This is a genomic window from Streptomyces sp. NPDC002888 (assembly GCF_042888465.1).
Taxonomy (GTDB): domain Bacteria; phylum Actinomycetota; class Actinomycetes; order Streptomycetales; family Streptomycetaceae; genus Streptomyces.
Genome location: NZ_JBIAPU010000002.1, coordinates 501,061 through 549,073 on the forward strand (window position 1 = coordinate 501,061; position 48,013 = coordinate 549,073).

Annotated in this window: 52 protein-coding genes and 1 pseudogene (1 of these 53 cut by a window edge); 30 read left to right on the top strand and 23 right to left on the bottom strand. The window is 70.7% G+C overall.

Translation table 11 applies throughout. From position 1 onward, the window contains the following. Positions 1-75, bottom strand: the 5' portion of a protein-coding gene (locus ACFYWX_RS05230; RefSeq protein WP_389422582.1) for a hemolysin family protein. Its footprint begins 942 nt before the window's first position; 75 of the gene's 1,017 nt are visible here — the first part of the coding sequence; it begins with the start codon at positions 73-75; the stop codon falls past the left edge of the window. Next, the gene (locus ACFYWX_RS05235) at positions 72-1,415 is read right to left on the bottom strand and encodes a hemolysin family protein (RefSeq protein WP_389422583.1); all 1,344 of its coding nucleotides are present in this window, start codon (positions 1,413-1,415) and stop codon (positions 72-74) included. The genes ACFYWX_RS05230 and ACFYWX_RS05235 overlap by 4 nt, the downstream gene beginning before the upstream one ends. Positions 1,416-1,825: 410 nt before the next feature. Between ACFYWX_RS05235 and ACFYWX_RS05240 the strand changes: the two genes are divergently transcribed. Further along, complete coding sequence (locus tag ACFYWX_RS05240; RefSeq protein ID WP_389422584.1) at positions 1,826-2,215, top strand: BlaI/MecI/CopY family transcriptional regulator; 390 nt, start codon at positions 1,826-1,828, stop codon at positions 2,213-2,215. A 6-nt stretch (positions 2,216-2,221) separates the two neighbouring features. Then, positions 2,222-3,154 (top strand): M56 family metallopeptidase, encoded by a 933-nt coding sequence (locus ACFYWX_RS05245; RefSeq protein ID WP_389422585.1) that lies wholly within the window; start codon positions 2,222-2,224, stop codon positions 3,152-3,154. Between the two features lie 140 nt (positions 3,155-3,294). Here ACFYWX_RS05245 and ACFYWX_RS05250 read toward each other — a convergent pair whose 3' ends face one another. Then, complete coding sequence (locus ACFYWX_RS05250) at positions 3,295-3,750, bottom strand: tellurite resistance TerB family protein (protein WP_389422586.1); 456 nt, start codon at positions 3,748-3,750, stop codon at positions 3,295-3,297. 203 nt (positions 3,751-3,953) lie between these two features. Here ACFYWX_RS05250 and ACFYWX_RS05255 point away from each other — a divergent pair, with 203 nt between their 5' ends. Both ACFYWX_RS05255 and ACFYWX_RS05260 read left to right on the top strand, forming a co-directional pair. Beyond that, positions 3,954-4,280, top strand: a complete 327-nt coding sequence (locus ACFYWX_RS05255) for a hypothetical protein (protein WP_389422587.1) — start codon at positions 3,954-3,956, stop codon at positions 4,278-4,280. Between the two features lie 18 nt (positions 4,281-4,298). Further along, a complete protein-coding gene (locus ACFYWX_RS05260) occupies positions 4,299-4,502 on the top strand; it encodes a hypothetical protein (protein ID WP_389422588.1) in 204 nt (67 codons plus the stop codon). Positions 4,503-4,579: 77 nt separating this feature from the next. On the opposite strand, the gene ACFYWX_RS05265 is transcribed toward ACFYWX_RS05260, so the two are convergent. After that, positions 4,580-5,227 (bottom strand): TetR/AcrR family transcriptional regulator, encoded by a 648-nt coding sequence (locus ACFYWX_RS05265; protein WP_389422589.1) that lies wholly within the window; start codon positions 5,225-5,227, stop codon positions 4,580-4,582. A gap of 103 nt (positions 5,228-5,330) precedes the next feature. Between ACFYWX_RS05265 and ACFYWX_RS05270 the strand changes: the two genes are divergently transcribed. After that, entirely contained in the window at positions 5,331-5,720 is a 390-nt protein-coding gene (locus tag ACFYWX_RS05270) for a VOC family protein (protein WP_389422590.1), read from the top strand. A gap of 102 nt (positions 5,721-5,822) precedes the next feature. Here ACFYWX_RS05270 and ACFYWX_RS05275 read toward each other — a convergent pair whose 3' ends face one another. After that, positions 5,823-6,296: a hypothetical protein gene (locus ACFYWX_RS05275; RefSeq protein ID WP_389422591.1), complete on the bottom strand. Its 474-nt coding sequence runs from the start codon at positions 6,294-6,296 to the stop codon at positions 5,823-5,825. Between the two features lie 307 nt (positions 6,297-6,603). On the opposite strand from ACFYWX_RS05275, the gene ACFYWX_RS05280 reads away from it, so the two are divergent. The 5 genes from ACFYWX_RS05280 (at position 6,604) to ACFYWX_RS05300 (ending at position 13,680) form a co-directional block, all read left to right on the top strand. After that, on the top strand, positions 6,604-7,236 hold the full coding sequence (locus ACFYWX_RS05280; protein ID WP_389422592.1) for an RNA polymerase sigma factor: 633 nt from the start codon (positions 6,604-6,606) through the stop codon (positions 7,234-7,236). After that, a complete protein-coding gene (locus tag ACFYWX_RS05285) occupies positions 7,233-8,324 on the top strand; it encodes a CU044_5270 family protein (RefSeq protein ID WP_389422593.1) in 1,092 nt (363 codons plus the stop codon). The genes ACFYWX_RS05280 and ACFYWX_RS05285 overlap by 4 nt, the downstream gene beginning before the upstream one ends. 151 nt (positions 8,325-8,475) lie before the next feature. Continuing rightward, positions 8,476-8,910 carry a DUF3052 domain-containing protein gene (locus ACFYWX_RS05290; protein WP_389422594.1) on the top strand — a complete coding sequence of 145 codons (435 nt, stop codon included), beginning with the start codon at positions 8,476-8,478 and terminating at the stop codon, positions 8,908-8,910. Between the two features lie 107 nt (positions 8,911-9,017). After that, the gene (locus tag ACFYWX_RS05295) at positions 9,018-9,911 is read left to right on the top strand and encodes a glycosyltransferase family 2 protein (protein ID WP_389422595.1); all 894 of its coding nucleotides are present in this window, start codon (positions 9,018-9,020) and stop codon (positions 9,909-9,911) included. Positions 9,912-10,311: 400 nt separating this feature from the next. After that, positions 10,312-13,680 (top strand): BTAD domain-containing putative transcriptional regulator, encoded by a 3,369-nt coding sequence (locus ACFYWX_RS05300; protein ID WP_389422596.1) that lies wholly within the window; start codon positions 10,312-10,314, stop codon positions 13,678-13,680. 27 nt (positions 13,681-13,707) lie between these two features. On the opposite strand, the gene ACFYWX_RS05305 is transcribed toward ACFYWX_RS05300, so the two are convergent. From ACFYWX_RS05305 to ACFYWX_RS05315, 3 genes are all read right to left on the bottom strand, one after another. Further along, positions 13,708-15,405, bottom strand: coding sequence for a bifunctional 3'-5' exonuclease/DNA polymerase (locus tag ACFYWX_RS05305; RefSeq protein WP_389422597.1), 1,698 nt, complete (start codon positions 15,403-15,405; stop codon positions 13,708-13,710). Positions 15,406-15,500: 95 nt separating this feature from the next. Next, complete coding sequence (locus tag ACFYWX_RS05310; RefSeq protein WP_389422598.1) at positions 15,501-16,262, bottom strand: Clp protease N-terminal domain-containing protein; 762 nt, start codon at positions 16,260-16,262, stop codon at positions 15,501-15,503. 95 nt (positions 16,263-16,357) lie between these two features. After that, positions 16,358-16,987, bottom strand: coding sequence for a LysE family translocator (locus tag ACFYWX_RS05315; RefSeq protein ID WP_389422599.1), 630 nt, complete (start codon positions 16,985-16,987; stop codon positions 16,358-16,360). Positions 16,988-17,110: 123 nt separating this feature from the next. Between ACFYWX_RS05315 and ACFYWX_RS05320 the strand changes: the two genes are divergently transcribed. Then, positions 17,111-18,226: a DUF2786 domain-containing protein gene (locus tag ACFYWX_RS05320; protein ID WP_389422600.1), complete on the top strand. Its 1,116-nt coding sequence runs from the start codon at positions 17,111-17,113 to the stop codon at positions 18,224-18,226. A gap of 7 nt (positions 18,227-18,233) precedes the next feature. Here ACFYWX_RS05320 and ACFYWX_RS05325 read toward each other — a convergent pair whose 3' ends face one another. The 4 genes from ACFYWX_RS05325 to rpmB all read right to left on the bottom strand — a co-directional run bounded on the left by ACFYWX_RS05325 (position 18,234) and on the right by rpmB (position 20,205). Beyond that, entirely contained in the window at positions 18,234-18,782 is a 549-nt protein-coding gene (locus ACFYWX_RS05325) for a DUF4232 domain-containing protein (RefSeq protein WP_389422601.1), read from the bottom strand. 304 nt (positions 18,783-19,086) lie between these two features. Then, on the bottom strand, positions 19,087-19,608 hold the full coding sequence (locus tag ACFYWX_RS05330) for a hypothetical protein (RefSeq protein ID WP_389422602.1): 522 nt from the start codon (positions 19,606-19,608) through the stop codon (positions 19,087-19,089). A 55-nt stretch (positions 19,609-19,663) separates the two neighbouring features. After that, complete coding sequence (rpsN, locus tag ACFYWX_RS05335) at positions 19,664-19,969, bottom strand: 30S ribosomal protein S14 (protein WP_389422603.1); 306 nt, start codon at positions 19,967-19,969, stop codon at positions 19,664-19,666. Beyond that, positions 19,969-20,205, bottom strand: a complete 237-nt coding sequence (rpmB, locus tag ACFYWX_RS05340) for a 50S ribosomal protein L28 (RefSeq protein WP_389422604.1) — start codon at positions 20,203-20,205, stop codon at positions 19,969-19,971. Before rpmB ends, rpsN begins: the two co-directional genes overlap by 1 nt. A 62-nt stretch (positions 20,206-20,267) precedes the next feature. Here rpmB and rpmG point away from each other — a divergent pair, with 62 nt between their 5' ends. The 5 genes from rpmG to ACFYWX_RS05365 all read left to right on the top strand — a co-directional run bounded on the left by rpmG (position 20,268) and on the right by ACFYWX_RS05365 (position 22,685). Continuing rightward, complete coding sequence (gene rpmG / locus ACFYWX_RS05345; protein WP_053669727.1) at positions 20,268-20,432, top strand: 50S ribosomal protein L33; 165 nt, start codon at positions 20,268-20,270, stop codon at positions 20,430-20,432. 8 nt (positions 20,433-20,440) lie between these two features. Continuing rightward, positions 20,441-20,689: a type B 50S ribosomal protein L31 gene (locus tag ACFYWX_RS05350; RefSeq protein WP_389422605.1), complete on the top strand. Its 249-nt coding sequence runs from the start codon at positions 20,441-20,443 to the stop codon at positions 20,687-20,689. 4 nt (positions 20,690-20,693) lie between these two features. Then, complete coding sequence (locus ACFYWX_RS05355; RefSeq protein WP_389422606.1) at positions 20,694-21,875, top strand: CobW family GTP-binding protein; 1,182 nt, start codon at positions 20,694-20,696, stop codon at positions 21,873-21,875. Positions 21,876-21,882: 7 nt separating this feature from the next. Further along, positions 21,883-22,116: a 30S ribosomal protein S18 gene (rpsR, locus tag ACFYWX_RS05360; RefSeq protein WP_389422607.1), complete on the top strand. Its 234-nt coding sequence runs from the start codon at positions 21,883-21,885 to the stop codon at positions 22,114-22,116. A gap of 350 nt (positions 22,117-22,466) precedes the next feature. Next, positions 22,467-22,685 (top strand): DUF397 domain-containing protein, encoded by a 219-nt coding sequence (locus ACFYWX_RS05365; protein ID WP_051866585.1) that lies wholly within the window; start codon positions 22,467-22,469, stop codon positions 22,683-22,685. A gap of 90 nt (positions 22,686-22,775) precedes the next feature. On the opposite strand, the gene ACFYWX_RS05370 is transcribed toward ACFYWX_RS05365, so the two are convergent. Continuing rightward, positions 22,776-23,276 carry an ATP-binding protein gene (locus ACFYWX_RS05370; protein ID WP_389422608.1) on the bottom strand — a complete coding sequence of 167 codons (501 nt, stop codon included), beginning with the start codon at positions 23,274-23,276 and terminating at the stop codon, positions 22,776-22,778. Between the two features lie 409 nt (positions 23,277-23,685). On the opposite strand from ACFYWX_RS05370, the gene ACFYWX_RS05375 reads away from it, so the two are divergent. The 6 genes from ACFYWX_RS05375 to ACFYWX_RS05400 all read left to right on the top strand — a co-directional run bounded on the left by ACFYWX_RS05375 (position 23,686) and on the right by ACFYWX_RS05400 (position 29,286). Further along, positions 23,686-24,510 (top strand): helix-turn-helix domain-containing protein, encoded by an 825-nt coding sequence (locus tag ACFYWX_RS05375; protein WP_389422654.1) that lies wholly within the window; start codon positions 23,686-23,688, stop codon positions 24,508-24,510. 174 nt (positions 24,511-24,684) lie between these two features. Beyond that, positions 24,685-26,145, top strand: a complete 1,461-nt coding sequence (locus tag ACFYWX_RS05380; RefSeq protein ID WP_389422609.1) for an aldehyde dehydrogenase family protein — start codon at positions 24,685-24,687, stop codon at positions 26,143-26,145. A 113-nt stretch (positions 26,146-26,258) separates the two neighbouring features. After that, positions 26,259-26,804, top strand: coding sequence for a DinB family protein (locus tag ACFYWX_RS05385; RefSeq protein WP_389422610.1), 546 nt, complete (start codon positions 26,259-26,261; stop codon positions 26,802-26,804). Positions 26,805-26,842: 38 nt separating this feature from the next. Continuing rightward, a complete protein-coding gene (locus ACFYWX_RS05390) occupies positions 26,843-27,484 on the top strand; it encodes a PadR family transcriptional regulator (RefSeq protein ID WP_389422611.1) in 642 nt (213 codons plus the stop codon). Between the two features lie 87 nt (positions 27,485-27,571). Further along, entirely contained in the window at positions 27,572-28,528 is a 957-nt protein-coding gene (locus tag ACFYWX_RS05395; protein WP_389422612.1) for an ATP-binding cassette domain-containing protein, read from the top strand. Beyond that, positions 28,525-29,286 carry an ABC transporter permease gene (locus ACFYWX_RS05400; protein ID WP_389422613.1) on the top strand — a complete coding sequence of 254 codons (762 nt, stop codon included), beginning with the start codon at positions 28,525-28,527 and terminating at the stop codon, positions 29,284-29,286. The genes ACFYWX_RS05395 and ACFYWX_RS05400 overlap by 4 nt, the downstream gene beginning before the upstream one ends. A gap of 6 nt (positions 29,287-29,292) precedes the next feature. Here ACFYWX_RS05400 and ACFYWX_RS05405 read toward each other — a convergent pair. Beyond that, positions 29,293-30,761: pseudogene (locus ACFYWX_RS05405) on the bottom strand (glutamate decarboxylase). Positions 30,762-30,838: 77 nt separating this feature from the next. After that, complete coding sequence (locus ACFYWX_RS05410) at positions 30,839-32,122, bottom strand: ion channel protein (protein WP_389422614.1); 1,284 nt, start codon at positions 32,120-32,122, stop codon at positions 30,839-30,841. A gap of 131 nt (positions 32,123-32,253) precedes the next feature. Between ACFYWX_RS05410 and ACFYWX_RS05415 the strand changes: the two genes are divergently transcribed. Further along, positions 32,254-33,015, top strand: coding sequence for a MerR family transcriptional regulator (locus ACFYWX_RS05415; protein WP_389422615.1), 762 nt, complete (start codon positions 32,254-32,256; stop codon positions 33,013-33,015). 21 nt (positions 33,016-33,036) lie between these two features. Here ACFYWX_RS05415 and ACFYWX_RS05420 read toward each other — a convergent pair whose 3' ends face one another. After that, the gene (locus ACFYWX_RS05420) at positions 33,037-33,402 is read right to left on the bottom strand and encodes a YbjQ family protein (RefSeq protein WP_389422616.1); all 366 of its coding nucleotides are present in this window, start codon (positions 33,400-33,402) and stop codon (positions 33,037-33,039) included. Positions 33,403-33,535: 133 nt separating this feature from the next. Here ACFYWX_RS05420 and ACFYWX_RS05425 point away from each other — a divergent pair, with 133 nt between their 5' ends. Further along, positions 33,536-34,456: a DedA family protein gene (locus ACFYWX_RS05425; RefSeq protein ID WP_389422617.1), complete on the top strand. Its 921-nt coding sequence runs from the start codon at positions 33,536-33,538 to the stop codon at positions 34,454-34,456. A 37-nt stretch (positions 34,457-34,493) separates the two neighbouring features. Here ACFYWX_RS05425 and ACFYWX_RS05430 read toward each other — a convergent pair whose 3' ends face one another. Together ACFYWX_RS05430 and ACFYWX_RS05435 are read right to left on the bottom strand one after the other, a co-directional pair. Then, positions 34,494-36,158: a threonine/serine exporter ThrE family protein gene (locus ACFYWX_RS05430; RefSeq protein WP_389422618.1), complete on the bottom strand. Its 1,665-nt coding sequence runs from the start codon at positions 36,156-36,158 to the stop codon at positions 34,494-34,496. Positions 36,159-36,282: 124 nt separating this feature from the next. After that, the gene (locus ACFYWX_RS05435) at positions 36,283-36,774 is read right to left on the bottom strand and encodes an inorganic diphosphatase (protein WP_389422619.1); all 492 of its coding nucleotides are present in this window, start codon (positions 36,772-36,774) and stop codon (positions 36,283-36,285) included. Positions 36,775-36,853: 79 nt separating this feature from the next. Here ACFYWX_RS05435 and dacB point away from each other — a divergent pair, with 79 nt between their 5' ends. The 6 genes from dacB (at position 36,854) to folE (ending at position 44,494) form a co-directional block, all read left to right on the top strand. Then, complete coding sequence (gene dacB / locus ACFYWX_RS05440) at positions 36,854-38,458, top strand: D-alanyl-D-alanine carboxypeptidase/D-alanyl-D-alanine-endopeptidase (RefSeq protein WP_389422620.1); 1,605 nt, start codon at positions 36,854-36,856, stop codon at positions 38,456-38,458. 93 nt (positions 38,459-38,551) lie between these two features. Continuing rightward, entirely contained in the window at positions 38,552-39,685 is a 1,134-nt protein-coding gene (locus ACFYWX_RS05445; protein WP_389422621.1) for a zinc-dependent metalloprotease, read from the top strand. Between the two features lie 193 nt (positions 39,686-39,878). After that, positions 39,879-40,898 carry a tRNA lysidine(34) synthetase TilS gene (tilS, locus tag ACFYWX_RS05450; RefSeq protein ID WP_389422622.1) on the top strand — a complete coding sequence of 340 codons (1,020 nt, stop codon included), beginning with the start codon at positions 39,879-39,881 and terminating at the stop codon, positions 40,896-40,898. A gap of 72 nt (positions 40,899-40,970) precedes the next feature. Further along, complete coding sequence (hpt, locus tag ACFYWX_RS05455) at positions 40,971-41,531, top strand: hypoxanthine phosphoribosyltransferase (protein WP_389422655.1); 561 nt, start codon at positions 40,971-40,973, stop codon at positions 41,529-41,531. Positions 41,532-41,707: 176 nt separating this feature from the next. Continuing rightward, a complete protein-coding gene (gene ftsH / locus ACFYWX_RS05460; RefSeq protein ID WP_389422623.1) occupies positions 41,708-43,747 on the top strand; it encodes an ATP-dependent zinc metalloprotease FtsH in 2,040 nt (679 codons plus the stop codon). A 141-nt stretch (positions 43,748-43,888) separates the two neighbouring features. Next, complete coding sequence (folE, locus tag ACFYWX_RS05465; RefSeq protein WP_389422624.1) at positions 43,889-44,494, top strand: GTP cyclohydrolase I FolE; 606 nt, start codon at positions 43,889-43,891, stop codon at positions 44,492-44,494. Positions 44,495-44,513: 19 nt separating this feature from the next. On the opposite strand, the gene ACFYWX_RS05470 is transcribed toward folE, so the two are convergent. From ACFYWX_RS05470 to folP, 5 genes are all read right to left on the bottom strand, one after another. Then, positions 44,514-44,999 carry a DUF3180 domain-containing protein gene (locus tag ACFYWX_RS05470; RefSeq protein WP_389422625.1) on the bottom strand — a complete coding sequence of 162 codons (486 nt, stop codon included), beginning with the start codon at positions 44,997-44,999 and terminating at the stop codon, positions 44,514-44,516. Between the two features lie 222 nt (positions 45,000-45,221). Then, positions 45,222-45,833, bottom strand: coding sequence for a 2-amino-4-hydroxy-6-hydroxymethyldihydropteridine diphosphokinase (folK, locus tag ACFYWX_RS05475; protein ID WP_389422626.1), 612 nt, complete (start codon positions 45,831-45,833; stop codon positions 45,222-45,224). Continuing rightward, entirely contained in the window at positions 45,830-46,189 is a 360-nt protein-coding gene (gene folB / locus ACFYWX_RS05480) for a dihydroneopterin aldolase (protein ID WP_043502922.1), read from the bottom strand. Before folB ends, folK begins: the two co-directional genes overlap by 4 nt. 252 nt (positions 46,190-46,441) lie before the next feature. Continuing rightward, positions 46,442-46,945, bottom strand: a complete 504-nt coding sequence (locus tag ACFYWX_RS05485; RefSeq protein WP_389422627.1) for a nuclear transport factor 2 family protein — start codon at positions 46,943-46,945, stop codon at positions 46,442-46,444. Beyond that, on the bottom strand, positions 46,942-47,820 hold the full coding sequence (folP, locus tag ACFYWX_RS05490) for a dihydropteroate synthase (RefSeq protein ID WP_389422628.1): 879 nt from the start codon (positions 47,818-47,820) through the stop codon (positions 46,942-46,944). Before folP ends, ACFYWX_RS05485 begins: the two co-directional genes overlap by 4 nt. Between the last annotated feature and the right edge of the window lie 193 nt (positions 47,821-48,013).

Consider the following 48,013-nt stretch of genomic DNA (forward strand, 5'->3'; position numbering starts at 1 on the left):
GAACTCGGCCGCCACGAAGAACCCGCTGCCGATCAGCAGCAGCACGGTGACGAAGAGCGCCATCGGGAAACTCATGCCTGCTCCTCCTCACGGTCCACTGCGGGCAGCCGCTCCAGGCGGACCCGATCCGGCACGTGCCGGTCCAGTGTGCGTACGTCGATGACGGCGCCGCCTCCGCCCGGCAGCTCGACGGTGACGCGGTCACCGATCGTGGGGAAACGTCCGAGCCGGTCCACGATCAGACCGGAGACGGTGTCGAAGTCGTCCTCCTCGGGCAACGCGATGCCTGTGGCTTCGGCGACCTCGTCGAGGCGGCGGCCCGCGTCCACCAGCCAGCCCCCGCCGTCGGCGACCGCAAGTTCGGTGATGGTGTCGCTCTCGTCGGCGATGTCGCCGACCAGCTCCTCGGCGATGTCCTCGTAGGTGACGATGCCCGCGACGCCGCCGTGCTCGTCGAGGACGACGGCGAACTCGTCGTCGTGCTCACGCATCTGTGTGACGGCGTCGGGCAGCCCGAGCGTCTCGGGCAGCAGCAGCGGGCGCCTGGCCGACGCGCCGGCTGTGGTGTCCGCGAGCCGGTCGGCGGGCAGCGACATCAGCTCACGTACACCCAGCACGCCGGTGATGTCGTCCGGGTGGTCGCCCAGGACGGGGTAGTTGGAGTGCCCGTGCTTGCCGATCAGGTCGATCGCCTCGGCGGCGCTCGCGGCCTTGCGGACGAAGACGGCGTCCGCGCGCGGCACCATCACCTCGTGCAGCGTACGGTCCGAGAACTCCAGGGCGTGGTCGAGGAGTTCGGCGGTGTCCTTGGGCAGTTCACCCTGCTCGTGGGACTCGCCGATGAGGTGGCCGAGCTCCTCCAGGGTGGCGCCGTGGTGCAGTTCCTCGACGGGTTCGATGCCGACCTTGCGCAGCAGCCTGTTGGCCGTGCCGTCGAAGACGTGCACCACCGGGCCGACGATCCCCAGGTACGCCAGTGTGGAGGCGGCCAGCGCTTTGGCCAGCCGCTCGGGCACGGCGATCGCGAGGTTCTTCGGGGCCAGTTCGCCCAGCACCATCTGCACCACCGTGGCGCCGACGAAGGCCAGTACGACGGAGATGCCGGAGACGGCCGCGTCGGGCAGGCCGAGGCCGGACAGGGCGGGCTTGAGCAGCGCGGAGACGCTCGGTTCGGCGATGAAGCCGACGACCAGGCCGGTCACGGTGATGCCGAGCTGGGCGCCGGAGAGCATGAACGACAGCCGCTCCAGCACCTTCAGGGCGCGGGCGGCCTTCTTGTCCCCGGCCTCGGCCTCGCGGGTGAGGGCGAGGCGGTCGGCGGAGACGTAGGCGAATTCCTGGGCGACGAAATAGCCGGTGCCGGCGGTCAGTACGAACACGGCCAGCAGGCCCAGTACGGCGTTCGCGGCACTCATCGAACACCACCTCGCCGCGTGCCGCGTTCACACTTGCTGTGGCGGGGTGGTCGGGGACTGTGCCCCGGGGGGTCCGTCGATCTGGCGGACAAGGGATGACTCCTCATGCTCGGTGTGCGTTCAGGACAACGATCGTGGCCGAATCCATGTTCCCGATCACTGTCTGTCCTCTCCTCCCGTCGGTCTGTCCTCTCCTCCCGTTGGTCTCTCCGCTCCTCTCGTCGGTCTGTCCTCTCCTCTCGTCGGTCTCTCCGCGCGCCGCGGAAAGGGAACGCCTCGGCAGCGGGGCTTCTACGATTTTGTAGAGGTTGTGCGGGAGGGCTCACGCTGCTCGCCGGCAGCGAAGCCGTGTCGGGGGTCTTTACGATGGACCGCCCGTGAACTGCGGGGCAGCGGAAGGGAGAGAGGGTGTGACGAACCAGCGGCAGCGTCCCCGGCGCCGGGGGCAGGGCGAGCTGGAGGGGCTGGTCCTGTTGGCCTTGTGCGAGGCGGACGGTTCGGCGAGTGCGGGCTGGGTGCAGGACCGCGTCGGCGGGGACCTCGCCTACACGACGGTGATCACCATCCTCACGCGGCTGCTGGCCAAGGGGGCGGTGACCCGCGAACGTAGAGGCCGGTCCTTTGCATGGACGCCGGTCTCCGATCAGGCCGGGCTCGCCGCGCACAAGATGCGCAAGCTGCTGGACGGCGAGAGCGACCGGGAAGCGGTCCTGGCCAGCTTCGTCACCTCCCTGGAGCCGGGCGACGAACGGCTTCTGCGGGACCTGCTGACTCGAGCGAAGGACGAAGGGGAAGACTGAAGCCTCATGGGGGTGTTCGTCTTTCTTCCGCTGGTCCTGCCGCTCACGGCGTGGCCGATCGCCCGCCTCGCCGAGCAGCATCTGCATCCCCGCACCGCGACGCGGCTGCTGACCGGGCTGGCGGGGGCCATGGCGACGTGCAGTTCCGTGTGCCTGGGGCTGTTGATGGTGGTGGGAACCGCCCAGTTGCCCGGCAACCCGCTGCCCGACGGGTGGTCGGATCCGGAGGTGCGCCAGGCGGTGCCGTACGACGAGGTCGCCGGGCGGGCGGCCGTACCGGCCCTGCTCGCGGTGGTCGCCGCGTGTGGTGGAACCCTGTGGCGCCACTGGCGGGTGCGCCGCCGGGCCCATCGGGCGCTGGTCGGCCTGCCGGGGACCGAGGTGGCGGTGCTGCCCGACGAAGAACCTTATGCCTACGCGCTGCCCGGCGGGAGGCGCGACCGGGTCGTGGTGACTACGGGGCTGCTGTCCTGCCTCGAACCGGCCGAGCGGCGCGCTCTGTTCGCTCACGAACGCGCGCATCTCACCGCCCGCCACCACCGCTTCCTGCTCGCCGTCCGACTGGCCGCGCAGGCCAACCCGTTCCTGTATCCGCTGCGTACGGCGGTGTCCTGTACGACGGAGCGGTGGGCGGACGAGGAAGCGGCTGAGGCTGTCGGAAGCCGCCGCGCCGTGGCGCGGGCGATCGGCAAGGCGGCCTTGGTCTCCCGTGGCACTCCCGTGCCCACGCTCGCGGGATTCGCCGCGCCCGGGCCCGTGCCGCGCCGAGTGGCCGCCCTCCTCGCCCCGGCACCCGCGACGCGCACCTGGCCGTCCGCGTTCACGGCGGTGGGGATGGCGGCGTGGACGGCGGCCGCCGGGACGGCCGTGTCGGCCATGTCGTCCGCGAACGCCGCTCTGACGCTGGCCTTCATCCTGCACGCGGCGACGCCGCTCTAGCCGCTCCAGCCGCTCCAGGGACCGCGCGAACAGGGACGGCACGTCGGGCCGGTGCCTCGGTCGGCACCGGTCCAACGCCCGTACCGCACGTCGGGCCGGTGCCTCGGTCGGCACCGGTCCGACGCCCGTACCGCGTTCGATCAGAGGTCGAACTCGTGCGGCGGCAGGTCGAGGGTGAAGCACGCCTCCCTTACGACGGCCTGCTCGGTCTTGTCGAAGTCGCCGTCGGCGCCGCCGATGACGATGCCGATCTGGATGACGGCACGGGCCTCGGCGGGCTTCTTCTTCGCCTTGGCGACTTCCTGCAGGACGCTGACCTTGCCGAAGGCGAAGTCGGTGGTCAGCTTGTTGAGGTTCTCGTCGAAGCGCCGCTGAAGGTCCATGGCGTCGAAGTTCTGCAGTACCTCGTTGGTGGCGATCAGCTGGGCCACGCGCTGCCGCTCGGAGGGGTCGATGGTGCCGTCGGCCGCGGCGACCAGTGCGCACATCGCCATGCTCGCGTCGCGGAAGGCGCCGCTCTTGAGGTCGTTCTTCTTCGCCATCAGCTGGGTCTGCATCGTCGACGCGGACTCCTTGAAGCGGTCCCACAGGGCCATGAGAACTCCATACGTTCGGATTGAAGGTCCCGCCCGCCCCAACCGCGGGCCGGCACCCCAGCAATATCTACAACAACGTAGAAACTAGCGGGCCTGCGGATAAGTTCCAGCCGTTCCAGGGTGGGCGGAGCAGGTCGGGAAGGGCTTCGGGGCGGTGCAGTTCGACCGCCGGGTGGCGAGCGGTCGGTTCATGGGGGTCGTCGGTGGTCGAGGTAGGCGAGTACAGCCTGGACCCGGCGGTGACCGCCGTCGGTGGGGGACAGTCCGAGCTTGGCGAAGAACCCTACGACGACGAGGCGCTCGGCACCCTCGGCCCCGGCACCCCGCAGGTCAGCGAGGCGTGGCAGACGCCCTGGCGCTTCGTCGCGGTGGCCCGGACCGCCGCGCAGGTGGCGGGGACGACCCTCGCCACCGACCTCGGTGTGCCCTGCCGGCTGGACGACACCTCCTGGGTCCGGCCCGGGGCCGCGACCTTCAGCTGGATGATGGATCACAACAGCCCCAAGAGCCTGGAACAGACCCTCCGTTGATTCGACCTGGGCAAGGAGATGAGCTGGCCGTACGCGCTTGTCGACGCTCGCTGGGACCAGATGACCGACGCGGCCGGCAACCGCGTCCCGCTGGAGCGCATCGCCGCTGAGGCCGACGCCCGTGGCGTCAAGCTCTTCCTCTGGCACAACTCCGGCGGTGCCAACAACACCGGCACCGGCACCCCGCGCGACCTGATGGTCGACGCCGTCACCCGCCTCTGACGACGCCTGTCAGGAGGCGGCTCAGACGAAGGCCAGGTCACGTAGCCCGCGACCTGGCCTTTTCGTTGTTTCGAGGCTCAAGAGGCGATGGCGTACTCGCTCAGGCCCGGTTCCAGCAGTGCGAACACCTGAACCGCTTCGCGGGTGACCACGGTGGCGATGTGGGTGTTGTCGTGTCCGGCGAGGGTCAGCTCCTGGATGCGCTGGAACAGCAGCCGGTGGGCGGCGCCGAGTTGGGCGGCGACGGCGCGGGGGGTGATGTCGTCGTCGGGGGTGCCGGTGGTCGCCGCGAGGGTCTGGGCGAGTGCGTGCTCTCGCTGGTCGTGGAGGTCGCGCAGCCGGGCGGTGAGGGTGGGGCTCTCGGCGATCATCCGGGAGAAGTCCGGACCGCTGAAGCCTGCCACGGGGTTGTGCTGCTCTACCGCCGTGAGGAACGCGCCGCGCAGCGCGCCCAGCGCGGACTCTCCCGCCGTGCGGGCGGCCACGGCCTCGGCCAGGCCGGCGACGAACTCCTCCTGGTGGTCGAGGGCCAGGTCCTCCTTGCGCTGGAAGTAGTTGGTGACCGTCTTCTTCGCGACCCGGGCCGCGGTGGCGATCTCGGCGATCGTCGTCTGCTCGAAGCCCTGGTCCAGGAACAGCCGGGTCGCATGGTCGGAGATCAGCTGCCGTGTCTCGCGCTTCTTGGACTCCCGGAGTCCCGTCGTGTCCGTCGTGTCGATAGGCATGAGGGCAATCTTACGCTCGTAGTAAAAATACGTTGACTCCCTTGGTAGGTTGCATATAAATTTACGTCCGTCGTAAATTTTTCGCTTCCCGAGAGGAGACACCGTGCAGATCACCGCCTCAACCGTGTCGCTCACCGTCGACGACGTGGCCGCCTCCCACGCGTTCTTCACCACCCACCTCGGCTACAGCGAGGTGGCCGCCGCCGACGGATTCGCCTCGCTGACCCGCGAGGGCGCGGCGGTCGACATCGTTCTGCTGCGTCGTGGCGTCGACGTCCTGCCCGCCGAGCAGCGCGACCAGCGCGCGTCGGGGCTCATCCTGGCGTTCACCGTCACCGGCCTCGAGGGCGAGGAAAAGCGGCTTCGGGAGCAGGGTGTGGCCATCACCATGCCTCTGCGCGAGGAGCCGTGGGGGGAGCGGCTCTTCCAGGTCACCGCCCCCAACGGAGTCGTCGTCCAGTTCGTCGAGTGGACGCAACCCGCAGAGGCCTGACCGGGATACGCCACCTCGACAGCGCCCGGTGGCACCGGGTATCTCGCCCAGGCGCTGCCGCTCCCGCCCGACGCCACCGTCCAGGACGCCGCCGAAGCTCCCCTAGTTGCTGATCGGCCAAGTGGTCAGGGATACGGCCGTTCCGCAGTCGTTCGTGTCCGTGGTGCCACGGCACACCTTCAGCCGACCGGTGGTGGTCAGTCGATAAGGGTTCAGCCGCACGTTGACGGGGGAGACCTCGCTACCGCATTGTGTGGCCTGTTTTGTATATGGAGAAGAGACGAAGTCGCGGGTCCACTGGACCCAGACCGAAGAGCATTCGGTGCCGGTGTTCCGCAGTTGCCCCTCGACCACGAGAACTGTTGCGGTGCCGCTCTGTTCGGTCCATCGGGTACCGGAGGCGGTGGCGGAACCGTGGGTTGCCGACCACTGCACCGGAGCGGCCGCAGAGTGTGCGGGCACGGCAGTCGGCGCGTTCGAGGCGTTTGCCGAGACGGCCGAGATCGCCGAGATGGATAAAGAGGCGATGGCGACGGTGATGGTCGAGAGGGTCCGGCTTCCTGACATGAGGTTCACTGAAAACTCCTGGCCTTGATGGATGGATAATGTGTCGCTGACGTTCCAGGCCGGCGCGCGTTTCCGGTTTTCCTCTTTTCCTCCGAATTTCTCCGGCGTATCAAGTCCGGCCTTCCGTGCGACATATGAATCTTATGGAGAGCGATAGGAAAGGCAAGAGTGGGCTGAAAGTGAACTCTGAGGTTCAGCTCTATTCGGCCAGTTCTCCCTCGCTGGAACTTTCGAACATTTCGGACAGTAGATAAAAGATCCCTTATGGTGATGCGTGACGCAGACCACAGGAACTCCTCCCGGGTCGCGGAGAGAAATGGTCGTGAGGGACTCAGAAAACGATGTACGCCGCCGCGTGCGCGAGGGGGACCGTGAGGCGTTCGCCCAGCTGTACGAGGAGTTCGCCCGCGCCGTGTACAACCACGCGCTGCGGTTGACCGGCGACTGGTCGACGGCCGAAGAGATCATGTCCGAAACGTTCCTGACCGCGTGGCGGACCCGCGCACGTGTGCAGGAGGACGGCGGCTCCCTGCTGCCCTGGCTGCTGGGCATCGCCACCCACAAGGCGGACAACGCCCGCAGGGGACTGCGCAGACGGCAGCTGTTCCTGGCGCGCCAGCCGCAGCCACGTGCGGAGGAGGACTTCGCGCCCCGGACGGTCGGGCGCATCGACGACGCACGGCGCCTGCGTGCCGTGCAGGCCGCCCTGGGCCGGCTGAGACGCCAGGAGCGGGAGGTGCTGGCCCTGTGCGTCTGGTCCGGCCTGGACTACCAGCAGACGGCAGAAGCGCTGGGCATCGCCGTCGGCACCGTACGGTCCCGCCTCTCGCGTGCCCGCAAGAAGCTCGCCCGCCTCGCGGAAGAAGGCCGGGAACTGCCCACCGGCCGCGGAGAGATGACAAGTGCGGCCGCGATCGCGGCCCTGCCCGTACGGGAGGAGCTCACATGAACGGCAAGACCAACGGCGCTTCCCCGGAGCGCAACGGCGACCGCGAGGAGATCGCCCGCCTGCTGCCGGCCCCGGCCGACTGGGACCTTCCGCGCGAGCAGCACCTTCGACACAAGGACCTGCTGATGCACCACATCGACAGCGACCAGGCCACCCGCGACCAGGCCGCCCGCGACCAGGCCGCCCGTGCCCGCCCGGCCCGTCGGCTGCTGCGGCCCGCGCTCCTCGTGCCGGCGACCGCGCTGACCCTGGCCTGCGCGCTGGCCGCGGGGATGGCCCTGAACGGCAGCGACGGCAAGCCCTCCGACACCGCCTCGCACCGTGCGGCCACCGACATGCAGCCCGCCGCGGCGCTCCTGGACCGGATCTCCGTCGCCGCGGAGAAGCACGCCACGCCCACCGTGCGGGACGACCAGTTCGTCTACACCCGGGAGAAGGTCCGCGGGGCCGACCTGACCAGCGGTAAGGCCGTCCTCGGCCCTCTCATGGACCGTGAGGTGTGGGCCGCGCAGGAGCCGGGGCCCCTGCACAAGCTCGGCCTGATCCGGGAGGACGGTGAGACCCTCCCCATCAACGCCCAACTCGGTGACACCGACGGGACACCGGCCGGCATCAACCGGCCCACCTACAGCTGGCTCAGCGCCCTGCCCACCGACCCCGACGAGCTGCTGGCCTATCTGTACGCCAAAACTCCGACCGCGCAGAGCCGGGAACGCGACCAGGCGGTGTTCGAGCAGATCGGATCCCTGCTCGGCGGGCTGATGCCGCCCCGTACGGCGGCCGCCCTCTACCGGGCCGCGGCGAAGATCCCCGGCGTCACCCCGGACCCGCAGGCCCGCGACGCGATCGGCCGCCGGGGCCTCGGCATCGCCCGAGACGACACGCGCTACGGCATCCGGACGGAGTGGGTCTTCCACGAGAAGGACTACTCCTTCCTCGGCTCCCGCAGCTATCTGATCAAGGACGCCTCGTACGGAAAGGCCGGGACGCTGCTGTCCGGCGCGGCCGAGCTGGAACACGGCGTCGTCGACGAAGCCGGCCGACGGCCCGCCGACGCGGGACGTACCAGGACCGAGCGCCAGAGCTGACCGTGTCACCGAGTGGGCCGAAGGCAGCCCCGCTGAGGCCCCGGGTCAGGCTCTTCCGACCCGGGGCCTCCGGCGGATGCGGTTCGAGGGGCCGAGCGTTGCTCCGGGTCGCAGAGTAGGGAGGAGGATCGGGGGAGTGGAGGTGACGGGTGTGAGCGGAGTCGGTGGGGAGGGTGGCTACTCCGGTACGCCGCTCGCCAGGAAGATCGGAGTCAAGGCCGGGCATCGGGTGCGGCTTCTGGGCGCGCCGGCCGCGTGGGACATCCCCGGGCTCCCCGAGGGGTGCGAGGTCGTCGATCGGGCGGTGGGGCGGGCCGATGTCACCGTCGCCTTCTTCCGGGAGGAGCGGGAGCCGGCCGCGGCGGCGCCGGTGCTCGTGCGGGACCTCGCCGACGACGCCATGCTCTGGATCGCCTGGCCCCGCAAGGCCGCCGGGCATGTCAGCGACATCACCGAGAACCGGCTGCGGGAGCTGTTCCTGCCGCTCGGGGTCGTCGACGTGAAGGTCGCCGCGCTGGGGGAGGACTGGTCGGGGCTGAAATTCGTCCGGCGCAAGGAAAATCGCCGTAAAACGGACGCAAAGTGAGCCGGTTTCAGGACAACCTTCGGACGTGAGGCAACATCTTGGTGAACGACGGGCGTCGCGCGGACAGGCCGCGAGCGCCGTCGGAGGCCGGATGGGGTGTGAGGGACGTGGTGGAGCCGAGGATCGCGGTCGCCGTGGTGACCATGGGGAACCGGCCCGCCGAGGTCGATGCCCTGCTGGAGTCCGTGGCCAAGCAGGACCTCCCGCCCACCCGCATCGTGATCGTCGGGAACGGCTGCCCGCTGCCCGAGTTCGCGCGGCGGCTGTCCCTGCCGGGTGAGGTCACCGCCATCGAGGTCGACGAGAACCTCGGCTGCCCCGGCGGGCGCAACGTCGCCCTCGCACGGCTGCGGGAGTTCGCCGACGTGGACGTCGTGGTCGAACTCGACGATGACGGGCTGCTCGTCGACGCCGATGTGCTGCGCCGCGTACGGGACCTGTTCGCGGCCGACCCGCGCCTCGGCATCGTCGGCTTCCGCATCGCCGACGAGCACGGGGAGACCCAGCGCAGGCACGTGCCCAGGGTCGGGGCCTCCGACCCGATGCAGGGCGGTTATGTCACCGGGTTCCTCGGCGGTGGGCACGCCCTGAGCATGGCCATGCTCGACGAGACCGGCGACTGGCCCGCCGAGTTCTTCTTCGCCCACGAGGAGACCGACCTGGCGTGGCGGGCCGCGGACGCCGGCTGGCGCATCCTCTACGCGCCCGAACTGCTGCTCCAGCACCCCAAGACCTCGCCCGCCCGGCACGCCATCTACTACCGCGTGACCGCCCGCAACCGGGTCTGGCTGGTCAGGCGCAGGCTGCCGCTGCCGCTGATCCCGGTGCACCTGGGGGTGTGGATGCTCGCCACGCTCCTGCGGACCCGGTCGCTCGGCGGTCTGCGGGCGTGGTTCGGCGGGTTCGCGGAGGGGATGCGCGAGCCGGCCGGTGAGCGGCGGCCCATGCGCTGGCGCACGGTGTGGCGACTGACGCGGCTCGGGCGGCCGCCGGTCATCTGACCCACTGAGAACAGGACGCAGGAAGGCCCCGGTCGTTCACCTCCGCCGACCGGGGCCTTCCTGCGTCCCCGGATCCGGCCGCGGCGGCGACACTCCCCCGAGCAACGCGTCATACGCGCGCACCGTCGGGCCAGATCCGATGTATTGATCACATCAGGCCACGCCAACGGATCGCTAACATGTGGCCAACGGTTCTCCGTGCGGCTGTCGGGCTCATGGCCTGAAGTCGCTGCAACAATTAAGGGAAACGGGCGGTGAGTCGGCGGAATCCGGTGGCGGTCCGTCAGGAAGTGGCTGGCGGGAAACCGCCCTGGGACGGGCGGAAACGCGCCAGAAGCGGCGGGGACCCGCAGGGAGCGCGGCCGAGCGTGGACGCGCGGGAAGGCAGTGAAGCGGCGTGATGCGATGCGCGCTGCGGTTCGGACTGCTGGGGCCGCCGGTCCTGTACGACGACGAGGGCCAAAACGGCGTACAGAGCGGCGTCGGTGACGCCGGCCCCGGCAGTGGATGCGAAATCCGGACCGTCGGCAGCCCCAAGGTGCGAGTCCTGCTCGCCGTGCTGCTGCTGGAAGCCGGACGTGTCGTTCCGGTCGCGTCACTCAAGGACGCGCTGTGGGGTGGCGCGCCGCCCGCATCGGCGCAGGCCTCGCTGCACAACCACGTGGCCCGGCTGCGACGGCTCCTCGACGACCCCGAACGGCTGCGGGCGGTGCCGCCCGGATACCTGCTGCGCGTGGAACAGGGCGAGTTGGACGTCCACGTCTTCGAGCGGCACGTCGCCGCGGCACGCGGTGCGTACGCCGCCCGGAACTGGGAGCGCGTGGTGCGCGAGTGCGCCGCCGCGCTCGCACTGTGGCGCGGCGCGCCGCTCAGCGGGCTCCCCGCCGAACTGGGCGGGTACGCGTTCGTGCAGCGCCTCCAGGAGGCACGGCTGCTCCTGCTGGAGTGGCGGTACGACGCCGAACTGGCCCTCGGGGGTGGGCGGCTCGACGGCCTCGTACCGGAGCTGACGGCGCTGGCCGCCGAGCATCCGTTGCGCGAGGCGTACCACCGCCAGCTGATGCTCGCCCTGCACCGCACCGGCCGCCAGGCCGAGGCGCTGGCCGTCCACCGCGACCTGCGCGCCCGCCTCGTCGAGGGACTCGGCATCGAACCGGGGCCGGCGGTGCGCGAGGCGCACGTGGAGGTGCTGCGGGTTGCTTCGCCGGAGGGCGGTGCTCTGTACGGGGACGACGTTCAGGTCGCGGAGGGGGCTGGTGCCTCGGAGCGCCTTGCTGCCCCGGAGGGCGATGACAGTGCCGAGTACGGTGCCGCCGCCTCGCCGCGGGAAGACGGCTCCCGGTCCGACGAGCCTTCCGGCCGCCAGCACATCACTCCTGATGCCCCGGACACACCCCGCCCGGCTCAGCTCCCCCCACCTCCCGCGCATTTCACCGGCCGCGCCGACGCCCTACGCCTCCTGCGCCGGACCTTGGCCACCGACGCCCCGGCCGCCGACGCCCCGACCGCCGACGCCCCGGCCACGGACACCGCGGACCCCGACAGCAGCGATACCCGCGGACGCACCCCCGTCGCCGTCATCAGCGGCATGGCCGGCGTCGGCAAGAGCGCGCTCGCGCTGCACGTGGCGCACGGGCTGCGTGAACGCTTCACCGACGGCCAGCTGTACGTCAATCTGCACGGCGCCACCCCGGGCATGGCCCCGCTCACCCCCGGCCAGGCCCTCGCCGCCCTGCTGCGTGACCTCGGCGTCGAGCCCCGTCGTGTCCCCGAACACCCGGACGCGGCCGCCGCCCTGCTGCGCTCCCTGCTCGCGCCGACCCGCACGCTCATGGTGCTCGACGACGCCGCGAGCGCCGCCCAGGTGCGTCCGCTGCTGCCGGCCGGTGCCGGATGCGCGGTGATCGTCACCAGCCGCTCGCCGCTGACCGCCCTCGACGGCGCCCGGCGCTTCCCACTCGCTCCCCTGTCCGACGAGGACAGCGCGGCGCTGCTGCGCGCGGTCTCGGGACGGGACGGTCTCGGCGCCGGCCACCCGCTCGTCGAACTCACCGGCCGCCTCCCGCTCGCCCTTCGTGTCGTCGCCGCCCGGCTCGCCGCACGCCGTGCCCTGACCGCCGACGTGCTCGCCGGACAACTGGCGGCCAGCGGCGGACGGCTGCACCACCTCGAGTACGACGACCTGAGCGTGCGCCGCTCCCTCGCCGTCGCCCACGACGCGCTCGCCGCCTCCGACCGCGAGGCCGACCGGGACGCCGCCCTCGTGCTGCGGCGTGTGGGCGCGCTCGACCTGCCCGCGTACGGCGCGCCCCTGCTGGCCCGTCTCACCGGCACCGACGAGCGGCGCGCCGAAGCCGCCCTCGACCGCCTGGTCGACGTGGCCCTCCTGGAGGAGTCGGCGTACGGCCGCTACGCACCCCACGACCTCGTGCGCGACTTCGCCCGCGAGCTGGCGGAACGTGAGTACGCGGAGAACGCCGAGTACGCGGAGAACGCCGAGTACGCGGAGAACGCCGAGTACACGGACACCGCCGAGTACACCGGCAACGCGGAACCCGCAGGGACTGCCGGGGCTGCCATGACCGCAGGTGCCACCGAACCCGCCGCCCACCCCCAGCCCCCCATCGACATCGCCACAACGTCCCTGCGCTGGTACGCCGCCGTCGCCGAGCGCACCCTCACAGCCATCGTCGAGGCCGGCCTCGACCAGGACGACCGCCGCCGCCCGACCACCGCACAACCCGTCGACCACGCGGCGCACGTCCGGGCCGTACCGCCCTTCGACAGTCCCGAACAGGCCTTCGCCTGGGGCGAGCTGGAGCTGGAGAACGTCGTCACGCTGGTCGAGCGCACCGCCGCCGCTCCCGACGACCGCACCGCCGCGCACGTCTCGACCCTCGTGCGTCTCCTCTTCCCCTATGTCCAGCGCAGTGGCCGTGCCGCCGAGATGGAGACGCTCGGGCGGTCCGCCCTTCGGGTGGCGCGGTGGCTCGGAGACCAGGACGCCGAGGCGTACGCGCTGGTCGATCTGGCCGGCGTGCACTTTCTGACCGGCCGTCTGAACGACGCCCTCTCCCTCAACGACCGGGCCCTGTCGATCTGGCGGCGGCTCGGCCGGCTGACCCGCATCCGGCGCTGCCTCAACAACCGGGGACTGCTGCTCGAAGGGCTCGGACGGTACGAGGAGTCGCGGGAGGCGTTGCTGCAGAGCCTGGAGTACTCGCGGCAGCTGAGCGACCCGCACGGCGAGGCCGTCACCCACAGCCACCTGGGCAACCTGTACGAGCACACCGACGCGCGCGCGGCCATCGAGCAGCACCGCCGCTCACTCGCCATCGGCGTCAGGATCGGCGCGGTCCTCGTGCAGCACTCCGCGCACTGCAACATCGGCTACGCCCACCTCACCCTGGGCGAACCGGCCGCGGCCCTGCCCCACTTCGAGGAGAGCCTGCGCATCCTCGGTGGCCACGGCGACTGGCACGGCGAGTCCCAGACCAGGCTCGGACTGGTACGCGCCCTGCGCCCTCTCGGCCGTGCCGACCGCGCTCTGCACGAGTGCGCCGAACTGCTCCGCCGCGCGGACGCCCGCGCCGACCCCTACATGGGCGGCCTGGCCCGCCACCAGCACGGGCTCCTGCTGCGCGAGTCGGGGCGGCCCGAGGAGGCGTACGAGGAGTGGCGCGCCGCCTTCGCCGCGCTGGACGGAACGGACGAGAAGGCGCTCACGGAGGAACTCCGAGGGCTGATCGCCGAGGCCGACGGCAACTGATCAGCGCACCCCCTTCCTCTCAGCCGCTCATTTGGCGTCCGCATAGCACTCCACCACCGCCGTGGTGAACGGAAACCGCACCGGCGTCTCCCCGAACGTCAGCCGTCCCGCCAGGTCCGCCGCCTCCTGGATCGCCGTGACCACCGCGTCGGCCTCCTCCTCGGGGCAGTGCACGATCACCTCGTCGTGCTGGAAGAAGACCAGCTCGGCCGCCATGTCCGCACAGGTCCGACGCAGTGCGGCGAGCAGCAGCAAGGTCCAGTCGGCGGCGCTGCCCTGGACGACGAAGTTGCGGGCGAAGCGGCCACGGGCACGGGAGTTGGTGGACGCGTAGCCGGGGACCCACTGTCGGCCGTCGGCCTCGGCCTCGACCGCGTCCTCCCCGACCGGGATGCCCGCCCCATCCGCCGCGTCCTCCGTCGCCCCGGCCACCGGTGGGCAGGTCCGCCCGAGCCACGTCCGGACGAGCCGCCCCTCCTCGCCCTCGCGGGCCGCCTCGTCGACGTACGCCACCGCCTTGGGGAAGCGGCGTCTGAGCGCGGCGAGGTTCTTCAGTCCGTCGCCGGAGGTCTGGCCGTAGACCGCGCCGAGCACGGCGAGCTTGGCCTGGGCGCGGTCGCCGGAGAAGGCGCGGTCGGAGACCGACTGGTACAGGTCGCTCTCGCGGCCGGCCACCTCCATCAGCCCGGGGTCGCGAGAGATCGCCGCGAGGACGCGCGGCTCCATCTGGTCCGCGTCGGCGACGACCAGCCGCCAGCCGGGGTCGGCGACCACCGCCCGCCGGATGACCTTGGGGATCTGGAGCGCGCCCCCGCCGTTGGTCACCCAGCGGCCGGTGACGGTGCCGCCGGCGAGGAACTCCGGCCGGAAGCGCCCGTCGCGCACCCAGTCCTGAAGCCAGGACCAGCCGTGCGCGACCCAGATGCGGTACAGCTTCTTGTACTCGATGAGCGGCTTCACCGCCGGATGGTCGAGGGACTCGATCTCCCAGCGGCGGGTCGATTTGATCCTGATGCCGGCCTGCGCGAAGGCCTTGATGACGTCGGCGGGCAGATCGGGCCGCACCCGGCGCCCGAAGGCGGTCGACACCTCGTCGGCCAGCTCGGCCAGACGGCGCGGCTCGCCCCCGCCCGCGTACCGGTCGCCGAGCAGTTCGTGCAGCACCTCGCGGTGCACCTCCGCGCTCCACGGCAGCCCCGCGCGGTTCATCTCGGCGGCCACGAGCATCCCCGCCGACTCCGCGGCCGTCAGCAGCCGCATCCGGTCGGGGTTCCCGGCCCGGTCGTGCCGCCGCTGCTGCTCGGCGTAGACCTCGATGAGGTCCGCCAGGGGGAGCCGGACGCCCTCCGGCTCGAAGAGGGAGGACTGGGCACCCGGTTCGGCCGACCGCTGCGGCGGATCCGGCGGTACGGGGCCGCCGCGCAGCCGGGCCAGGGCGGCGGCGGCCGAGCGGGGCTCGCCGTAGCGCCCCTCGTGGCCGAGGAGGAGCGTCTCGGCGTCCTCGATGTCGTAGCACCGCTCGACTCGCACCCCCGTGGCGAGCAGACGCGGATAGACCTCGGCCGTCGAGCGCCACACCCAACGGCTCACCCGCGGTCGGCTGCGCACCGCCTCGGCGAGGTCCGTCTCCCGCAGCACCGGCCCCGCGGGCAGCCCGTCCGGACCGAGGGGGGCGAGCTCCGCGCCGCCGTCCTCGGCCGGAGCGAGCGCCCACCTGTCGGCCATGCTGCGAGTGTGGCAGGAGGGTCTGACAACGGCCCTCGGCCGCAGGAACCCTCAGGTCAGAGAGCCTCTTCCGGTCCCTGCTCCTACTCCTGCTCCTACTCCTGGTCCTGTCCCTGCTCCTGTCCCTGCTCCTGCTTCCGGTTCTTGATCAGTTCCGCCAGGACCTTCGTCACGTACGCCTCGACCCCCGCCTTGTCGATGCCGAGGCCGCTGAGCACGCCCTCGCCGTTCTCGTGCTCCAGCAGGGCCAGCAGGATGTGTTCGGTGCCGACGTGGTTGTGGCCGAGGCGGAGGGCCTCGCGGAAGGTGAGTTCCAGGGCCTTCTTGGCCGCCGGGCCGTACGGGATCAGTTCGGGGGCGTTCTCGGCGGCCGGCGGGAGCGCGGCGGTCGCCGCCTCGCGGACGGCGTCGAGGAAGACGCCCTGGTCGGCGAGGGCCTTCGCGGCGAGGCCCTCCGGCTCGGCCAGCAGACCGAGGACGAGGTGCTCGGGGAGCCCCTCGGCGCCGCCGGCGGACTTGGCCTCGTTGTGGGCGGCCACGACCACGTTCCGCGCGCGGGGCGTGTAGCGGCTGAAGCCCTCGTTGGGGTCGAGGTCCGTCGACTCCTTCGGCACGAAGCGCTTCTGGGCGGCCTGCCGGGTGACTCCCATGCTCCTGCCGATGTCCGTCCAGGAGGCGCCCGACCGGCGGGCCTGGTCGACGAAGTGGCCGATCAGGTGGTCGGCCACCTCACCGAGGTGCTCACCGGCGATCACCGCGTCCTGGAGCTGTTCCAGGGGCTCGGCGCGGACGTCCTTGATGGCCGCGATGAGGTCGTCGAGGCGTACGGATGACGTGATGGTCGTGTTCGTCGTCATGCGTCAACCGTAGGTTGACACTCGTTGGGTGTCAACCTCGGGTTGACATGAACCGGCCTCCACGCGTGCGTGCCCCTCGCTCCTGCTCCTCGCTCCTATTTCGGCGAAGTCACCACCAGCCGCACCGCCAACCCCGTGAACACCGTCCCGGAGACGACGTTCAGCCACCGGTTCACCCGCGCACTGCGCCTGAGGAAGGACGCGAGGCGCCCGGAGAGCAGGCCGACGCTGCCGTCCCACAGGAAGCCCATGACCACGAGCGTGGCGCCGAGCAGCAGGAACTGCCCGCTGACGTGCCCCAGGGACGGGTCCACGAACTGGGGCAGGAACGCCACGTTGAAGAGGATCACCTTGGGGTTGAGCAGGTTGGTGACGGCGCCCTGCCAGAAGGCGCGCCGCATTCCGGGACCCGACGGGGTGCCCTCGGCGGTGGGCACGGAACGGTCCCGGAACGCCTTGACGGCGAGGTAGAGCAGATAGGCCGCGCCCGCCCAGCGCAGCACGTGATAGAGCGTCGGCAACGTCGTGAACAGCGTCGACAGGCCGAACGCCGCGGCCACCGTGTGCACGAGCATCGCGCAGGCCACCCCGAACGCGGCCATCACACCGGCCGCGGGACCGCCCCGGCCTCCCATCGCGATGACGAACATCATGTCGGGGCCGGGAGTGACACAGAGCGCGAGGGCGGCGACGAGGAACGCCGCGTAGAGAGACATGTCCATCATGCGCGGCATGCTTGGAGCCGCAGGGAAGAGGGTCGACCGAGTTTCGCGGAGTGAGACGCGGAGGCTCAGGGGGGCTCCGTACGCGATGACTGGCCGCCCTCCCGTCCGTGGCACGATCGACGGGTGAGCAGCAGTACGCCCAGCGCCGTCGACCGCGCCTTCCAGGCCGCCCTCTACGACACCACCGACACCGCCCTCGACACCGGCGCGTCGCTCCTCGCCGCAGCCCCCGCGGCGGACGCCGAGCTCGAGCGGCGCGGGGAGGAGTTCGTGGCGACGGCCTGGCGTCGTGGCTGGCAGCCCGCGGACGTCGTACGGATCGTGCGCCGGGAGCTGGACGACGTACACGTACGCCTGGTGTCGGCGTTGATCCGCGCGCAGGCACGGGACGACCGCCCGCGCGGTCGCCGCTGGGCGGCACAACTTCAGGAGCTGGCCGCCGGGGCCCTTGAGGCGCCGCCCCGCGCCGACCGCTTCTCCTACGCCACCGCGGTCCTGGAGCTGTACCGCCTGCTGCTGCGCCTGCCCGCCCTCGAACCCCTCGAAGAGCCGGCCGGCCGGCCCGGATCCGACTCCCGCATGCTCACCCGCATCCGCGCGCTGCTCGCCAAGGCGGAGGCGACCGGGTTCCCGGAGGAGGCGGAGGCGCTCACGGCCAAGGCGCAGGAGCTGATGGCCCGGCACAGCGTCGACGAGGCGCTGCTCGCCGCCCGGGCGCCGGCCCCGGACGCGCCCGGCGCCTGCCGCATCGGCGTCGAGCCGCCGTACGAGCAGGCCAAGGCGGTGCTGCTCGACGCGGTCGCCGACGCGAACCACTGCCGAGCCGTGTGGAACGAACCCCTCGGCTTCTCCACCGTCGTCGGCTTCGAGGCCGACCTGGAGGCGGTGGAACTCCTCTACACCTCGCTCCTCGTCCAGGCCACGACGGCGATGACGAAGGCGGAGGCCGCCCAGCGAGCGGGGGGCCGCAAACGCACGAAGACCTTCCGGCAGTCCTTCCTCGCCGCTTACGCCCACCGCATCGGCACCCGCCTCGCGGCCGCCGCCGAGGTCGAGGTCAGCGACGACCTGCTCCCCGTCCTCGCCTCCCGCGAGGTCGCGGTCACCTCGGCGACGGACCGGCTGTTCCCGCAGACGGTCACGACCCGCCTGCGCGGGGTCAGCGACACGGCCGGCTGGACCGAGGGCGCGGATGCCGCGGACCGGGCCCGCGTGGAGACCCGGCCCCGGCTCCCCTGATCCGCGGTCAGTCGCCCGCCTGCTGGAACGCGCTCACCGAGGCGTCCGGGTCGCCGGTGTCGTCCTTGAGCGCGATGTCGCCGTACGACCACGGGAAGCTCTTGGTGGCCTTGGCGCCAGGCAGGCCGTACTTGACGGTCCGCACGGAGAGGCTCTTCGCGTCTCCGCCCTCGCCCCGTGCGTAGGTGATGGTGAAGGCCGCGGTGCCCTTTTCGGTGAGCGTCAGCTTCTGCGGCTGCGCGGCCTCGTCCTGGGGGACGCTGCTGGAGACGCTGCCGGCGTCGAGGCCGACCGCGGGGAAGCCCTCCAGGGTGCACTCCGCGCCCTGGTTGGTGAGGGTGACGGTGACGTTGCCGGTGTCCCCGGCGGCCGGAGCGGCGTTGACCGGGCCGACCTCCGCGCCCAACTGGCCGAGGGCGCAGACGCCGCCGGGGCTCTTCCCGTCGGCGCTGGAGCCGCTGTCGGATCCGCCGCCGGACCCGTCACCGCCGCTGTCGCAGGCGGTGAGCAGGAGGGCGGCGGCTAGGACGGTGACGGTGAGCGGAACGGCGCGCATGATTGGGTCCCCTGAGATCGTGACAGTGCCCACCGATCATCACGCACAAGCCCACCGCCCCGCCGCGCGCCCCCGCGCTCACGACCACACCGCACCACCATGCGCCCCCACCGCACGCCCCACCCGAGCCCCTGAACTGCGAGAGCCGCAGGTCACAGCTGATCGCTTCCGAATGTACGGAAAGTGCGAGATGTACTGAATGAGCCGGGCCGGCCGAGCCAGCCGGGCCGGCCGAGCCAGCCGAGCCAGCCGAGCAAGCCAGCCGATCAGGCCGATCGAGGCGATGCCGACGCGTGCGGCCCCGCTACGACCCGAGGCTCGCCGTCGGCAATCCGGTGGGCAGCTTCCCGCCCTCGGACCTGGTGTACGTCTCCGCGCCGACGGCACCCTCCCAGGTGACCTTCAAGCCGGCCTTGCTCACGGAGTCGACCATGCCCGTCGCCCGGTCCTTGCTGCCGTCCGTGCACTTGAGGTGGATCATCTGCATGCCCGCCTCCTCGCCGGCGGTCCCGGTGCACACGGACCCGCCCGTCTCGAAGAGCGCGGCCTCCTTGCCGTTGATCACCAGTGCCACGGCGTGACCGTCGTTGGTGGTCAGCCAGCTGCCCTGGAGGCCGCCCGACGGGGACGCGGTAGCGCCGGAGCCGCCACCGGTGTCGGCGGTCGCGCTCGGGGCCGAGCTGGACGGGGAATCGTCCGCCGAGTCGCCGCCGTCGCTGCACGCGGTGAGCGCGAGCGCGCCCGCCAGCCCCAGGGCCGCCGCCGCGACCCGCGCCCGCCGACGCGACGCGCCGAGCGAGGGGCGCGAGGAGGTAGCCGAAGTCACTGCAAACTCCCAAGCTGTAGCCGGTCGGCCCACGGGCCGGAAGGTCCGCAGCAAGCTACCAGGACGACTTCCGAACCCCCGGCAGATACCCCGCGTGCGCCTGCTCCCGCAGACTCACCCGGGACAGCCCGAACGCCCGGAAGTAGCCGCGCGGCCGCCCGTCCACCTGGTCGCGGTTGCGGACACGAGTGGCGCAGGCGTCGCGCGGCTGCCCGCGCAACTCCCGCTGAGCGGTCGCCCGTTCCGCCTCCGTCGACGACGGCCGTCGGATGATCTCCTTCAGCTCGGCGCGGCGTGCGGCGTACCGCGCGACGACCTCCTTCCGCCTGTCGTTCTTCGCGATCTTGCTCTTCTTCGCCATCAGACCTTCACTCCCCGGGCGCGGATCCGGGCCACGGCCGCCTCGACGCCGATGGTGTCGACCGTCTTGATCCCCCTGGCGCTCAGCCGCAGCCGGACGTACCGGCCCTCGCTGGGCAGCCAGTACCGCTTGGTCTGGATGTTCGGGTCGAAGCGGCGTGAGGTGCGCCGGTGGGAGTGGGAGATGCGGTTGCCGAAGCCGGGCTGGGCGCCGGTCAGCATGCAGTGCGCGGACACGGGTGACGTACCTCTCGTCGAACCATGATGCTAATGGAATTCATTTTCAGTAACATAGCAGCATGGCACGCAACGAACTCCGCCCGGTCATCAAACTCCGGTCCACGGCCGGAACCGGCTTCACGTACGTCACCCGCAAGAACCGCCGCAACGACCCGGACCGCATGACGCTGCGCAAGTTCGACCCGGTCGTCGGGCGTCACGTCGACTTCCGAGAGGAGCGCTGACCACCGCCATGCGCAAGGGAATCCACCCGTCCTACGGGCCCGTCGTCTTCCGTGACCGTGCCGCGCACCACGCCTTCCTCACCCGCTCGACGATGACGAGCGAGAAGACGATCGAGTGGGAGGACGGCAACACCTACCCGGTCGTGGACGTCGAGATCTCCGACGTCAGTCACCCCTTCTACACCGGTACCGCCCGCGTCCTGGACACGGCCGGACGCGTGGAGCGCTTCGAGCGCCGGTACGGGAAGCAGGGCTAGTCCGGTGTCCGAACTCTCCGTCGTCATCGTCGGCGGGCTGCACGCCGACGCGCGCCGGGCGGCGGTCGCGCGCCTGCTCGCCGACGTGCCCGGCAGTGTCGTCCTCCACCACGACCTGGCGACGGCCGCCGCCGGCACGGTCGTACGGACGGTCCGCGACGCCGGCGGGATCCTGTCCGCCGGCGAGGCGCCCCTGGTCAACGACTGTGCGTGCTGTGCGCTGCGCGATGACCTGGTGCCCGAGCTGGAGCGGCTCGCCGAGGCCGGGGAGGCCCGGCTCGCCATCGTCGAGCTGTGGGACTCCGTCGAGCCCAGGGCCATGGCCGAGGTGGTCACGGCCGGCGGGCTCACCGTCACCGGCGTGATCACCGCCGTCGACCCGGCGCTGCTCCTGCCGTACCTCGGCAACGGCGACGACCTCGCCGAACGCGGCCTCGCCGCGGCCGCCACCGACCAGCGCACGGTCGCCGACACCTTCGCCCGCCAGCTGGAGTACGCCCCCGTCCTGGCCGTCGCCGACTCCGACGAGGCCGACGACGAGGACCGCGAACTCCTCGCCCAACTACACCCGACGGCCCGCCGGATCCTGATCGCCGCCGACGACCACCCAGCGACACCGTCACTTCCCGAGCGGCCACCCCTCGGGCACTCACCCCTCGCCCAAGCCGCCCTCGCCGGCTTCGACGTCGAAGCGGCGGCAGCCGCGCAGCACCCCGCCTGCGCGCTGCTCCCGGCGGAGGCCGACGCGTGCGGGGTCGCCACCTTCGTCTGGCACCAGTGCAGGCCCTTCCACCCGGAGCGGCTGTACGCGGCTCTGGAGGACCTGACCTGCGCCGCTGCCCGCAGCAGGGGCCGGTTCTGGCTCGCGGACCGGCCCGACACGCTGCTCCACTGGGACGCGGCCGGCGGGGCGCTGTGTGTGGAGAGCGTGGGCCCGTGGCTCGCCTCCCTGCCGGATGCCGCCTGGGAGATGGTCCCGCCGGTGCGTCGCGCCGCCGCCGCGCTGGACTGGCACCCCGAGCACGGCGACCGCTGCCAGCACCTGGTCTTCACGTCCCCCGGCCTCGACCGCGAGGGACTCGGGCGGCTGCTGGAGTCCTGCCTGCTGACCGACGCCGAGTACGCCGCCGGGAGGGACGCCTGGAAGCGGCTGCCCCCCTCCTTCGACACCCTTCTGGAGGTCTGACCCCGCCATGCCCCGCACGACCGACCGCAAGCCCGCCAAGAACCGTCCCAACCCGCTGGACCAGGCCGGGATCACGTACGTCGACTACAAGGACACCGACCTGCTGCGGAAGTTCATCTCCGACCGCGGCAAGATTCGTGGCCGCCGTGTCACCCGCGTCTCGGCCCAGCAGCAGCGGCAACTGGCGCGCGCGATCAAGAACGCACGGGAGATGGCGCTGCTGCCGTACTCCAGCCGCTGACAGTCACGCCCTCGGCCCCCGCTCCGTCCGGACGCACCTACCGGGCGGAGCGAGTCGTTTTTTGCCCTACCCGGCGATGGAACACAAGAGGCCCCTTACGCGTCTGTTTCTAGTACAGGACGAAACAATGCGAAGCATTTACCGATCGAACCGATCGTGCACGGCATGCGTCAAAGCTGTAACCGCAGGAACACCCCGTGTGCACGTGCATCTGCGTCTGCATCTGCATATGAACGGGGTTATGATCCGGGTCTGTTGACCATGGCACCAATGGCCACTCGAGCCAGTGCACCACCGGGGAGCTACCTGTGGACCAGGACGTTGACGGGGGGTACGACGTGTACAACGGCATGACGGCGACACAGCTGCACGGGGTGGCCTGGCAGAAGAGCCGGCACAGCAACTCGCAGGGTTCCTGCGTGGAGTTCGCGAGGCTGCCCGGCGGAGACGTGGCCGTGCGCAACTCGCGTTTCCCCGACGGGCCTGCGCTCGTCTACACGCGGGCCGAGATCGAGGCCATGCTGCTCGGCATCAAGGACGGCGAGTTCGACCACCTGATAGCGGGCTGACCGAAGGCTTGCCCCACGCCCGCCTCAGGACAACGGTGTCAGGTGCCGCAACGCGCGTAGAACCGCGGCGCCAGTGTGCGCCGCGGTTCCTCATTCGGCGGAGGAGCGCAGCTGGAAGAGTGCCCACACGACCTTGCCGCTGAGCGTGCCGGTCAGCGGGTGCCAGCCCCAGCCGTCGCTGAAGGAGTCGACCAGGAACAGGCCGCGGCCCGACTCCGCCGAGAAGTCGTCCGTGGTCCGTGCCACGGGGCTGTCGTGACTGGGGTCGCGCACCGCGCACACCAGCCGCTCGGTCCAGCGCATCAGATGCAGCCGCACGGCCGGGCTCTGCTCGGGGGGCAGCGGGGCGTGCGCCGGCAGCGCGTGCCGCAGCGCGTTGGTGACGAGTTCGGAGACGACGAGACAGACGTCGTCGAAGCGATCGCCGAGGTCCCACTGGTCGAGGGTTCCGCGCGTGAACTGCCGTGCGTCGCGCACCGCTTCGTAGCGGGCGGGCAGGGCGCACGAGGCGGCGCTGCACACGGCCGCGGGGTCCAGCGGCGGAAGGCCCTGCCGTAACGGCTCGAGCATGGTCGATCCATTCGTCCCCATGCGAGGCACTCCCGGGAATTCGCGGTCGTTGCGATGCAGCGGTGGCGCGGGACCATGGTTTCGGATGCGCACAGCAGATGCAAGGGCAGATGCACGTGCACGTGACCGAAATGGACCTTCCCGTACCGCTTGTTGGCCATTTTTTCCGCCATCTTCACGCCTCTTGCCTGGTCTTTCCCTTCCCTCTTCGCTCCCTCTTCGCTCCTCCTCCGCTCCCACTCGGCTCCCACTTCGCTCCCTCTCCTCTCCCTCCCGTCGCTCTCTTCCGCCCCGCACCATTGATTTCTTCCCGTCTCTGTAATCGGACGAGTACTGCTCGGAGTGTTTTAGTGGCAGACTGCGGCCCCTAAGACGGTTGGGGAGGCTGGCGAACGTGAGCGCGGGAGAGCCCGGATCGGTGGTGCGGCGCATGCTGCTCGGCTCGCAACTCAGGCGACTGCGTGAGGCACGGGGCGTCACGCGTGAGGCCGCGGGGTACTCGATCCGTGCCTCGGAGTCGAAGATCAGCCGGATGGAGTTGGGCCGGGTGAGCTTCAAGACGAGGGATGTCGAAGATCTGCTGACGCTGTACGGCATCACGGACGAGGCGGAGCGTGCGGCGCTCGTCGGTCTCGCCCGCGAAGCCAACGTGGCGGGCTGGTGGCACAGTTACTCGGACGTCCTGCCGAACTGGTTCCCCACCTATGTCGGCCTGGAGGGTGCTGCCTCGCTGATCCGCGCCTACGAGGTGCAGTTCGTGCACGGGCTGCTCCAGACCGAGGCGTACGCCCACGCGGTCGTCGAGCGCGGCATGAAGGGCGCGAGCGCCGCCGACATCGACCGGCGGGTCGCGCTGCGCCTGGAGCGGCAGAAGTACCTCGTCTCCGAGAACGCCCCCGAGGTCCACATCGTCCTGGACGAGGCCGCGCTGCGCCGGCCGTACGGCGACCGCGAGGTGATGCGCGGCCAGCTCCAGCACCTGATCGAGTTCTCCGAGCGTCCCAACGTACGGCTGCAGATCATGCCGTTCAGCTTCGGCGGGCACTCCGGGGAGAGCGGCGCCTTCACCATCCTGAGCTTCCCGGAGTCCGACCTGTCGGACGTCGTCTACCTGGAGCAGCTCACCAGCGCGCTCTATCTCGACAAGCGCGAGGACGTCGGCCAGTACGAGCAGGCACTCAAGGAGCTCCAGCAGGACAGCCCCGAGCCGGCCGAGAGCCGGGACCTGCTGCGGGGGCTTTTGCAGCTGTCGTAGGTGCCGTTAGGGATAACCCTCGGTTTTCCTGTGTGCTTCTTGCGTTTCCCGAGGTGACGCCTCCAACTCACGTGAAACGTAAGTACGATGACGTGTGATCAGTATCTCGGGGCTGATCGGAGGCCGATCCGGTGTCTGCCTCGACTGCTTCGGCAGAAGGGATTGAGGGATCACATGTCGTCCTGCTTCACCGACCTGGCTCAGCAGTTCATCGACGGTGAATGGCGCCCGGGAACCGGCTCCTGGGACATCATCGACTTCAATCCGTACGACGGCGAGAAGCTCGCGTCGATCACCATAGCCACCATCGACGAGGTCGACGAGGCGTACAAGAGCGCCGCTCGTGCCCAGAAGCAGTGGGCCACGATCAATCCCTACGCCCGCCGTGACGTCTTCGACAACGCCCTGCGGCTGCTGGAGGAGCGCGAGCAGGAGATTCTCGACGCGGTCATCGCCGAGCTCGGCGGTACGTATGTGAAGGCCCGCTTCGAGATCAACCTCGCCAAGGAGTTCCTGCGCGAGGCGGCCCATCTGACGCTGCGGTCCGAGGGCCGGATCCTGCCCTCCCCGGTCGAGGGCAAGGAGAACCGCCTCTACCGCGTGCCGGTCGGTGTCGTCGGTGTCATCAGCCCCTTCAACTCGCCGTTCCTGCTGTCGATCAAGCCCGTCGCCGCGGCTCTGGCCCTCGGCAACGCCGTCGTCCTCAAGCCGCACGAGGACAGCCCGATCGTCGGCGGCACCCTGATCGCGAAGCTCTTCCAGGACGCGGGCCTGCAGGCCGGCCTGCTCAACGTCGTCGTCACCGACATCGCCGAGATCGGCGACGCGTTCATCGAGCACCCGATCCCCAAGGTCATCACCTTCACCGGCTCCGACAAGGTCGGCCGGCACATCGCCACCGTCTGCGCCGCGCAGCTCAAGCGCACGGTCCTCGAACTGGGCGGCAACAGCGCGCTGGTGGTCCTGGACGACGCCGACATCGACTACGCGGTCGACGCGGCCGTCTTCAGCCGGTACGTCGACCAGGGCCAGGTCTGCATGGCCGCGAACCGTGTCCTGGTGGACCGCTCCGTGGCGGCCGAGTTCACGGAGAAGTTCGTCGCGAAGGTCAGAACCCTCAAGACCGGCGATCCGCGCGACCCGCAGACCGTGATCGGCCCGGTCATCAACTCCCTCCAGGCCAACGCCATCTCAGCCGCCGTCGACCAGGCGGTCGCCGAGGGCGCCACGGTCCTGGTGCGCGGCACGACGACCGACAACCTGGTGGAGCCGTCCGTCCTCACGGACGTGCCGTCCGACTCCTCCCTCCTGCACAAGGAGATCTTCGGCCCCGTCGCCCTCCTCGTCCCCTTCGACGGCGAGGAGGAGGCGATCCGCATCGTCAACGACACCCCCTACGGCCTCAGTGGAGCCGTCCACACGGCCGACGTCGAGCGGGGTGTCGCCTTCGCCAAGCAGGTCGACACCGGCATGTTCCACGTGAACGACGGCACCATCCACGACGAGCCGCTGGTCCCCTTCGGCGGCGAGAAGAACTCCGGGATCGGCCGGCTGAACGGCGAGACCACGCTGGACGCGTTCACCACGCTGCGGTGGATCTCGGTGCAGCACGGGCGGAGCGCGTTTCCTTTCTGAGTCCTCAGATGCTGAGGACAGATGATTGAGGACAGCAGCTGACCTAAAGGGTCGGTAACGTCATCGGTGTCAGGCGGCAGCAGCCGTAACGCCCCGATGAAAGGCGACCGTTCATGGTCACTCACGTGCGAGCAGAGGCCCAGGGCGATGAGCGCGGAGCGCTGCTCTCCTTCCTCGCCGAGCAGCGCGGCGGCATCCGGCGGTCGGTGCTCGGCCTCACGGACGAGCAGGCCTCCCAGCGCCCCAGCGCCAGCGAGCTCTCCCTGGCCGGGCTGATCAAGCACGTCGCCGAGGTCGAGCAGAGCTGGGTGGCCCGCGCCAAGGGCGAGGAGCCGGCCGTGCACCGGGAGGAGTCGAACTGGCACGAGTGCTTCGCGCTGGTCGACGGCGAGACGGTCACGTCGCAGCTGGAGTACTGGGAGAAGGTCGCCGCCGAGACGGAGGCGTTCGTGCGCTCCGCGCCCAGCCTCGACGACAGCTTGCCGCTCCCGAAGGCTCCCTGGTTCCCGGAGGAGTCCGTCTCCGTGCGCTGGGTGGTCCTGCACCTGATCCGTGAGACGGCCCGGCACGCCGGCCACGCCGACATCATCCGTGAGTCCCTGGACGGCGCGAGCGCCTGGGACCTGGTGGCCAAGGAAGAGGGCGCCTCCTGGGGCTGACCCCGGCCGCAGGGAGGTGCGGGCCTAATCTGGACCGCATGTCAGCGATCCGTCTCCTCGTGCTGGGCGCGGTGCGCCAGCACGGGCGGGCCCACGGCTACCAGGTGCGCAACGACCTGGAGTACTGGGGCGCGCACGAGTGGTCCAACGCCAAGCCCGGCTCGATCTACCACGCCCTGAAGCAGATGGCGAAACAGGGCCTGCTGCACGCCCACGAGATCGCCCCCTCCACGGCCGGCGGCCCGCCGCGCACGGAGTACGAGATGACCGACAAGGGCGCCGAGGAGTACTTCGCGCTGCTGCGCGAGGCGCTGACCTCGTACGACCAGAAGATGGACGTCAAGTCGGCGGCCATCGGCTTCATCGTCGACCTGCCCCGCGGCGAGGCGGTCGCGCTCCTGAAGGAGCGGACCCGGCGGATCGGCGAGTGGCGCTCGGCCGTCACCGAGAACTACGTGCCCGAGGAGGGGCCCGAACAACTCGGCCACATCGGGGAGATCATGAACCTCTGGGTCCACTCGGCCGACGCCGAGTCCGAGTGGACCCAGGGGCTGATCGACCGGATCGAGCGCGGGGCCTACACCTTCGCCGGGGAGGGCGATCCGTTCGTCGGCGTGCTCCCGGACAGTCAGGAGAACCCGTACGCGACGGGTGAGGCGCATCCCGAGGACGCCCACTAAGCAAGTTTGACTATCGCAGGCGACGAGGATTACGTTGAGGCGAGTAGTCAACTTTGACTAGCTTCGATCGGGAGGAGAGTGGGGCACGTGGCCGACACGGCGATCACCGTCGAAGGCGCACGCAAGACGTACGGCACCACACACGCACTGGACGGGCTGGACCTCGCGGTCACGCGTGGCACGGTGCACGGAGTGCTCGGCCCCAACGGGGCCGGCAAGACCACCCTGGTCCGCATCCTGTCGACCCTGCTGCGGCCCGACGCCGGCCGGATCGAGGTGGCCGGGCACGACGTCGTGAACAGGGCCCGCGAGGTCCGTTTCCGCATCGGCCTCCTCGGCCAGCACGCGGCTCTCGACGAGGAACTCGGCGGCCGCCAGAACCTGGAGCTCTTCGGCCGCCTCCATCACCTGGGCGCCCGCCACGCGCGCGTGCGGGCCGACGAACTCCTGGAGCGCTTCGGCCTGACCGACACCGGCCGCAAGCCGGCGCGCTCCTACAGCGGAGGCATGCGCCGCCGCCTCGACCTCGCCGCGTCCCTGATCACCGAACCGGAGGTGCTCTTCCTGGACGAGCCGACGACCGGCCTCGACCCGCGCGGCCGCGCCGAGGTGTGGGAGTCGGTCCGCTCCCTGGTCGGCGGCGGCACCACGGTCCTGCTCACCACGCAGTACCTGGAGGAGGCCGACCAGCTCGCCGACCGCATCTCGGTCGTCGACCACGGCCGGGTCGTCGCCGACGGCACGGCGGACGAGCTCAAGGCGCTGACCGGCGGGGACCGCATCGACGTCGTCCTGCGCGACCCGGGCCAACTGGGAGCGGCGGTCGCCCTGCTGCCCGTACCGGCGTCGGGCGTGTCGGTGGACGCCGACCGCCGGCTGCTCAGCGCCCGCGTCACCGACCGCATGGCCGCGCTCTTCGGCGTCGTACGGGCCCTGGAGGAGGCCGGCATAGAGGCGGAGGACATCGCGCTGCGCCGCCCGACGCTGGACGAGGTGTTCCTGCACCTCACCGGAGGAGACCAGCACGTCAAGGAGGACGCATGAGCATGTACGTCCTGACCGACTCCTGGACGATGACCCGCCGCGAACTCGCCCACTGGGCACGCCAACCCGTCCGGGTGGTCGTCGGCCTGGTCTTCTCCGTGATGCTGCTGCTGATGTTCGCCTACCTGATCGGCGGCGGCCGTGGTGTCACCGGCGACTACCTCGACTACCTCCTGCCCGGCATGCTCGCGCTCACCATGGCCTTCGGCCTGGAGAGCACGATGCTCGCCATCACCCAGGACCTCAACAAGGGCGTCATCGACCGCTTCCGCTCGATGCCCATGGCCGACGGGGCGGTCCTGGTGGGTCGCGCGGCCGCGGACATGCTCCAGTCGGCGGTGGGGCTGACCCTGCTGATCGGCGTCGGGTACGTGCTCGGCTGGCGCGCCCACGACGGCCTCGGCGGCTTCCTCGGAGCCGTCGGCCTCCTGCTGCTCTTCCGCTTCGCGATGCTGTGGATCGGCATCCACCTGGGCCTGGTGGCGGGGAAGCCGGAGCTGGTGCAGGCCGTCCAGATCCTCGTCTGGCCGGTCGGCTTCCTCTCCAACGCCCTCGCCACCCCCGAGTCCATGCCCGCCTGGCTGGCCACGGTCGTCGAGTGGAACCCGATGTCCCAGACTGCGACAGCCGTACGCGACCTCCTGGGCAGCCCCGGGGGAGAGCCGGGGCACGTGTGGGCGGCGGTCGTATGGCCGTTGGCCCTGCTCGCAGTGTTCTTCCCGCTGGCGGTACGGAGGTTCGCGCACCTGGGCCGTTAGGTCTCCCTAGTGGTGGAAGCCCGTCGCCGCCCCCTTGTCCCGGGTCAGCGGATGCGGCTGCCGGCGCAGCTCCGGCAGCAGGCGGGTCAGGTCGTCCAGGAACAGGTCGGCGAGGTCGGCCGAGAAGCCGTTGCGGCACACCACCCGCAGGACGGACAGGTCCTCGCGGTTCGGCGGGAAGGTGTACGCGGGCACCAGCCAGCCGTTCTCGCGCAGCCGCCGGGAGACGTCGAAGACGTCGTACGCCGTCACGTCGTCCGCGGTCGTGAAGGCGAAGACGGGCAGTTGGTCGCCCCGGGTGATCAGCCGGAAGTGGGGGGGGGGGGGGCCCCGCCCGCCGCGCCCCCCCCCCCCCCCCCCCCCCCGCGCCCGCCCCCCCCCCCCCCCCCCCCCCCCCCCCCGACACTCCGGGCCACGTCCCGCGTGGACTGCTGCACGGCCCGGTAGCCCTCCCGGCCCAGCCGCAGGAACGTGTAGTACTGCGCGACGACCTGGGCGCCCGGCCGGGAGAAGTTGAGCGCGAAGGTCGGCATGTCACCGCCCAGGTAGTTGACGCGGAAGACGAGTTCCTCGGGCAGGGCCTCCCGGTCGCGCCACAGCGCCCAGCCGACCCCTGGGTAGACGAGCCCGTACTTGTGCCCCGAGGTGTTGATGGAGGCCACGCGCGGGAGACGGAAGTCCCACACCAGGTCCTCGTCCAGGAAGGGCGCGACCATGGCGCCGGACGCGCCGTCGACGTGTACCGGGATGTCGAGCCCGGTGCGCTCCTGGAGGGCGTCGAGGGCCGCACAGAGGTCCGCGATCGGCTCGTACGACCCGTCGAAGGTGGAGCCGAGGATGCCGACGACCCCGATGGTGTTCTCGTCGCACATCTCGGCGGCGGCCTGCGGATCGAGGTGGAACCGGTCGCCCTCCATGGGCACCAGGCGGGCCTCCACCTCCCAGAAGGTGCAGAACTTCTCCCAGCAGACCTGGACGTTGACGCCCATGACGAGGTTCGGGCGCGCCCCCGGGTACCGGTCGGCGTTGCGCCCCGCCCAGCGCCGTTTCAGCGCCATCCCGGCGAGCATGCACGCCTCGCTCGACCCGGTCGTCGAACAGCCCACGGCGGCCGAGGGGTCGGGCGCGTGCCAGAGGTCGGCGAGCATCGCCACACAGCGCCGCTCCAGTTCGGCGGTGCGCGGGTACTCGTCCTTGTCGATCATGTTCTTGTCACGGCACTCGGCCATGAGCACCCCGGCCTGGGGCTCCATCCAGGTGGTGACGAACGTGGCGAGGTTCAGCCGGGCGTTGCCGTCCAGCATCAGCTCGTCATGCACGACCTGGTACGCCGTCGAGGGCGGGAGCGGGGTGTCGGGCAGGCGGTGTTTGGGCGGCGCCTCGGCCATGCCGCCGACCGGGTTCGCCTCCCAGTGGAAGGGGTTGACGGACAGGGGGCGCTCGTCGGGCTTCTGGACGCCTTCGTGCAGGGCCATGAGTTTCTCTCCTGGGAGTTCGGAGTTCGGAGTTCGGAGTTCGGAGTTCGGAGTTCGCGGAGTTCGGAGTTCGGAGTTCAGGTGACTGGTGTTCCGTCGTCGTGCAGCTGCATCTGCGGCCGCCCCGTCACCAGCAGCCACGCCGGCAGCGAGGCGACGCAGAGCAGGGCGACGATCGCGGGTGAGGCGGTCAGTACGGCGGCCGTGAACAGGCTCACCCAGCCCTGCCGGGTGATCGCGAGGAGCACGCCGAGCACCCCGCAGGACACGCCCAGCGCGGGCTGCACGTCGGGCACGAGGGCGTGCGCGAACAGGCCGAGGGCGGTGCCGACGAAGACGGCCGGGAAGATGCGCCCGCCCCGGAAGCCGCAGGACGCGGCGACGAGCAGCGCCGCCAGCTTCACCACCGCCATCGTCGCGAACTGCCCCGCCGACCAGCCCTCGGGATCGCGCGCCAGCTCCGCGATCTCGTCCAGCCCCTTGAAGAGCGTCAGATGGCCGCCCACGGCCGCCAGCAGCCCCAGCACGAGCCCACCGGCCGGAAGCGCCAGCATCGGGTGACGCAGCCGGGCGAAGGCGCCGTGGACGTACGGGAAGGCGCGGACCGCGCACAGGGTGAGCAGCGCGGCCGCGGAGGACACCACGAGGGCCGCCAGCAGGTCGCCCCAGCCCGGCCGTCCGAGCGTGGGCAGATGCAGGTCGAAGGAGGGATGCGCGACCAGGTCGGTCGTGACGGCGCCCGCGGCCCCGGCGGCGAGCGGCGCGAAGACGTTGTCCCACAGCGCCCCTCTCACCGGCCGCCCGACCAGCGCCTCGGAGATGACCAGCGCCGCCGCCACCGGCGTGCCGAACAGCGCGCCGATCGTCGCCGCCTCCGCCAGCGCCACCCACAGCTCCCCGGGCGCCCGCGGCAGGAACCTGCGGCCCAGCCAGAACGCGAGCCCGACGTTCACGGCGATGATCGGGTTCTCCGGGCCGAGGCTCGGCCCGCCCGCCAGCATCAGCGCGGTCGCGAGCAGCAGTCCCGGCAGCACGGCGGGCGGGAGCACGGGAGCGCTCAGACCGGTGGTGGCCGGGTCCGGACCGGCGTGTCCCGGGACCTTCCACACCACCAGGCCCACCAGGACACCGGTCGAGGTGAGCACGACGAGCATCCACAGCACGGAGTACCGGCCCACGCCCAGCGCGTCCGGCAGGTCCCCCCAGAGCACGTCCTTCAGTTCCTCGGCACCCGCGCTCACCCCGACGAGGATCAGGCTCGCCACCACGCCCACCACGAGAGCGGGGAGGATCAACGGCAGCAGGGTGCGCGCCGGGGTCGACGGGGCGGTGGGTGCCTGCTGCGCGGTGTCCTGAGCCACGCGCTCACGATAAGCGGACAAAGTGGTCAAAGTTGGGCACAACATCCGGAGGGAATGCCGGAGGGAAACGGGCTTGCACCTCACGTCACGTGAGGGCCCACCGTGGAGTGCGTACAGAGAAAGGAGCGGAAGTGAGCTACTCCGTGGGACAGGTCGCCGGTTTCGCCGGGGTCACGGTGCGCACCCTGCACCACTACGACGACATCGGCCTGCTCGCGCCGAGCGAGCGCAGCCACGCGGGCCACCGGCGCTACAGCGACGCCGACCTCGACCGGCTGCAGCAGATCCTGTTCTACCGGGAGCTCGGCTTCCCCCTCGACGAGGTCGCCGCCCTGCTCGACGATCCGGACACGGACCCGCAGCAGCACCTGCGCCGGCAGCACGAACTGCTGACCGCCCGGATCGAGAAGCTGCGGAAGATGGCGGCGGCCGTGGAGAACGCCATGGAGGCACGCAAGATGGGCATCAACCTGACGCCGGAGGAGCGGTTCGAGGTCTTCGGGGACAAGGACCCCGAGCAGTACGCCGAGGAGGCGGAAGCGCGCTGGGGCGGCACCGAGGCGTACGCCGAGTCGCAGCGCCGGGCCGCCACCTACACCAAGGAGGACTGGACGCGTATCAAGGCCGAGGTCGAGGCCTGGGAGCAGCGCTACGTCGCCCTGATGACCGCCGGGGAACCGGCGACGGGCGAGCACGCCATGGACCTGGCCGAGGAACACCGCCGGCACATCGGCGCGTGGTACCTCGAGTGCCCCTACGAGATGCACCGGTGCTTCGCGGAGATGTACGTCGCCGACGAGCGTTTCAAGGCGTACTACGACTCCATGCGGCAAGGCCTCGCCGAGCACCTCAAGGAGGCGATCCTCGCCAACGCCGCCCGCCACACCTCCTAGGACCCTGGCCCGGGACGCGGATCACTCCCGGGCCAGGACCACCGCCGTCCCGTACGCGCACACCTCCGTGCCGACGTCCGCCGCCTCCGTCACGTCGAAGCGGAACGCCAGCACGGCGTTGGCCCCACGCGCGCGTGCCTGCTCGATGAGCCGGGCCATGGCCTGGTTGCGGGTCTCCACGAGCGTCTTGGTGAGCCCCTTGAGCTCACCGCCGATCATCGACTTCAGACCGGCGCCGATCTGGCTCCCCAGGTGCCGGGAGCGCACGGTCAGTCCGAAGACCTCGCCGAGGACCTCCTGGACGCGGTGGCCGGGTACGTCGTTGGTGGTGACGACGAGCACGTCGGGCTGGGGGCCCTGGCCGCCGCCGTATTCTTCGATGCCCATGGTTCACAGCTTTGCCCCAGGGACCGCACAGTGCATCCTGGGGAGCCCCTTGGAACCTGGGCCCCGACGGCTGCGTTGATACGTTTGGGCAGCCAGCCCCCAGCCCTACCCCCACAGCAGGAGCCACACTCCCGTGACCACGCTTGCGCTCGGCCCCGAGTGGATCAGCCCGGACTATCTGATCTCGACCTTCAGCCTGCCCGGCATCCTGCTGATCGTGTTCGCCGAGTCCGGGCTCTTCGCGTTCCTGCCCGGCGACTCCCTGCTGTTCACGGCGGGTCTCTTCGTGGCCCAGGGGCAGTACATCAGCCAGCCGCTGTGGCTGGTGTGCGCGCTCATCGTGCTGGCCGCCGTCATCGGCGACCAAGTGGGCTACATGATCGGCAAGTTCTTCGGCCCCAAGCTCTTCAACCGTCCCAACTCCAAGCTCTTCAAACAGGAGAACCTGGAGAAGGCCCACGAGTTCATGGAGAGGTTCGGCCCCAAGGCCATCGTCCTCGCCCGCTTCGTCCCCATCGTGCGCACCTTCGCCCCCATCGTGGCGGGCGCCGGCCGCATGAAGTACCGCACGTTCCTCGTCTACAACGTCATCGGTGGCGTGGCCTGGGGCACCGGCGTCACCCTTGCGGGTTACTGGCTCGGCCAGATCGAAGCCATCCGGACGAACGTCGAGGCGATCCTCGTCCTGATCGTGGTGATCTCCCTGGTGCCGATCATCATCGAGTACCTGCGCGAGCGCTCCAGGAAGAAGAAGGCCGCCGCCGAGGCACCCGCCACCCGCACCCAGGCCCAGCCCCCGGCCATGGACGACGCCACGACCCAACTCCGCCGCATCCCGTCGGCCCACGAGGACCAGCCGCAGAACGGCGACCAGCAGGGCAACGCCCAGTACGGCCAGTACGACGACTACTACGGCCAGCAGCAGCAGCAACAACAGCAACAGCAGCAGCACCAGCAGCCGTACGCCCAGCAGTACCCGCAGAACTACCCCCAACAGCCCTACGGCGGCCAGCAGGGCCAGCAGCAGTACCCGTACGACAACCAGGGCTACTGAGGCAGCACCGCGCGCCCCGAAAGGGGCGCGTCCGGCGCTAAAACCCTCGCGTCCGCTTCGCGGCCCTGCGCTTCTCCGTCGACCCGATCCGCAGGAACAACCGCGAGATCTCCGACCCCAGGTTCACCCCGATGGCGATCGCCATCGCCAGTGCCGCCGCCTTCGACAGCGACACCAGCCCCTCGTCGACCTGGTTCTGAGCGATCGACAGCAACCCGAAGTACGTCGCGGAACCGGGCAGCAGCGGCCCGATCGCAGCCGTCGTGTACGGCAGTGCGGACGCGAACCGGTACCGGGCCAGCAGCTGCCCGAACAGTCCCACCAGGCCCGCCGCCACGGCCGTGGAGGCGACCGGCGAGAGATCGCCGGCGTAGTACATCGCACCGTAAACCGCCCACGCGACACCCCCGTTGAGGGTCACGGCCAGCACGGTGGATCGTTCCTGCTGCAACAGCACCGCGAAGGTCAGCGACAGCAGCATCGACGCACTGAGCTGCCAGTACGGTTCCTCGGGGATGTGCAGCGCCGCGTCCGGGTTGAGCTTCGCGCCCAGCTGCACGCCGAAGTACAGCACCACGAGCACCCCGACGACGATGCCGACGAAGAAGTACAGGACCTCGAGCAGGCGCGCGGACGCGGTGATGTAGAAGCCGGTCAGACCGTCCTGCACGCCCGCGACCAGAGCCCGCCCCGGCAGCAGCGCGAACAGCCCACCGGTGATCACCGCGGACGCCTTCACGTCGACGTGCGCCACGGTCAGCGCGACCCCGATCGCGGCCGGCGGCATCGCGGCCACCGTGAACTGGTAGAACTCCGGCAGCCCGCGCCCCGCGCACAGCCACGCCAGCCGGTCGCCGAGCATCGCGCCCAGCGCGGCCGCCACGAACACGATCAGGTCACCGCCGACGAGCACGGAGGCCGAACCCGCGAGCAGCCCGCTCGCCGTGGTCAACGCCCAGCCGGGATAGGGGTGCCGGTTGCGGCGGATCTCCGCGAGCCGCCGGTAGGCATCCTCCAGGGAGATGTGGGTCTCCGTGTCGCTCAGGTCGTCGACGAGCTGGTAGACGGCCGCGAGGCGCGTGTAGTCGGTCCCGCGCCGACGCACGGTCCGCGACGCCGTCACCGGGTCCTCCACCAGGGACGGCTGGTACGAGATCGACAGCAGCGTGAAGGTGACGTTCGGCTCGCAGCGGTCCAGACCGTACGACCGGCAGACGGCGAACATCGCCGCCTCCACGTCCTCCGCGTTCTCCCCGCCCGCCAGCAGCAGCTCGCCGATACGCAGGGTCAGGTCGAGCACGCGCGGGACGGCGGGACCGCCCTCCTCCTCCGGCTTCTGCACCAGCTCGAGCGCGGGCCGCTCGGCCACGGGCATGCGCAGCATCGTGCGCATCCGGTCCTGCCAGGGGAGGTCCTTGGTCAGGCTGACCACCGGAATGCCGGTGGGCGGCGTGAACGCGGGCGGGGCGTGCCGGGCGTTGTAGGTCCGCGGCGGACTGAACGCCGACCCCTCCGGCTCCACCACGGGTGCCTGCGGGGCGTCGAGCCCGTTCGGCAGGGCGAACTCGGACGTGGTCTCGGACTCGCCCCCGGTTCTGGGGACGGCGAGGCCGTCGGGGATGGCGAACTCCGATGTGATCTCGGCGTCGAACGAGCTCCTCGCCTCGTCCGACTGCGGCTTGCGGTACTCCGCCTCCGTCACTCCGCAACGCTCCCTGTGAGACACCTTCAGCAGCCCTCAGTATGCGCACGCGTACGCACTGACGCGCGAACGGGCCGCACGCGTGCGCGTGCGACCCGGTTCACGGCAAAGGACGACAGGTGGCTCAGTGGCCGCCCTCGTCCTTGAACCGCTTGTACGACCTCTCGATCTCGGCCTCGGCCTCGGTACGGCCCACCCAGTCGGCGCCCTCGACCGACTTGCCGGGCTCCAGGTCCTTGTAGACCTCGAAGAAGTGCTGGATCTCCAGGCGGTCGAACTCGGACACGTGGTGGATGTCACGCAGGTGCTCCACACGCGGGTCCGTCGCCGGGACGCACAGCAGCTTGTCGTCGCCGCCGGCCTCGTCGGTCATCCGGAACATGCCGATCGCGCGGCACTTGATGAGGCAACCGGGGAAGGTCGGCTCGTCCAGGATGACCAGCGCGTCGAGCGGGTCGCCGTCCTCGCCGAGGGTGTTCTCGACGAATCCGTAGTCGGTCGGGTAGGCGGTCGAGGTGAAGAGGCGACGGTCCAGGCGGATCCGACCGGTCTCGTGGTCCACCTCGTACTTGTTCCGCGAACCCTTCGGGATCTCGATCGTGACGTCGAACTCCACCGGTGGCTCCTCCATGATCAACACATAGTTCTGGTGGTTAAGTGTCCCTCACGCAGGTGTGTGATCGCGAAAGGGGCTGGTGTTCGTGCCAGAGCTGAGGCCTTGGCGGGCCGCGAGACCGCACGTGGTGCGGGTCGTGACCGCCGTACGACCGCATCTCGCACGGGCCGCCGCGGCCGCCGGGCCGCGGGTCGCGCGGCTCACGCGGGCCGCGAAACCGCAGCTTGCGCGGATCACGACGCCGAAGACCGTCAAGACCTGGCAGTTCACCGCGGGTGCCGCCACCGCCGGGCTGGCGCTGGCCGCCGCAGTGGTGACCGCCGCCGGTCCCTGGGACGGCTCGGGTCAGCGTACGGCCGAGCGGGACCGGGCCGCCGCCCTGGGACACACGGGTGGCGCAGATCACGGTCGTACGTCCGGCAGGTCCGAGGCGGCGGCCGGAGCCCCGCAGCCCGCCCCCAGTGCGGCGTCGGTCCTGACGGCCCTCGGCGGCTCCACGAGCGCCGCCAAGTCGGCACCGGACGCGAAGCCCCTCGGCGCCGTCCTGGACCCCCTCCTGAACTCCGGATCCCTCGGCACCCGCCACACGGCCGCCGTGGTCGACGTGGCCACCGGCAGACGCCTGTACGGGGCAGGCGCCGACGACGCGCTCACCCCCGCCTCGACGACGAAGATCGCCACGGCCGTCGCGGCCCTCTCCGCGAGGGGCGCCGACCACCGCCTCATCACCCGCGCGGCCCTGGAGCCCGACACCAGGGAACTCGTCCTGGTCGGCGGCGGCGACCCCACGCTGACGGCCCGCAAGGACCCCGACAACTGGGCGAGCCTGCGTGTGCTGGCGGACAGAACGGCCGCCGCCCTCCAGAAGCGCGGCATCGCACAGGTGACGCTCTCCTACGACACCACCCTGTACGCCGGCCCCGGACTCCACCCCATCGGGGCCAACCCCAACCTCGCCCCCGTCACCGCCCTGATGGCCGACGAGGCCCGCACGGACGACTCGACCCGTGGACCGGCACCCCGCGTGGAGGACCCGGCCACGGAGGCGACCCGCGCCTTCGCGGCGTTCCTCCAGGACCACGGCATCAAGACCACGGCCCCAGGCCCCTCCAAGGCGACGAACCGCGCGAAGACACTCGCCACGGTCTCCTCACCCCCGCTGTCCACCGTCGTCGAACGCATGCTGACCAACAGCGACAACGACATCGCCGAGGCCCTCGCCCGCCAGACCGCCGTCGCCACCGGCGAACGCGCCGACTTCGCCGGCGCCGGCAAGGCGATCGACGCCCAGCTCAGGAAACTCGGCCTGCCCCTGTCCGGCACCGCCTTCAAGGACGGCAGCGGCCTCAACCGCTCCGACCGGCTCACGGCGGACCTCCTGACATCCCTCCTCGCGAAGGCCGCCGACCCGGACCACCCCGACCTGCGCCCCGCCCTCACCGGCCTCCCCGTCGCAGGCTTCACCGGCACCCTGACCAGCCGCTACACGGAGGGCGCGGCAGGCATCGTACGAGCCAAGACAGGCACCCTCACGGGCGTGAACACCCTGGCAGGAACGGTGGTCACCAGAGACGGCCGCCTCCTGGCCTTCGCCTTCCTGGCAACGAACACGACGGACCCGACGGCTGCGCAGTCGGCGCTTGACCGCACGGCGACGGCACTGGCGGCGTGCGGCTGCAAGTAACTGCCGTCGGCCGGGCACCGCTCAAAACGAACGCTCACCCCCGCCCACCTCCGTGCCCTGCCCCCAGCGGCAGCGCTCACGTACCGTTGACGCATGACGAGCATCGGTGGTGCCGCATCTTCCGGGATGGTCGACTGGAATCTCGCGGTGGCGACCGCGACCCGGCTCGTGAGGCCGGGCCCCGAGGTGAGCCGCGACGAGGCCCGCGCCGTCGTCGCGGAACTGCGTCGGCACGCCAAGGCCTCCGAGCAACACGTCCGCGGATTCACCCGAATGGGCACCGAGGAGACCCACGACACCCCCGTCCTCGTCGTCGACCGAGCCGGCTGGGTCAAGGCGAACGTCGCCGGGTTCCGGGAGATCCTCCGCCCGTTGCTGGAGAAGATGCAGGAGCGGCGCGGCGACAGCCCGGGCGGCGCGGTCCTCGGCGCCGTCGGCGGCAAGGTCACCGGCGTGGAGCTCGGCATGCTGCTGTCCTTCCTCGCCTCCCGCGTCCTCGGCCAGTACGAGACCTTCGCCCCGCCCACGCGTGAACTCCCCGCCGGAGCGGGCGGCGGCGGCCGACTGCTGCTCGTCGCGCCCAACGTCGTCCACGTGGAGCGCGAACTCGACGTCGACCCGCACGACTTCCGCCTGTGGGTGTGCCTGCACGAGGAGACGCATCGCACGCAGTTCACCGCGGTGCCCTGGCTGCGTGACCACCTTGAGGGTGAAATCCAGTCGTTCCTCGGGGAGACGGACGTCGACCCCATGACCGTCCTGGAGCGCATCCGGGAGGCCGCCCAGTCCCTCGCCGGGGGCCGCCCCGAGGCCGAGGAGGACGACGGCGGTCACTCGTTCGTGGAACTGGTGCAGACACCCGCCCAGCGCGAGATCCTCGCCCGTCTCACCGCCGTGATGTCCCTCCTGGAGGGCCACGCCGACTTCGTGATGGACGGGGTCGGCCCCCAGGTCGTACCGACCGTCGCGGAGATCCGCGAGAAGTTCCAGCAGCGCCGCGCGAAGGGCGCCTCCCGCCTGGACCTCGCCCTGCGCAAGCTGCTGGGCCTGGACGCCAAGCTCAGGCAGTACCGCGACGGCGAACGCTTCGTGCGGGCCGTCGTCGACCAGGTCGGCATGGACGGCTTCAACCGTGTGTGGACTTCTCCGAACACCCTCCCGACCAAGGCGGAGATCGCCAAACCGGCGGACTGGGTCGCGCGGGTGCACCGCAAGGCGGAGTCGTGAAAGGGCGTGGAGAGGTCGTGAACCCGATCCGGCCGTCGGCAGGCGAACGCCCCTCCAATCACCCGTCCGAGGGACCGTGAGCCGTGCGTAGGCGTGCGATGCTCGGGGAACCGCCCGTTTCTGTCACCATCTACACACTCTGAGTGACCGACGTCGGGCTCACCCCCCGAAAACTTCATGAAGGGAACCGGACATGGGTCCCCATCCTGCGGTCGCGGCGATACGCCTGGCGGTCCGCCGCGTCCTCCACGACCTCCTCACCGAGCCCACCCCAGAAGCGACCCTCCACGAGCGCCCCCCGAAGCCGCTCGTGCTCGTGGCATGCTCCGGCGGCGCCGACTCCATGGCGCTCGCCTCCGCCCTCGCCTTCGAAGCCCCGCGGCTCGGCATCCGCGCGGGCGGCGTCACCGTCGACCACGGCCTTCAGCCCGGCTCCGATCTGCGCGCCGAGGAGGTCGGCCTGCGCCTGCGCGAACTCGGCCTCGACCCGGTCGAGTCCACCGCCGTGACCGTCGGCCGCGCGGGCGGACCCGAGGCCGCCGCCCGTGACGCCCGCTACGCCGCCCTCGACGCCGCAGCCGAACGCCACGGCGCCTCCGCGATCCTCCTCGGCCACACCCGCGACGACCAGGCCGAGACCGTCCTCCTCGGACTGGCCCGCGGCTCCGGCATCCGCTCCCTGTCCGGCATGGCCGCGGTCTCGGGGGCCGGCGGCCGTTACCGGCGCCCCTTCCTCCAGCTCGACCGGCAGACCGCCCGCAAGGCCTGCATGGTCCAGTCCCTCCCCGTCTGGGACGACCCGCACAACGCCGACCCCGCCTACACCCGGTCCCGGCTGCGCCACGAGGGACTGCCCGCCCTGGAGAAGGCGCTCGGCAAGGGCGTCGTCGAGGCCCTCGCCCGAACGGCCCAACTCTCCCGCGACGACGCCGACGCCCTCGACACCTGGGCCCGCCAGGCCGAAACCTCCGTACGGGACGCCGCCGGTCTCCTGGAGTGCGCCAAGCTGTACGCCCTGCCGCCCGCCGTGCGCCGCCGCATCCTGCGCCGCGCCGCCATCGAGGCGGGCGCCCCGGCTGGTTCGCTGTTCGCCCGGCACATCGAGGAAGTCGACCGGCTGATCACCGGCTGGCGCGGTCAGGGGGCCATCAATCTCCCCGGCAAGGTGGTCGCACAGCGGCAGGGTGGCAGACTGGTGATTCGGCAAGGCTGAAACCGGACCTCCCACCGGCCCGCAGACGCGGGCCGCGGACGGTCCGGGCGGCCGGTGGGACGACCGAAAGTGATGCGGGTGGACGCGAAAGACATGGGTGCCGACCTCAAGCAGGTGCTCATCACCAAGGAAGAGATCGACGCGAAGCTGGCGGAGCTGGCCGCGAAGATCGACGCGGAGTACGCGGACAAGGACCTGCTGATCGTCGGCGTCCTCAAGGGCGCGGTGATGGTCATGGCGGACCTTGCCCGGGCGCTGTCCACCCCGCTCACCATGGACTGGATGGCCGTTTCCTCGTACGGTGCGGGCACCCAGTCCTCCGGTGTCGTGCGGATCCTCAAGGACCTCGACACCGACATCAAGGGCAAGCACGTCCTCATCGTCGAGGACATCATCGACTCCGGTCTGACGCTGTCGTGGCTGCTGTCGAACCTCGGCTCCCGCGAGCCCGCCTCGCTCAAGGTGTGCACGCTGCTGCGCAAGCCCGAGGCCGCCAAGGTCGCCATCGACGTCGAGTGGGTCGGCTTCGACATCCCGAACGAGTTCGTCGTCGGTTACGGTCTCGACTACGCGGAGAAGTACCGAAATCTCCCGTTCGTGGGTACGCTCGCGCCCCACGTCTACGGCGGCTGAGGCCGACTCCGTAAGACGATCGGGAACCCCAGCGGGTTTCGCGCCGTTGGAGCATGCAGAGACGGGATGCCAGCGGTCCTGTGCGGCTTCGGGCGACAATGCTGGGGTACCGTCAGAAGAACTGTCTTATCAAACTCACTATGGCAGGAGGGACGGGGCGACACCGCTCCGTATGGATGGACGTGAAGCGATACTTCCGTGGGCCGGTCATGTGGATCGTGCTGGCCGTCCTTGCCGTGGTCGTGTTGATGCAGGTCGTCGGCTCGTCCGGCGGCTACAAGACGGTGGACACCGGCCAGGTCGTCCAGGCGATCAATGACAACAAGGTCGAACAGGCCAAGCTGACCACCGGCGACGAGCAGATCATCAAGGTCGAGCTCAAGGACGGCGTAAAGGTCGACGGCAGCTCGAAGATTCAGGCGAGCTACATCGGCGACCAGGGCGTGACCATCGCCAACACGCTGCAGACCAAGTACCAGGACAAGCAGATCCCGGACGGCTACACCGTTTCGCCGTCCAAGCAGAACCCGTTCGTGGGGATCCTGCTCTCCCTGCTCCCCTTCGTCCTCATCGTGGTCGTCTTCCTGTTCCTGATGAATCAGATGCAGGGCGGCGGCTCCCGGGTCATGAACTTCGGGAAGTCCAAGGCGAAGCTCATCACCAAGGACACCCCGAAGACGACGTTCACGGACGTCGCGGGCTGTGACGAGGCCGTCGAGGAGCTCCAGGAGATCAAGGAGTTCCTCCAGGAGCCGGCGAAGTTCCAGGCCGTCGGCGCCAAGATCCCCAAGGGCGTGCTCCTCTACGGCCGTCCCGGTACCGGCAAGACGCTCCTCGCGCGTGCCGTCGCCGGCGAGGCCGGGGTCCCCTTCTACTCGATCTCCGGTTCCGACTTCGTCGAGATGTTCGTCGGTGTCGGTGCCTCCCGTGTCCGTGACCTGTTCGAGCAGGCCAAGGCGAACGCCCCGGCGATCGTCTTCGTCGACGAGATCGACGCGGTCGGCCGCCATCGCGGCGCCGGCCTCGGCGGTGGTCACGACGAGCGCGAGCAGACGCTGAACCAGCTGCTCGTCGAGATGGACGGCTTCGACGTCAAGGGCGGTGTGATTCTCATCGCCGCCACGAACCGTCCGGACATCCTTGACCCGGCGCTGCTGCGCCCCGGTCGGTTCGACCGTCAGATCGCGGTCGACCCGCCGGACCTGCAGGGCCGTCTGGAGATCCTCAAGGTCCACCAGAAGGGCAAGCCGGTCGCCCCGGACGTCGACCTCACGGCGGTCGCCCGCCGTACGCCGGGCTTCACCGGTGCCGACCTGAGCAACGTCCTCAACGAGGCCGCGCTGCTCACGGCTCGCAGCGACAAGAAGCTCATCGACAACCACATGCTCGACGAGGCGATCGACCGCGTGGTCGCCGGTCCGCAGAAGCGGACCAGGATCATGTCGGACAAGGAGAAGAAGATCACCGCGTACCACGAGGGCGGTCACGCCCTGGTCGCGGCGGCATCTCCCAACTCCGACCCGGTTCACAAGATCACGATCCTGTCGAGAGGCCGCGCGCTCGGCTACACGATGGTCCTCCCCGACGAGGACAAGTACTCCACCACCCGCAACGAGATGCTGGACCAGCTGGCCTACATGCTGGGCGGCCGAGCGGCGGAGGAACTCGTTTTCCACGACCCGACCACGGGCGCGGCGAACGACATCGAGAAGGCCACGACCACGGCCCGTGCGATGGTCACGCAGTACGGCATGACCGAGCGCCTGGGTGCGATCAAGTTCGGCGGCGACAACACCGAGCCCTTCCTCGGACGTGAGATGGCTCACCAGCGCGACTACTCGGAAGAGGTCGCCGCGCTGGTGGACGAAGAGGTCAAGAAGCTCATCGAGAACGCGCACAACGAGGCCTGGGAGATCCTGGTCGAGAACCGCGACGTCCTCGACAACCTCGTCCTGGCCCTCCTCGAGAAGGAGACGCTCGGCAAGGAGGAGATCGCCGAGGTCTTCGCCCAGATCGTCAAGCGCCCGGCGCGGCCCGCTTGGACGGGCTCCTCGCGGCGCACGCCGTCCACCCGCCCGCCGGTGCTCTCCCCCAAGGAGCTCGCGCTGACGAACGGGTCCAACGGTGCGACCCCGGCCATCAGCACGGCCAAGTCCACGGCAACGGAGCCGACCCCGGTGACGGAGTCGGCCCCGGAGGATCGCCCCGAGAGCTGACGCTCCCGGTCCCGTGACCTCGGCCGGCCCGGAATGAAGGCAGCGCCCCCCAGGTTCTAACCTGGGGGGCGCGGCATTTTCGTATGCCCGCAGATGAGGCACATGGTCCGCACGCGCGACCCGCACAGGAACGAGGCACCAATGACCGACCCCGTGACGCTCGACGGCGAGGGCACGATCGGCGAGTTCGACGAGAAGCGCGCCGAGAACGCCGTCCGCGAACTCCTGATCGCGGTCGGCGAGGACCCGGACCGTGAGGGGTTGAGGGAGACGCCGGCGCGGGTGGCGCGGGCGTACCGGGAGCTTCTGGCGGGGCTCACGCAGGTTCCCGAGGATGTGCTGACGACCACGTTCGATCTCGGGCATGACGAGATGGTCCTGGTGAAGGACATCGAGATCGTGAGCCTCTGCGAGCACCACATGCTGCCGTTCCACGGCGTGGCCCATGTCGGGTACATCCCGGCGGAGACCGGCAAGATCACGGGGCTGTCGAAGCTCGCGCGGCTGGTCGAGGTGTTCGCCCGTCGCCTGCAGGTGCAGGAAAGGCTCACCACGCAGATCGCCGACTCCCTCATGCGGATCCTTGAGGCCCGGGGTGTGATCGTCGTCATCGAGGCCGAGCACATGTGCATGTCGGTGCGCGGGATCCGCAAGCCAGGCGCCAAGACCACGACGTCGGCGGTGCGCGGTCAGCTTCGGGACGCCACGACCCGCTCCGAGGCGATGAGCCTGATACTGGCTCGCTAGGGGGACGTCCGGGCGGCCGTCAGGCCGCGGACGCCGCCCCGGTGTTGTTGTCGTCGTCCTCCGGGAGCCTGCAGACGCGCTCCAGGAAGAGGCCGGCCGCTATCACTCCGATGCCGGCGACGACGGAGAAGCCCGCGTAGATGGCCTGGTCGCGGCGGGCGGGGATGTCGAGGGACTCCAGGAGGAAGACGCCGGTGCCCCCGTACATGCCGGCTACGAGGGCGGCGACCAGGGCGCTGGCCTGGCCGAAGACGACCGCGCGGGCCGCCATGAGGGGGTCGACGCCCTTCGCCTCGGGACGGCGCTCGCGCTGGGCCTTCAGGCGGGCGCGCAGGGAGAGGGCCGTCGCCAGCAGGATCACGGCGATCACGGCGAGGACGATCGGGGCGGCCAGAGGGACGCTGGGAAGGGTCCCGACCGAGTTCCAGAGGCGGGCGCCCGCCCAGGACAGGATTCCGGCGACGACGAAGACGCCGACCAGCACCCGGATGCGCAGCTCTCTCACGGTGTCCCTTCAAGTTCCCGCCGGGTCCCCCGGACGCTTGCCGTCCAGGGGGTGTCATTTGGATCAGGCCGGATCAGGCCGCGGCGTCCGGTGCGGTGCATCGCAGGGCGGAGCATGACCCGCGTACTGGGCGTACTCGGGTGATGCGACAACGCGGCGAGGTGCCGTGCCAGGCGTCGCGGACCCGGGGTGATCCAAAAGACACCCCCTAGACCTTAACGACTACTCGGGCAGCCGGAGTTCCAGGTCCTTGCGCGAGGCCACACCGTCCCGGGTGACGGTGTCGAGGAGCGCGGCGACCGGTCCGTGGCCGGGCAACTGGGCAGCGGGATCCACGTCGTGCCAGGGGGCGAGGACGAAGGCGCGTTCGTGGGCGCGCGGGTGGGGGAGCGTGAGGTGCGGGTCGTCGGAGACCACGTCGGCGTACGCGACGATGTCCACGTCGAGGGTGCGGGCGCCCCAGCGCTCCTCGCGGACCCGGTGGAAGGCCTCCTCGACGGCGTGCGCCCGCTCCAGGAGGGAGGACGGGGGCAGGGTGGTCTTCAGGACGATCACCGCGTTGAAGTACGACGGCTGGCTGCCCGGCTCGACGCCCCACGGCTCCGTCTCGTACACGGGGGAGACGAACTTGATGCGCACGCCCGGGGTGTCCTCCAGGGCGTCGACGGCCCCCTGGAGGGTCTCCAGACGGTTGCCGAGGTTGGAGCCGAGGGAGATCACGGCCTGTTTCGGGTTGTGGAGAGTCGTGTCGGCGGCGTCCACCTGCTGTACGACGGAGGCGGGTACCGGCTGTACGGTCGGGTCGCTGTGACCTTCGGTGAAGGACGCGGTCATACTCGGCTCCGGGTGATGGTGACGGTCACGTCGTCGAAGGGGACGGTGATCGGGGCGTCCGGTTTGTGGACGCAGACCTCGACCTCCTGGACCCCCTCGTGCTTCAGACAGGCCTGGGCGATGCGCTCGGCGAGCGTCTCGATGAGGTTGACGGGCTCGCCCTCGACGACGGCCACGACCTCCTCCGCCACGATGCCGTAGTGCACGGTCTTCGCCAGGTCGTCGTCGGCCGCGGCCGGGCGGGTGTCCAGGCCGAGGACGAGGTCCACGATGAAGGTCTGGCCCTCTTCGCGCTCCTTGGGGAACACACCGTGGTGTCCACGGGCCTTGAGGCCGCGCAGCGCGACACGATCCACGCGAATCACTCCTGCAATCGTCGGTGACGGCCGGTCCGTACCGTGTGCGGGAGGCACCCCGGCCACGAACGAATCTACCTGCGGACACTGACAGGGCCCGGCCGCGGGGGCGCGGGCCCTGTGCCGGAAACCGGGGGTTCATCGGGTGTTTCCCCTGGAGAACCCGGCGGCTCACGGGTTGGTAGCCGCTTCTACCCCAGGGCCCGTGATTCCAACCACTTCCTGACCCCGCCCTGTGAGGTACCTACCCCGTCAGGCGGGGGTGTCGTCGTCCTGCGACTCGTCGTTTTCGGCCAGAACCGGGGAGGCGTGGTGCGACCACAGCTTCCAGCCGTCCGGTGTGCGACGGAACACGTTCGTGGCGACCACCAGCTGGCCCACGAGCGGGCCGAGCTCCTCGCCGCCCTCGGGCGCCGGGCCGCCGCTGAGGATGTTCTCCGTGCAGTTCACCAGGGCGGTGTCGCCGGTGACGGAGACGTGCACGTCGGTGAGGAAGAACTGGATGTAGTCGGTGCTCGCCATGATCAGCGCGTACGACCTGAGAACCTCGCCCCGCCCGGTGAGCACGGGCCAGCCGGGGTGCACGCAGGAGATGACGCCGACGTCCGCCGGATCGTGGTACTCCTCGTCGACGCCCAGGTCGGAGGGGCTGAGCCAGAGGGAGGACAGCTCTTCGAAGTCGCCCCGCTCCATCGCTTCGTAGAAGGCGGTGTTGGCGGCTTCGACCTGCTCGACATCGGTGTGAGGGGCGCTCACCGGGCCTCGTCCCCCAGGCGCGCTCCTTCCACCGCGCGCGTGACGCGCACCGCGTCCGCCGTCGCGCGCACCTCGTGCACGCGCACCGCCCACGCGCCGGCGTGCGCGGCGAGCGCGGAGACGGCGGCCGTGGCGGCGTCGCGCTCGCGCGCGGGCGGAGGTGCGCCCTGCGGGCCGGCGAGGACGCGGCCGAGGAACCGCTTGCGGGACGCGGCCACCAGCAGGGGATGGCCCAGGGCGCGCAGCCGGTCGAGGTGGGCGAGAAGGACCAGGTCGTGCTCGGCCTCCTTGGAGAAGCCGAGGCCGGGGTCGACGACGATGCGTTCGGGGGAGACGCCGCCGTCCAGAACGGACTCCACGCGTGCGCGCAGTTCGTCGACGACTTCGGTGACGACGTCGTCGTACACGCCCTTGACGTTGCCGCCCTCCAAAAAGCCGCGCCAGTGCATCACGACGAAGGGTGCGCCCGCCTCCGCGACGACGGGGACCATCGCGGGGTCGGCGAGCCCGCCGCTGACGTCGTTGACGAGGGCGGCGCCGGCGGCGAGGGCCCGCTCGGCGACGGAGGCGCGCATCGTGTCGACGGAGACGACGACGCCTTCTGAGGCCAGGCCGCGGACCACGGGGACGACGCGTCGCAGTTCCTCGTCCTCGTCGACGCGGGTGGCGCCGGGGCGGGTGGACTCGCCGCCGACGTCGACGAGGTCCGCGCCCTCGGTGACGAGTTCGAGGCCGTGCTTGACGGCGGCCGTCGTGTCGAACCAGCGGCCGCCGTCGGAGAAGGAATCGGGGGTGACGTTCACGACTCCCATGACCGCGCAGCGGTCCCACTCCGGAAGGCCCGCGACGTGCCCGCGTCCGCTCTGCTTGCTCATACGTTCAGCGTAGGCCCAGCAAGGGGCCGCGACGTCGCGCGGCCCGCAGCGCCCGGACCTCCGCGTCATGCCGCGCGGACGTCTCTTTCCGCCAGGCCGTGGGCGCATGCGCGTGGGGTGGTGGTGCGGCGGCGCAGGAAGCGTGGCATGGGGAGGGCGAGGTTGACGAAGCCTTCGGCCTGCATGGCGGCGA

Coding starts and splice junctions, on each gene's coding strand:
- ACFYWX_RS05235 (WP_389422583.1), bottom strand. CDS start 1,415: ATGAGTGCCGCGAACGCCGTACTGGGCCTGCTGGCCGTGTTCGTACTG.
- ACFYWX_RS05245 (WP_389422585.1), top strand. CDS start 2,222: ATGGGGGTGTTCGTCTTTCTTCCGCTGGTCCTGCCGCTCACGGCGTGG.
- ACFYWX_RS05250 (WP_389422586.1), bottom strand. CDS start 3,750: ATGGCCCTGTGGGACCGCTTCAAGGAGTCCGCGTCGACGATGCAGACC.
- ACFYWX_RS05260 (WP_389422588.1), top strand. CDS start 4,299: ATGAGCTGGCCGTACGCGCTTGTCGACGCTCGCTGGGACCAGATGACC.
- ACFYWX_RS05265 (WP_389422589.1), bottom strand. CDS start 5,227: ATGCCTATCGACACGACGGACACGACGGGACTCCGGGAGTCCAAGAAG.
- ACFYWX_RS05280 (WP_389422592.1), top strand. CDS start 6,604: ATGGTCGTGAGGGACTCAGAAAACGATGTACGCCGCCGCGTGCGCGAG.
- ACFYWX_RS05285 (WP_389422593.1), top strand. CDS start 7,233: ATGAACGGCAAGACCAACGGCGCTTCCCCGGAGCGCAACGGCGACCGC.
- ACFYWX_RS05300 (WP_389422596.1), top strand. CDS start 10,312: ATGCGATGCGCGCTGCGGTTCGGACTGCTGGGGCCGCCGGTCCTGTAC.
- ACFYWX_RS05305 (WP_389422597.1), bottom strand. CDS start 15,405: ATGGCCGACAGGTGGGCGCTCGCTCCGGCCGAGGACGGCGGCGCGGAG.
- ACFYWX_RS05310 (WP_389422598.1), bottom strand. CDS start 16,262: ATGACGACGAACACGACCATCACGTCATCCGTACGCCTCGACGACCTC.
- ACFYWX_RS05315 (WP_389422599.1), bottom strand. CDS start 16,987: ATGATGGACATGTCTCTCTACGCGGCGTTCCTCGTCGCCGCCCTCGCG.
- ACFYWX_RS05325 (WP_389422601.1), bottom strand. CDS start 18,782: ATGCGCGCCGTTCCGCTCACCGTCACCGTCCTAGCCGCCGCCCTCCTG.
- rpsN (WP_389422603.1), bottom strand. CDS start 19,969: ATGGCGAAGAAGAGCAAGATCGCGAAGAACGACAGGCGGAAGGAGGTC.
- rpmG (WP_053669727.1), top strand. CDS start 20,268: ATGGCACGCAACGAACTCCGCCCGGTCATCAAACTCCGGTCCACGGCC.
- ACFYWX_RS05350 (WP_389422605.1), top strand. CDS start 20,441: ATGCGCAAGGGAATCCACCCGTCCTACGGGCCCGTCGTCTTCCGTGAC.
- rpsR (WP_389422607.1), top strand. CDS start 21,883: ATGCCCCGCACGACCGACCGCAAGCCCGCCAAGAACCGTCCCAACCCG.
- ACFYWX_RS05365 (WP_051866585.1), top strand. CDS start 22,467: ATGACGGCGACACAGCTGCACGGGGTGGCCTGGCAGAAGAGCCGGCAC.
- ACFYWX_RS05370 (WP_389422608.1), bottom strand. CDS start 23,276: ATGGGGACGAATGGATCGACCATGCTCGAGCCGTTACGGCAGGGCCTT.
- ACFYWX_RS05375 (WP_389422654.1), top strand. CDS start 23,686: ATGCTGCTCGGCTCGCAACTCAGGCGACTGCGTGAGGCACGGGGCGTC.
- ACFYWX_RS05380 (WP_389422609.1), top strand. CDS start 24,685: ATGTCGTCCTGCTTCACCGACCTGGCTCAGCAGTTCATCGACGGTGAA.
- ACFYWX_RS05385 (WP_389422610.1), top strand. CDS start 26,259: ATGGTCACTCACGTGCGAGCAGAGGCCCAGGGCGATGAGCGCGGAGCG.
- ACFYWX_RS05390 (WP_389422611.1), top strand. CDS start 26,843: ATGTCAGCGATCCGTCTCCTCGTGCTGGGCGCGGTGCGCCAGCACGGG.
- ACFYWX_RS05400 (WP_389422613.1), top strand. CDS start 28,525: ATGAGCATGTACGTCCTGACCGACTCCTGGACGATGACCCGCCGCGAA.
- ACFYWX_RS05420 (WP_389422616.1), bottom strand. CDS start 33,402: ATGGGCATCGAAGAATACGGCGGCGGCCAGGGCCCCCAGCCCGACGTG.
- ACFYWX_RS05445 (WP_389422621.1), top strand. CDS start 38,552: ATGACGAGCATCGGTGGTGCCGCATCTTCCGGGATGGTCGACTGGAAT.
- tilS (WP_389422622.1), top strand. CDS start 39,879: ATGGGTCCCCATCCTGCGGTCGCGGCGATACGCCTGGCGGTCCGCCGC.
- hpt (WP_389422655.1), top strand. CDS start 40,971: ATGCGGGTGGACGCGAAAGACATGGGTGCCGACCTCAAGCAGGTGCTC.
- ftsH (WP_389422623.1), top strand. CDS start 41,708: ATGGACGTGAAGCGATACTTCCGTGGGCCGGTCATGTGGATCGTGCTG.
- folE (WP_389422624.1), top strand. CDS start 43,889: ATGACCGACCCCGTGACGCTCGACGGCGAGGGCACGATCGGCGAGTTC.
- folK (WP_389422626.1), bottom strand. CDS start 45,833: ATGACCGCGTCCTTCACCGAAGGTCACAGCGACCCGACCGTACAGCCG.
- folP (WP_389422628.1), bottom strand. CDS start 47,820: ATGAGCAAGCAGAGCGGACGCGGGCACGTCGCGGGCCTTCCGGAGTGG.